Origin of the sequence: Paraburkholderia sp. GAS82, from assembly GCF_050436285.1 — a bacterium.
GTDB lineage: Bacteria > Pseudomonadota > Gammaproteobacteria > Burkholderiales > Burkholderiaceae > Paraburkholderia > Paraburkholderia phenazinium_B.
This window is the reverse complement of record NZ_JBNDLX010000006.1, coordinates 115,344-173,014: the sequence shown is the minus strand read 5'-3', so window position 1 is coordinate 173,014 and position 57,671 is coordinate 115,344. Positions and strand designations below refer to the sequence as shown.

The window sequence follows — 57,671 nt, the reverse complement described above, 5'->3', positions numbered from 1 at the left end:
TTTGTACGTCTCGTCGAATGCGGGAGTTTTTCGGCCGTAGGGCGCGAAGAGGGAATCGGACAACCTGCAGTCAGCAAGCAGATCGTTGCGCTGGAACGGTACCTCGGCGCACAACTCGTTTTGCGTACCTCGCGCCAGGTCGCGATCACGGATGCCGGACAGGCCTTCTATGATTCGGCTAGGCAACTGGTGGACGAGTTCGACGCGCTCGAGTCTTCAGTGGGCGCGCGCCAGCAGTCGCCACGAGGTCTGGTCAGGCTCAGTACCGCGCCAGCGCATGGCCGGCTTTGCATTACGCCGCTACTCCCCGAATTCTTTCGACGCTACCCGGACGTCGCGATCGAATTGTCCACGTCGGAGCGGCCCGTCGACCTGGTTGGAGAAGGTGTCGATCTGGCCATCCGTCATGGAAGACTGGTCGACTCCTCGCTGACCGCGAGGAAATTGTCCGAGACCGATTTCGTGCTGGTGGCAAGCCCTGGCTATCTTGCCGCGAAGGGCGCGCCGACCCGGCTTTCGGAGCTGGACTCGCACACCTGTATCGCGTTTGCAAAAGGGCGTGAGCGTAGCCCGTGGTCACTCAAGGTCGGTCGGGAAACCGTCTCTTACGTTCCGCATGGTTCGGTGATCACCGGCGATGCCGAGCATATTCGTGCGGCCGTGCTGTGCGGTCTGGGCATCGCGCAGGCACCGTTCTGGTTGCTGGCCGAAGAGATCCGCTCCGGTGAGGTCAAGGTATTGCTGCCCGGCCTGCAACCGGAGAAGGTGCCGAGCCACGTTGTTTATCCGGCCGGCCGCCGGGTACCGATTCGAGTACGCGTATTCATCGAATACCTTGTTTCGGCCTTCGAGCGTCCCGAAGTTTGATACGCCGCGCCGCCCGCTCTATCGAAGGTAAACCCCGGTATCCACATGTCTTGCGAAAAGGCACTGTTGTGCTATAAAAAAATGCTAGTCAGCTTATCTTCCGGTCGCCCTGCCGAAGAAACGGGCGGCTCCACTGGAGCGAGCACGATAATTTATGAGTCTGTTGGAGCTCAGAGACGTATCCAAACATTTCGGCGCCATTCACGCCCTGAACGAAGTGACGTTCAGTCTGGAGGCCGGCGAGGTAGTCGGGCTCATGGGGGACAACGGTGCCGGCAAATCGACCCTGGTGAAGGTCATTGCCGGTAACTTTCCGCCATCGCACGGCGAGATTCTCATCGACGGCAAGGCGGTGCATTTCAACCGTCCGGTTGACGCCCGCGCCCAGGGAATCGAAGTCGTCTATCAGGACCTCGCGCTTTGCAACAACCTGACGGCAGCCGCCAATGTCTTCCTTGGACGTGAGCCGAGGATCGGCTTCGGACCCATCCGCATTCTCGATCACGCGGCCATGTACCGGCGCGCCGGCGAGCTCTTCAAAGAACTGAAATCGGAGACACGTCCCCTCGATCTGGTCCGGCAGATGTCGGGCGGCCAGCGGCAGGCCGTGGCGATCGCCCGCACGCGTCTGTCCGAAGCGCGGCTCGTCATCATGGACGAACCGACCGCAGCCATCAGCGTGCGCCAGGTGGCGGAGGTGCTCGATCTCATCAAGCGTCTCTCCGAACATGGCATTGCTGTCATTCTCATCAGCCACCGCATGCCTGACGTTTTCACGGTCGCCCATCGCGTAGTCGTCATGCGGCGCGGACACAAGGTTGCGGACAAAAAGATTGAAGCATCGTCTCCGGAAGAAGTCACCGGCCTCATCACCGGAGCGATTGCCACCGCCTGAATCTGACTCGCACGGGAGTCCCGAAATTGAACGATCCGCAGGAACAGCCCACACCCCTCTCGGCACTGCTCGACAATCCGCAGGCCGCGCGGACACATACCCGCTGGTCGGGGCTGCTCGCAAGCCAGGTGTTCTGGGTGGTCGCGGCCACGATCGTCGCCTGCGTCGTGCTCTCGTTCGTCACCTCCACGTTTGCGACGCAGCAGAATCTGTTCAACGTCACGCGCAACTTCGCTTTCGTTGCCATCGTCGCGCTCGGCATGATGGCCGTGATCGTCACGGGCGGCATCGACATTTCGGTCGGCTCGACGATCGGCCTCTCCGGCATCGTGCTCTCGGTGGTCATGAATGCCGGCTATCCGATCTGGGCCGGCATCGGCATGGGCCTGCTGACCGGCGGAGTCGTCGGCCTCGTCAACGGTTTCCTGATCGCCTATCTCGACATGCAGCCGTTTGTCGTGACGCTCGGCATGCTGAGCGTCGGTCGCAGCCTCGCGCTGGTGTTCTCCGGCAGCCGGACCATTTTCGATTTCGGTCCCGACGGCGCCAAGCTGCTCGCACTCGGCGGCGGCAAGACGCTCGGCCTCGCCAATCCGGTGTGGTTCCTGCTGGTCCTCGCCGTGCTGTTCTGGTTTGCCTTTGCATTTACGCGCTGGGGCCGCTACGTGTTCGCGGTCGGCGGCAATCGCCATGCAGCCAATCTCACGGGCGTGCCGGTGCGTCGCATCATCTGCTCCGTCTATCTGCTCGCCGGGCTCATGGCGGGCGTCGCGGCCATTCTCGAAGTCGGCTGGCTCGGCGCGGTGACGACGGGCCTCGGCACCGGCGACGAATTGCGCGTGATCGCCGCGACCGTGATCGGCGGCACCAATCTGATGGGCGGGATCGGCAGCGCGTTTGGGACCGTGGTCGGCGCCGCACTCATCGAAGTGATCCGCAACAGCCTGATCCTGCTGGGCGTGGACTCGTTCTGGCAGGGGACGGTCGTGGGTGCGTTCATCATCGTCGCCGTACTGTTCAACCGGCTGGGTGGCGAGCGGCAGGGAGATTGACATGTCTTCGGACGCACTGGCCGCGATTGCGACCGGTGCCTGGGGTGCGACCGGGCGAGATGCGGAACTGCCGGACGCAGGGGCTCACAAGAAACGCCATGTTCCGCAAGAAGGTTAAGGTCCGGAGACGGACTTGCCTTGCGATTATTACGACAATCGTGCGAGCAGACATAGGCACCGCAGAGCCGGCGCCTATTACTTTGTATGGGACTGGACGAGGCGCCAAAGCGCTCACTCCGGCCGACACAGGAGGCGACAATGAAGAAAATGTTGATGTGTCTTGCTGCGATCGGAGGGCTCGCTGTACTGGGCACCTCCGCGTCCGCAGCCGATAAAACCCTGGCGCTGGTCGTGAAGGGGCTCGACAACCCCTACTTCGACCTGATGCATCAGGGATGCGACCGGGCGAACAAGGAGCTCGGCAAACAGGGCTACACCTGCTACTACACTGGTCCCGCGACCGCCGCCGACGAAAGCGCTGAAGTGCAGATCATCGACGACCTGTTGACCAAGGGCGTATCGGCCATCGCGATTTCGCCCGCGAACGCTCCGGCCGTGGCGGAAGAATTGCGCCGCCGCAATGTGACGATCCCGGTCATCACGGCGGATGCCGATCTGTTGCCGAAGGATGCGTCGCTGCGCAAGACTTATGTCGGCACCGACAACTACGAACTGGGCGTCAAGCTCGGCGAGCAGTTGAAGCTGCTGATGCCCAAGGGCGGCAATATCTGCCTCGTCATGGGGAACCCCGCGGCCGAGAACATCAACCAGCGCGCAGCAGGTACGCGTGACACACTCGCCGGCAAGAAGGGCGTCCAGAAGCTGGCGGGAGAAAACGGCTGGAAGGAAATCAGCGCCTGTCCGCTTTACGTGAATGACGATGCCGCCAAGGCGAACCAGATGATGCAGGACACGCTCACGGCCAACGCGACCGGTCTCGATGCCTTCGTGCTCGAGGGCGGTTGGCCGCTGTTTGCACCGCAGGCCTATTCGCAGGTCGTTCAGCCGATCATGGACAAGATCAATAGCGGCAAGTTCGTGATCGTCTCGGCGGATACGCTCGGACCGGAGATCCAGGCGCTCAAGGATCACAAGGTCAACGTGCTCGTCGGCCAGCGGCCGGAGGAAATGGGCTACCGGTCAGCCATGGTCATGCGTGATCTCGCGGAAGGCAAGACGGTGCCGCCCGTCATCCATACGGGTCTCGACACATGCACCTGGAAGAACGCCGACACCTGTCTCAAGCATTGAGGACGGGTAGCGTCCATTAGTTGCGGGGATGGATGAGGAGCCGAGGCAGCGATGCCTCGGCTTTTTTTAATCGGTGCTTTGTAGAACAGGCCATGCCCCCGCGGCTTAGGCGATCGAATAGCCGCCGTCGACCAGAAGGCCGTGCCCGGAGATGAACGAGGCGTCGTCCGAGGCCAGGAAAGCAACGACCGCAGCCGTCTCTTCCGGGGTGCCCGCGCGGCCCGGCACCGTAGTTGCCGCAAAGGCGTCCTTCGCTTCCGCGCTCGGCCAGATGCGGTCCTGGAACGGCGTGTCGATGATGCCCGGATTGACAGCGTTCACTCGAACCCCTTGCTTGAACAGTTCGATCGCAGCCGTCTTGGTAAGGCCAAGGACCGCGTGCTTGCTGGCGACATACAGGCCCGCGTTGCCAAAGCCGATCACCCCGCCCATGGACGCATTATTGATGATCGTGCCGCCGCCCTGCGCGAGCATGGCCTTGGCCTCGTGCTTCATTGACCAGAACACGCCACGAACATTGGCGTTGAAAATCGTCTCGTAGGTCTCGTTGGTCTGCTCGACGAAGGGCGAGAACGCCCCCTCGGTACCGGCGTTGTTGAATGCGACGTCGATACGCCCATAAATCGAAATCGTCTTTGCGATGAGGTCGATCACGCTTTGCTCGACGTTGACGTCTGCGACGACGGCCGAGGCCTCGTAGCCGCCGCGTTTGATCTCGGCAACGAGTTCCTCGAGTTCCGATTGCCGACGGGCACTTGCAACGACCCTGGCACCACGGCGGGCAAGTTCAATGGCCGTGGCGCGGCCAATGCCGGAACTTGCACCGGTCACCAGCGCGACCTTGCCGGACAGCGTTTGAGGATAGACAGAGGCGTTCATTTGTATCTCCAGAATCGATAAGTGGGTCTCAAGAAAAGGATCGGGACCGTTCCCGCTCACTCCTTGATGCAATTCTGGAGCTCCAAATTGTTATGATAAAGTGGCCAATCTTTCGTACGATGCTGAATGAAATTCATCAATGGAAAACGCTGAGCTGGCAGAGCTGGCCGTGTTCGCGGCGGTCGCGAGGCACTTGAGCTTCAGGCAGGCGGCTACCGAACGAGGCACCTCGTCCTCGGCGATCAGTCATTCAATCCGCAGCCTCGAGTCCCGGGTCGGCGTGCGGCTTTTCCATCGCACCACGCGGAGTGTTTCGCTGACCGAAGCCGGCGAGATGTTGCGTGCCCGGCTAGAACCCGCGCTGACCGACATGCGGGCAGCAGTGGATGAACTAAACTCGTTTCGTGCGACACCATTCGGCACGGTGCGCATCAACGTTCCGAACTCGATTGCGCCGTTTGTGCTTGGCGACGCCATAGAGACGCTGCTAAAGAGCAACCCTGGGCTAAAGCTGGAGATAATCGCGACCGACACGCTGGTCGACATTGTCGAGGAAGGCTTCGACGCGGGCATTCGTTTTGGCGAGCGTCTGACGCAGGACATGATTGCGGTGCGTATCAAATCGAAGTTCCGCTTTATCGTCGTCGGTTCGCCGGGGTACTTCAAGGGAAAGCAGATTCCAGGCACACCGTACGATCTGAAGAACCACACGTGCATCCGCTATGCGTTTCCGAGCGGCACGATCTTTCATTGGGAATTCTTCAGAAACGGCGAAGTCGTCCAGGTCGAAGTCGATGGACCGCTCACCGTCGATAGTCAGGAACTCATGGCAGACGCCGCCGCACGCGGCCTAGGGCTCGCGTATGTCTGGGAAGATCGAGCGGCGCCTTATCTGCGTAGCGGGAAACTCAAGCGATGCCTCGAAGACTGGAGCGCTATCGACGAGGGGTTGTTTCTGTACTTCCCGAGCCGCAGACATCAGTCGGCCGGGCTGAGGGCGCTGATCGAGGCGCTGAAGGCCTAGGTCCGGGCCGCGGGCCTCGCGTGTCGATCGCAGCGCCTCGCCTCGCGGCGAGCGTGCGCGTCGGCTTCATACCAAGTCGCTACTCCCACGTCTTGCGGGCTTTGCCGAAGTGGATCGCCGAAAAAACGCCCATCACGACGAAGCCAAGACATCCTGCGACGAGCGCGGGCTCAGTCGCGGCCGGCATTCCATGGCGCGCAAGAAGAAAGCCTCCAACCAGAAGGTTGGCACACCCCCAGAGGACATTAACAAGTGGTGACGAACGCCCTATTCCTCTGGGCGTTGCGAAGGGAGTGGGAAATGCCTCTCCCCTCAAGCCGCTCGCGAGATGCGGCAAGGAATTGCAGATGAATAGCCCGGAAAAGAACATTGCGATGTAGTACATGGAGGTAACCTGAGAGTTGTCTGGATTTGCGAGGGTATCCTCTCATAAATGAGATACTAGAGGCAAGCCTCGCATAATTAATTTGAAGCCATGGAAAGAGAAACCGTCTTTCTTGCGTTATTGCTTCGTTACAACGGCCGGGGAAATATGAGAGGATTCGCTCTCAAAACCTCAACTATCTTCAGCGAGAACCTCATTCCCATGCCATCCACCCGTCCTACCGTCGCGCAAGAACCAAAGAGACAGCGAGGCCGCGATCGCGTCGCGGCCATCATCGAGGCGGGCGTCAAGCTGTTTAAAGAAAAGGGCTTTGACGCGGCGACGATGACCGAGATTGCAGCGCAGTCGGGAACGGCGATTGGCTCGCTTTACCGGTTCTTTCCATCCAAAGAGGCGCTAGCAGACGCACTGCTCCTGCAGTACGCCCAACTTGTCGCGACGGAGTTGACGGCACTCGAAACGAAAGTGTCGGGCATGTCGCCTGACGAAGTGGCCGATGCACTGGTGGATTTCTCGCTATCAGTGCGCCCACAGCACAGCTTCGCGATTTCACTGCTCGAGGAGCGTGGCGGCCGAGACGAGAAACGCGTCGAGTTCAGAGATGCCATGCGTAGCCACATTGCAAAGATACTTCGCAGAGCGATTCCCGACCTGGGAACCGCCCGGTCGAGAACCATGGCTATTGTCGTCTTGCATACGCTCAAAGCCGTGACACGAGCCGAAACAGAAGCGCCCGCCACACGGACGCAAATCCTCTCGGAAATTCGCAAGCTGCTGCGCGTATACATCGCCTCGGCTCATGACTGAGCGCCACTGGATGCGCGATCCAGAAATCACGCAAAAACGATAAGAAGCAGCCACGGCGAAGGCGCTCATTTTTGGCTAATTCTCGCCACGCAGAATGGCTCCTGTCAGCAAGAGCGTCTCACCCACACATGCGACAGGAGCCAATCATGAACATGAAACTTACTGCGTCACTCGTTATCGCTACGACAGCGTTAGCGTTTTCCATCGGCAACGCACAAGCAGCACAAGGCTGCGGACCGGGAGGATGGAGGAATGCCTGGGGTCAATGCCGTTATGCGGCTCCGGTTATCGTCCAGACCGCCCCGGTCGTGTATGCCGCGCCTGCGGCCCCCGTTTCGAACTACGCCTGCCCGCCGGGATACTGGCTCGGTCCGTGGGGACATTGCCGTAACACGCCCTACCATGGCCGTTTGCCGAACGGGATGTACCAGTGAGGCCGCCTGATGCATCGATCATGCGTCGCAATCGCACTGCGTGGACGGGTTGACTTTCTTTTAGATGATAACTATCATCTAAATCATGATGTCACCGGGAGCCACGAATCATGAGGAAATCCAAGGCAGAAACCGCCGAGACTCGTCAGCGAATCGTCGAGGTGGCCGCACGGGAATTCAGGGCCAATGGCATCCAGACAACTGGCGTCGCCGACCTGATGTCCGAGGCGGGGCTGTCTCATGGCGGCTTCTACCGGCACTTCGACTCGAAAGATCAACTGGTCGCTGAAGCATGCGAAGCGGGACTGGCCACCATGATCGGCGAGCTCGAGGAAGCGGCCAAGGGCAGCGAAGGCAAGGACGGTTTCAGGGCTATCGTTGAAGCTTATGTTTCGTCGACGCATCGCGACGAGCCGGAACATGGCTGCCCGCTTGCCGGTCTGGGGAGTGAACTGGCACGCGCCGACGAACAGGCCCGCGCTGCGGCCTCACATGGGTTTGATGAGTTCGTCGAAGTATTGGCGAAACGCATCGGGCGCCGGCAGCCGGAAGCGGCAAGGTCCGAGGCTGTCTTCGCGCTCTCGGCCATGATCGGCGCCATCACGATGTCGCGAATCATTGCAGACCCCGACGCTTCACTGTCGGTATTGCAGGACGTCAGGCGACACCTCGAAGCGATCTAGGTATTCCCGGAGATTTTGCATCCGTCACTTTCTTTGACTTTTTGTGTGCATATACACTCACAGTGCGCATTGGAGAATCCACCATGAAGCAACATCAATACCTCATCACGGGCGCCACTGGAAAAACGGGCGTCCATACGGTTCGAAATCTTCTCAAAGGTGGACATGCCGTTCGCGCGTTCGTCCACAAGGAGGACGAACGGAGTGCGACGTTGCGCAAGGAAGGTGCCGAAGTCGTGGTTGGCGATCTTCTCGAGCATGACGATGTCATTCGTGCAATGACCGGTGTGACGGGCGCGTATCTGTGCTATCCCGTGCTTCCCGGCTATATCCAGGCCACCGCATACTTCGCAGATGCTGCAAGACGCGCAGGCGTTGATGTTGTCGTGGAGATGTCGCAGATCTCCGCGCGGGAAGACTCAAAGAGTCATGCCGCACGCGATCACTGGATTGCAGAACGTGTGCTCGACTGGTCCGGTGTGCCGACCGTCCACATTCGTCCGACCTTCTTCTCCGAATGGCTCACCTTTCCGTGGGTGCTCGATTCGATCATGCAGGAAGGCAAGATCACGCTGCCATACGGCGCGGGACGCCATGCGCCAATCGCAGCGGAAGACCAGGCTCGCCTGATCGCCGCTGTGCTTACACGCCCGGCTAACCATATCGGCAAGACTTATCCGTTGCTTGGCCCCGTCGAACTGAACCAGCAAGAGATTGCCGATGAGATCGGCAAGGTGCTGGGCCGCAAGATCACCTATAGCCCGTCGACCATCGAACAATACCGCGAGCATCTGGAGAAATATGGTCTGCCGGAATTCCTGATCCAGCACTTTCTCGCGATCGCTGTTGACTACCAGAACGGAATTTTCTCCGGAGCGGACGGCGTCATCAGTGAGATCACCGGGCGAGCCCCGCAAACCGTTGATGAATTCGTGCAAGCCAATCGCCGCGCGTTCGAGCAGTAATTTTTCCAGGTATGCGGCTTCTTTAGTCTGTCAAAACATACTTCTCATGCAGCAATCTTAAAGGAGTACGAATCATGAAGCTCAGCGGGAATACCATTTTCATTACCGGCGCAACCTCAGGCATCGGCCGCGGCCTCGCCGAAGCATTTCATAGCAGGGGCAACAAGGTCATTATCGGCGGCCGTCGAAAAGCCTTGCTCGATGAAGTGACGCGAGCCAACCCCGGCATGGATGCAGTCGAGATCGACGTGAGCAGTCCGGCGCAAATCGCCAGCGTGACCGAGAGCCTGAAGCAAAAGTACCCGGCGCTCAATGTCCTCATCACCAATGCGGGCATCATGCCGTTCGACGATGTGACCGGTCCACTGGATGACGCGCAGGCAGTCCATCTGGTGAACACCAATCTGTTGGGCCCCGTCCGGATCAGCGGTGCATTGATCGAACATCTGAAGAAGCAGCCGGAAGCATTTATCATTAACAACAGTTCGGTTGTAGCGTACATTCCGATGTCGATGGCCGCACTGTATTCGGCAACCAAGGCCGCAATCCATTCATACTCGCTGTCCCAACGTTTTGCGTTGCGTGAGACAAGCGTGCAGGTGCTGGAGATCGCACCGCCCTGGGTCGATACCGATCTGATATACAAGAGCGGCGACGCGCGCGCGATGCAACTGGAACCCTTCATTGCGGAAACCATGGCGTTGCTCGAGACCGCCAGCACGGAGGTCGTCGTCGAAGCGGGCCAGCAGTTGCGCAACAGCGCCGGGCCGAATGAGCATGAGGTCGTGAACTACCTCAACCAGATGATCATCGACAACCCTTTGCCGATGCCTTAACAGACTTAACGCAGGAGAAGCGATGTCTGAAGCAAAACCCCGAAGCGACGCGAACGGCGCTCATCCTCTCGACGCGGTGATATGGAACGCGCTCGCTGGCAAGCAGAATCACCTGGCAATCGGGGATGCTCGCGCACGGCGGTATCCGACGGATATCGGGCGCTTTGCTGCAGTGGCCGATCACAGCCCGGAGTCCTTTGAGGCATTGCGTTCGCTGATCGACGCACAGGACTCGGTTGCCCTGGTTACCGCGGATGAGGTTGCGTTGCCTTCCGGGTTCTCTGTCGTCAGACGCGCGGCATTGCTTCAGATGATCTGGCAAGGCAAGCTCGGTCAACAAAACGAACTGCAGCATGTCAGCCTCGCCGGGGCCGATGTCCCAGACATGCTCGCTCTGACCGCTGCCACGGAGCCGGGTCCCTTTGGCCCACGCACCATCGAACTCGGTCAATACATTGGTGTTCGTAGTGAGGGCAAGCTGGCCGCGATGGCCGGCGAACGCATGAGGCTTGACGGCTTCACCGAGATTAGCGCCGTTTGCGTGGATCCGGCGTTTCGGGGCCGCGGTTATGCCGGCGATCTGATGAAGCTGCTGATTGCGGCGATCAGCGCACGCGGCGAGACACCGTTTCTGCACGTTTTCACATCGAACCAGTCTGCAATAGCGCTGTATCGCAAGCTGGGGTTTGTTGACCGGCATGAGATGCATCTGGCGGTGGTTAGCGACGCGCGGGGTTAGACGGCCCGTGAAAGCCACACGCACGGCACGAGACTCGAAGTTCAAACTTCGAATCTCGAAGCCGAACGGCTCACCGGCGATGCACGTCCTGGTAGAGAATCATATCCTTCAGCCTCTGCTCCTTGTCGCCGTCAAAGCCACACTGACCATCCCACGTAACGGGGTTTTGATAGGTTCCAAAGATCATGTCCCACCAGGTAATATCGCCGTAGTTGTTCCTGTGCGATCCGAGTTCATGGTGAATACGATGCATCTCAGGGCGCTGAAAAAAGAAGCCGACCCAACGGGGTGTCCTGCAGTTCGTGTGATAGAAAAACTCGCCGACGGCCGTGCAAAACGTATAAACAACGCCTGCCTGGATTGAAAGGCCCAGCAACGAGTAGACGAGGAGGCTCCCGAGCACGGAGTTGACCACCATCTCTCCAGGGTGCTTGTAAAACGAGGTGATCACTTCCAGCCTCTGCGGACTATGGTGAATCTGGTGAAACAGCCGCCAGAGAACTCCGGATTCATGGCGCCAGCGATGCCACCAATAGAACACAAAGGTCGCGATGAAATAGGCGCAGATACCGCCAACGCCGGGCGTCATGTATCGCGAGAAATGAAACAGCGAATGCGCCGATAGCCACTTCTCCCAGGTCATCCCGGCCACCACGACGACACAAAGTTGCACCGCGTTCATGAGAAGGACTCGCACTGGCCAGGTGCGGATATGAGGCAGGCGCCAGCCGGGACGAATTGTCTCCAGCGCCAGGCAGCAACCGAAGAGAAAAAATATTATAGGGAGCATGATGAGGATTCCCTATCGTCGGCAGCAGGCACTGCGGTGCCGGGCTCGCGCCAGTTATCCAGCAGAACGTTGACATCGGGGCTCTCAAGCAGGCTTGCGGGTGTCACTGTGCGGCGTTGCCATGGAATTCGACCGAAATACCAAAGTCTCCAGAATCCGGTTCGGGGATTCGAATTCCGGCTGAACAGCATTTCAAAGGTTTCGACGTCGCCTATCAGGATGCCTGTTGCCTCGAAGATCACTTCCCGGACGAAGCGCGAGCAGAACTGGCGCCGCGACTCCAGATTGAAGCCGGGGTCGTACAGAACCCCTATGCGCCGCGTTGCCGCCGAGACCAGTACGCTTTCCTGCTGGTTTCCAAGTGACTGCCTGAGTCGCGCAACCGCAAACGCACCATGCTCGGAGCGGGCGAGAAACTTCGATAACAACGTGATGCGCGACAACGGAAAAGTACTCTCCGCGATGAGCCAATCGCCTCCACGATTGCCAACAACGATCCCGACGTGGTTCGTCCACGAACAAGTTGCGCTTGCAACTTCGAGAAATGGCCTTGCGGTGACCCTGATGAATATCAGGTCTCCGATTCGCAAGTACCGATGCGCGTTTGCGCGATTGAAAGTGGACATGGCGACCCTCCTCCGTTCATGGCATGACGGGCAGGATGTCACCGGGTCGCCTTATACGCACCTATTATTTGTCAATATGCGTAGAATGCGCCAACAGGTATCGGATTTCAATACTTCCATGACAGAGATCGCGCGATTGGTCACGACACTCAAGCGCCGCTTCAAGGCAGCGGGGCTAACCTATCGACAGGTCGCAAGCGCGCTAGACCTTTCGGAGGCAAGTGTGAAGCGCCTGCTAGGCAACGGGCACATAACCGTAGAGCGCCTCGCCCAGGTCTGCGACCTGCTCGGTGTCACAATGGCCGAACTCCTGCATGAAGCCGACACGTCAGAGCCGCTCGTCCATACGCTCACGCCACAGCAGGAAGCGCAACTTGTCTCGGATGAGAAATTCCTGTTAGTAACGGTGTGTGCGCTCAATCACTGGTCGATGGATGACATCGTCTCGGCCTACCGGCTAACAACGGCAGAATGCATCAAGTACCTGCTCGTGCTGGACCGTATGGGCCTGATCAATCTGAAGCCCGGCAACCGGATCCGCCTGCTGGTAGCGCGAGACTTCGACTGGTTGCCCGATGGCCCCATCCGGCAATTCTTCGGGCGGCATGGACTGCCCGACTTCATGAATAGCGGTTTCGACGGACCGGATGGCGCGATGAGCTTCGTGCACGGCATGTTGACGAAAGCGGCCTTCAATCAGATGAACGAAGAGTTCTCCAGATTGCGGGCGAAGTTTGCCGCGCTTCACGATCAATCCGCCTCTGCTCCGTTGTCGGACAAGACGGGAACCGCGCTCATGCTTGCCATGCGCGCGTGGGAACCACAGGCTTTCAGCAAGCTAAGACGTGCAACTGGGACACCTGGCGCCAGGAAGAACCGCTAGCGCTCTCTTCCCGCCGATACCGTTACAATCCCTCACTTCGATCCGACAATCGTGATTCGCGCCATGAAACATCTCTTTGCATCGACACTCGCGCTGGTCATCGCGACCACAAGCACCGTTGCGATAGCCCAAACATCCGGGGGTGGCGATGCGCCCAAACAACATTGCGATTCAGGGTATGTCACCGGTGTGGGTGGCGCGGCACAGAGCTTCCGCGAATACCTCGCGCTCCCGGACAGAGACAGATATCGCTACTTCGCGGACCACCAGATCCAATGCAAGATCTCCGACGAGGGCCGTGCATTTGACTGCACCGGCGTCACCAACCTTAAGCATGAACAGATGAGCGTGTACGACGACAGCGACGGCGCGACGATCACCGTGACCTCGCGCGTGGAACTCGATCAGGGCACCTATCCGGCGATTATCGTGGTGCAAAGAAAGGACGTTCAGTGCGGGCAGTAAATGCCCTCACTGAACCGAGACGGTCTTGCGGTTCGGCGCGGTCCTGTTGATATGGTTGTAGATCGCGCCAATGGCCATCAGCACCGAAGTTCCGAGAAACACCGCGCGCATTCCGAAGTGTCCTCCAACGAACCCGCCTAACAAAGGTCCAAGCACCTGCCCGGTGTACTGGGCGGACGTCGAATAGCCCAGCATTCTTCCTGCAACCGTCTGTGGCACGTTGTGTCTGATGACACTGGCCACGCACGGCAAGAGACCACCGAGCGCCGTTCCCATCAGAAATCTCAGCACCACGAGTTGCCACCCCGCAGTAACGAAGGCTTGGGGAATCAGAAGAACTGCCGCGACCGCCAGACAGCCGACGATCACATTCCAGTGTCCGATCCGATCGGCCAACCGTCCCAGGCGCGACGCGGACAGTATGCTTCCCAGGGCCGCGGCGGACATCACCAGTCCCGCCACAAAGGTCACCTGACGCACCTCGACGATCTGTGCGACGAACACCGTGATAATGGGCTCGATCGACATGTTCGCCACCATCAGCAACGCACCGGTGACGAGCATCGCGACGACGGGGCGTCGGTCCGGGATGGCCTGCCAGTCGACCTGCTGCTTCTCGGTCTTCTTCGGCGCAAGTCGCGGGTCTTCCTTGAGAAGAAACGCCGTAGCGAGAAACGCGACAAAAATGAGTGCCCCGGCAGCGAAAAAGGTTGCGCGCACACCGATCAGCGGAGGTAACGAACCGCCAATCAAAGGACCCGCAAGATTGCCGGCCATGATCCCCGACGACAACACACCAAGCGCCCAGCCGCAGCGACTTTTCGGCGTCTGGGTGGCGACCAGAACGGTGGACCCCGACGCGTAGCCGCCAAGAAGTCCTGCCAGCAGTCGCAACGCCACCAGTTGCCAGACGTTGTGCGCCATACCGATCAGCGACATGGCAACCGCCATACCCAGGCTGGCGCGAATCAGCATCAGCTTGCGGCCGTAACGATCGCCGAGCCGCCCCCACAAAGGAGCGGTTAACGCAGCGGACAGGAAGGTAGCGCCATACGCGACACCGGACCATTGCACAATCGCCGCATGGCTCTTGACGCCCAGTTCTTCGACATAAAGAGGCAGGAACGGCAGCAGCAGGGTCATCGCCACAATGGTGGTGAACGAGCCGAAGACACAGACAATGAGGTTACGGCGCCAATGGACGGCGCCGTCCTGGGCGGGCGGCATTGGAGGCTGCGAGACGCTAGCGGGCGGGTTCGCCATGATTCGATCCGGGGAAGACGTGGCCGTCATTCAACGGACCCTATTGGCGGTCCGTTGAGTATTGCCGCTGCTTTACCCCACGAAACGGTTTCAGGGGCGACAGTTTGCGATCCTACGGCGTCTCCGGGTAGACATCCAGTCCATTACTCATACTAGTACCGGGAATACCGGTGTTGGCGTTGCCGCCGGCTCACGTCAAGGATGTGGCGCCCTCGTTTGATGCCACTGGCGCTCGAAACCCCGGCCGCCTGAGGGCGCCTACAGACAGGCGGATCGCATCGATCAAGGCGCGCGCCGCGGGCGACGGCGTCCCTTCTGCCCGCACGGTCAAGCCGATATCGCGCTGCGTGTTATGCAACGGTACGTCCAGCACGACGAGTTGGCCCGACTCGCACTCGTAATGCAACTGCTGCGCCGAGAGCGCCGTCACCATGTCGGTGTGCAGCAGCAGTCCGCGAATCACAGCCAGGTCGGCCGTTTCGACCGTGGGCATGGGCGGCTTCAGCTTCAAGCGGCGAAACTGCGATTCAAACAGCCCGCGGGCCGGAGCATGGATGCGCGGCACAATCCACTGGACCTGGCGCAAGTCCGCCATGGTCAGACCGCGCACATTTGCGAGGGGATGATCCCGGCGGGCCAGCACAACCATGTCTTCGGTCACCAGCCTCTCATTCTGCAGGCCGCTGGTTGGCTCATTGTCCCGCAGCGCACCAAGAATGAAATCGATGTCGCCCGCCCGCAGGCCGGCCACCAGCGTTTCATAGGCACTCTCGTCCGTTATGACCCGCACCCCCGGATGTTGCGCACTCAGACGGGCAATCGCATTGGGAAGAATCAGCGTGCGGCCAAGCGGCAACGCGCCGACCGTCACGGCACCCTGAATGTTGCCGTGCAGCGCAGCAATGTCATCTGGTATGTGGCGCAGTTCGTTCAACGCGCGTCCCACGTACAACAGGAAGGTCTCGCCCTCGGTGGTCAGCAGGATGCCTCGCGGGCCGCGATGGAACAGCCGCAAACCCGAGCCGCTTTCGAGAACCCGGATAGCACTACTGACAGCCGGCTGGCTGATGCCGAACGCGCTCGCGGCGGTGGGCATGTGACGATGACGCGCCAGTGCCCGGAAAATCTGCAGGCGCCGCGTGTTGAGCAGGTAGGCCGGCAGCGTGCCTTCGGCAGGCACTCGCCGGCGAGCCTGCCTAAGCGCGCACCACAGTGCCAGCTCGCCGATTTCGGCAAAGATCCGCTCACACCGCTTTAGCACGGCGCGCCCCGTCGGCGTGGGCAACATGCCGGACGGCTTGCGCTCGAAGAGCGGTTCCTCGAGCGCCGATTCGAGTTCCTGCACCGACCGGGTCACGGCCGACTGCGCGCGAAAGAGCTCGGCGGCAGCGCGTGTCGCGCTGCCTGTGTCGGCAACAAGTTTGAACGCTCGCAGATGGGCCAGATTGAGAAGTTCGTTGTTGCTCACGGTGATCGTCGGTTATCGGTCAAAGATTGAAGCGGGATGTTTCGAAAGCCCCCGCGACGAGAGCGAGTCCCAGGCGGACGCAGAAAGGATTTCCCTCCGTTGATTCAGGCATTCCTTACACCCCTGCCACTGTTGTATTGCGTGCACAGACGAGATTGCGACTTCATTCTTTTCCCATCTGATTTCTTTATGACCCTGCGGATATCACCGTTGCCTGCAAGCGTATCCGCCAAAGCTTCGGGATACCAACCGTTCCTTACACAGTACGGATTTCAGAAGCTTACGCCGCCTCACCGCAAACGCAAAATGGTGCTGGATCCGCACTTTATACGGATCGCGAATGGTTAACCCCAACTTTCAGCACGATCCCTACTTTCTATATCTTCGTGTCCCAACGGATCACGTTGTTATGGCCGCACGGCCACCGCAGCGTATTCGATTTTGCATGAGCCGGGTACACGTAGCTCAGCACGCGAAGTGGCGCGGATCATTCGCACCATGACGTTTTATACGGGGCTTTCTCGAGGAGAGTAGACATGAGCGGTAACTTCAGCATGAGCGGTAACGACGTCAACAAGGGTTCGGCTTTGAACTCGGACAAGCAGGATCTGAAAACCCTATTTCGTGCCGGCGCGATTGGCGGCCTGACCGGTGCGGTATGCATCTGGATTTACGAAGCACTGATCTGGGTTGGAGTGCAACACCTGATGCCGCTGGCGGGCATTCCGCGCAACGCGACGGGTCTCGTGTTCGGTAAGGCCGTGCAGGAAGCGCTTGGCATCTGGGCGTATCTTCTGGGCACCTTGATTCACTTTTCCTTCGCGATCGGCTGGGGTGTCCTGTTTGCTCTCATCTGGCCGTATTTCCGTCGCCGCGGGTACGAAGCGACTTTCATCGCGCTGTTCTACGCCATCATTGCGTGGATCGCGATGCACGTGGCCATCTCGATCGCTTCGGACAATCACCCGAATTACTACGACCCCGCCGTCATCATTGGTGGCTTCATGTCGCACTTCTGCTTCACGGTGCCGCTCGCACTGACCGTGAAGAGACTGCTGGCATCGCATCCGGGTGCGTAGTTCGACGAATTCAGTCTAGAGCGATAAAGGCAAGAGGAGCAAGGCAAAAAAATGAATCCACGTAAAATAGCAGTACTTATTATATCGGTGCTGGGGATCATCTCTGCGGAACACGCGCAGGCACAATCATCGGTCACGTTGTACGGGGTACTCGACGAGTTTGTGGGATACCAGTCCAGCAAAACCGGCGGGAAGAACCAGTCTCTGGTTACGCTCGGCAACAACGGAGAACTCACGAGCCGTTGGGGCCTACGCGGAAGCGAGGATCTTGGCGGCGGCTACCGCGCGATATTCGACCTCGAGAACGGCTTCGATCCAGGCACGGGCTCCATGCAGAACGCCTATCGGTTCTTCGACCGGCAGGCATGGGTGGGTATCGCGTCGCCTTACGGTGACGTGAGACTCGGCCGTCAAAACACGCCGATGTTCGCCTGGAGCGGCAATCTGGACGCGTTTAGCGCGGCGACCTACGGGTCTGGCTTCAACAACTTTGCCAACTGGCAGGCTCGCGTCGATAACGATATTGCGTATATCTCACCGAAGTTCTACGGCACCCAGGTCGAACTTCACTATTCGGTGGGCGGTGAAGCGGGTGACGCGGCGGGTAATGCCGTCTATCAGGCCGCCGTCCAGTCGAACGTTGGTCCGGTCTACCTTGCGTTGGCTTACCTGAATGCAGCCAACCCAACGAACAGTGTGCGTGTTCAGGAAGCCATGGCGGGCGCCAACTACGACTACGGTTGGGGAAAGATCTATTTCGGCTTCTTCAGAGCCAATGACATCATCTCCTCAACGACCGGAAATGCGCTGGCCAATCCCGCCGGGAAATACAATCCGGCGACAGGCGTGGTCGGCAACGTGGCAGGCAATTACCACAATACCTATTCGTTCTCTGCCGATTACCACATCAATCCGTTCTTTAGCATAGGGGCTGGATACGCGTTCATCACGGATAGTTCGTCGCTCGACAACACGGCGCGCGAGTTCAGCGCCATCGTCAACTACGACCTCTCCAAGGCGACCCGACTGTACGCAGTGGTATCGAGGTTGAACAACTCCAACACGGCCGCGTACAAGATGACTGGCGCCAGCATCACAACGGGATCGTTCCTGACGCCAGGCGCAGGTCAGAGCGAAACCGGCGCACAGATCGGCATTCGCCACATGTTCTGACGATGCATCGCAGCCCGGTTATCCGCGAGGATGATCCGGGCTGCGTACCGATGGCTCAGTAGAAATGGAAACGTTTGAAGCAGGCCAGCGTGAACCGCTGGCCTGTTGACTTACATAGGCCCGCTAGACGGGCTCACGCATCAGGCCGGCTTATCAGGCCGGCTCCATCCCATGAGCCAGCTTGGCCGAAGCAGCCTCGGGCGACGCCAGAAACGACAGCAGCGCCTGAGCTGCTTCGCGCTGCTCGGACACCGCGCAGATAGCGGCCGAGAATACCGTGATGATCTGGATTTCAGCAGGCAACGCGCCAATGACATCGATGCCTGGCACATGCATCATCTCGCTCCATTGCTGAAACCCCAGCTCGACCTGGCCTCGTGCGACAAGCGTGCCGACTGGTACGCCAGTCGGCGCCTGCACCATACGCGGCGCGATGGTCTCGACAATGCCCCAGCGTTCGAACAGACGAACCAGTTTCTTGCCGCTAGGCCCCGTGGAATAACCGATGCTGCGCGCGGCGAGAATGGCGTCGCGAGTCGCAGTTTCAGTGCTGATATCGGGTCGCGGCGCACCTGCGGCCACCGCTACCGCGACGCCCGAACGCGCAAGATCGACCCGGCTGCCCGGCACAACGCGGCCCGCTTCTGCCAGCCGCTCGATCACATCAGCCGCCAGCACCACAATGTCAAACGGTTCGGCATCCTGAACGAGACGGGCCGCGACAACGCCGCCCTTCGATTCGATCAGCACCCTCCGTCCGGAACGCCGCTCATAGGCGGCGCTCAATTCGGCCAGCACATCACGGGTGGCCATTGAAGAGACACCCGTGATCGCCTGATTCATGGTTTCGATTTCGTGCATGGCCTCGATTGCCGTCCTGTTCAATCGATATATCGCAAACCTGCCTTCTGCAGCGGTTCGCGCATGTTGTACATGTCCAGACCCAGCACGCCGGAGGCAAGCTTGGCTCGTTTCTCGCCTTCGAAGGCTTCACGCGCAGCCGCTTTTTCCAGGACCTTGGCCGCTGAGGCAGCAGGCACCACGACGATGCCGTCCTCGTCCGCCACTACGGCATCGCCGGGATTTACCAGTGCGCCTGCGCATACCACCGGTACGTTCACGGAGCCCAGCGTCGCCTTGACTGTACCCTTGGCAGAGATCGCTTTGCTCCACACTGGAAACTTCATCTCGGCGAGCACGGTCACGTCGCGCACACCTGCATCGATAATCAGTCCAACGGCGCCGCGGGCTTTGAAGCTGGTCGCCAGCAGATCGCCGAAATAGCCGTCGGTGCAATCCGCCGTGACACCCGCAACGACGATGTCGCCCGGCTGGATCTGCTCCGCCGCCACATGGAGCATCCAGTTGTCGCCCGGCTGCAGCAGCACCGTCACGGCTGCGCCGCCTACGCTTGCGCCGCTATAGATCGGCCGCATGTACGGTTTCATCAGGCCGGTGCGGCCCATCGCCTCGTGCACGGTTGCAGAGCCGAGCGCGCCCAGCCTGGCCGCCGCGTCACGATCTGCGCGTTGAATGTTGCGATATACGACTCCCAGTTCATACATGACCGATCTTCCTTCCTTTAACGTTCTCGGGATTTCAATGCTGCATCGAGGCGCGGATAGACACGTCGCGCGTTACCCTCGTAGATCTTGTAGCGCTCGTCCGCATTCATGTGCGCGGCTTCGACATAACGCTTCGTATCGTCGAAATAGTGGCCTGTTTCCGGGTCGATTCCGCGCACGGCGCCGATCATCTCGCTCGCAAACAGAATGTTCTCCACCGGGATCACGCGCGTAAGCAGGTCGATGCCCGCCTGGTGATACACGCAGGTGTCGAAGAACACGTTGTTGAGCAGATGATCCTTGAGCAATGGCTTCTTCAGTTCCTGCGCCAGTCCGCGAAAACGTCCCCAGTGATAAGGCACAGCACCGCCGCCGTGCGGAATCACAAAGCGTAGCGTGGGAAAATCGCGGAACAGATCCGACGTGAGGCACTGCATGAAGGCGGTGGTGTCCGCGTTCAGGTAGTGCGCGCCGGTGGTGTGAAAACACGCGTTGCAACTCGTGCTCACGTGGATCATCGCGGGGATGTCGTACTCCACCATCTTCTCGTAAATCGGATACCACGAGCGGTCAGACAGCGGCGGACTGGTCCAGTGACCACCGGACGGATCCGGATTCAGATTGATCGCAACGTTGCCGTATTGCTCCACGCACTTGACGAGTTCGGGGACGCAGGTGGCGATGTCGACACCCGGGCTTTGCGGCAACATGGCCGCGGGAATGAAATGATCGGGAAACAGTCGGCTCACGCGATAGCACAGCTCATTGCAGATCGCCGCCCAGGTGCTGGAAACTTCGAAGTCGCCAATGTGATGCGCCATGAAGCTTGCACGAGGACTGAAGATCGTCAGATCGAGACCGCGCTCGCGCATCAGCCGCAACTGGTTGCTCTCGATCGATTCGCGCAGTTCGTCATCGCTGATTTGCAACTCGGCGACCTTCGGCCGCTCTGCGGGATTGTTGATGCCCGCAATCTGACGGTTGCGCCACGCCTCCAGCGCCTTCGGAGCGGTGGTGTAATGGCCGTGAATATCAATGATCATCGTTGTTTCCAGATAACTGAAGCAGGTTTCAGCGCGCGACGCTGGCTGGCGAGCGCGCCGAATTGTTTAATGCGCCGCGGTCGGCTGCGGCACCGCCTCGCTGGCGTTGGTACGCTGAGCCAGCAAGATGGCGATAGCGGCCAATGCGGCGGGCACAGCCAGCATCGCGAGAATGGCGCCGAACTGCCAGCCGAGCCCGAGCAATGCGCCGCCGATCGCAGAGCCAAAGATGCTGCCGAAGCGGCCCACGCCAAGCATCCAGCTCACACCGGTTGCACGCGCAACCGTCGGATACCGGCTCGGCGCAAAGGCATTCAAGCCCGTCTGCGCACCGCTCATGCAGAAGCCAGCGAGGAACACCAGCAACGTGAGCGACGAGGACATGGCGCCGATCCAGCCCAACGCGAGCACGCACAGACCGCCGCCCACGTAAGCCGCACTGATCACAGGCGCAGGCCGGACCTTGTCCATCACCCAACCGACCAGAATCGCGCCAATGGTGCCGCCGATCTGGAACATGGCCGTCACGTTGGCAGCAGTGCTGACCGTCAATCCAGCGTCTTTCATCAACGTAGGCAGCCAGCCGGTCAACAGGTAGATGACGAGCAGGCCCATGAAGTATGTGACCCATAGCGCCACGGTCGTGACGCCGTAGCCATGCGCGAACAGCACGCCGATCGGCTTGCGCGTGGGCAACGGCGGTTCGTTCGAGACGAAGACCTCGTCACCGGAAAAGCGTGCGCCGGTTACTCGGCCCAGGATAGCGCCAATCCGCGCGGATGCGACGCCGCGCACTGCCAGCAGACGAGCCGACTCAGGCAGCAACCAGACCTGCAACGGAATCAGCGCCAACGGCAGCACGCCACCGAAGATCAACACGGCGCGCCAACCATGAGCGGGGATCAGCCAGCCGGCAGCAAAGCCGATCAGCGCTGAGCCCAGGTTGAAGCCGGTAAACATGATCGTGATCAGCAGCGCACGTTTGCGCTGCGGTGCGTACTCCGACAGCAAGGTCGTCGTGTTCGGCATCGCGGCGCCAAGGCCAATGCCCGTCAGCAATCGCAGCAATGCCATGGTCGCGGGCGACTGGGTAAAAGCCGTCGCGATCGTGAAAATGCCAAACAGGAAAATCGACGTAATCAACACCCACTTGCGGCCAATACGGTCCGAAGCGGGGCCGGCTGTCAGCGCACCGATCACGAGACCAATCGGCGCCGCGCTCATCACCAGACCGAATGCGGGTCGTGAAATGCCCCAGTCGTGAATGATCGAAGGTGCGATAAATCCCATGATGGCGACATCCATGCCGTCTGCCGTAACCACGAGAAAACACAGCACCACCAGTAGCCACTGATACGCCGAGATCGCCCGGTCATCAATAAAGGCCTTGATATCAATCGTTTTACCGCTTGCCATCTGCTTTCTCCTGTCTCCTTGCCTGCGCTTCGGGCGTGACCGCCGTGGTCCGCCTGCCCCATGCAGTGGTTATTTAGAATCGCGTGGGGTCATCATGCGAAAGAAGCCCCACGAACGGTCCGCTTACTCGCCCATCTTTTTCCCCGTACTATCCCAATCCAGTTTTCCTGCAGTTTTTCCTGCCACCGAATACAAAGCGCCCGGCGCGTTGCGGGTGCGCTGAAACTCTTCCAGCGTTTCGCCGCGCATGGCGGCATAGATGTGAAGGTTCGACACTCCCGTGACAGCGCCGAGTTTTTCGAGCATGAAGAAGATGACGCCGTAGTGCAGCAGACCGCGCCAGTCACGGCGACGGATCAGGTCCCGTTCTTCCTCGCTCAGGCTGGCCGCCTCGAAGCTCGCTTCGGGATCGCGCAGGAACGCTTCGCGCTGGGCAGGCTCGACCATGCGATGCAGGTATTCGTTGATGCGGTAAGCGCGCACCGCCGTTTCGATACTGAACGGGTACGTGCCCTCGAGTTTCTCGATGCCGGCGAGTTGAACCGACATACGCTGACGATGGCGTTCCACGACCGCAGGATTCGTTTCGCCATCCTCACCTTCGTAGATTGCCGTGGCGATACCTGCCATCGAGGGCAGATAGTAGCTACGGTGCTTGCAGGTGACATTGGCCGACAACGCGCCGCGCATGGTGAGCCACATGACTACTTCCGCGCCCTCGAAGCCACCCAGTTCGGCGTATTCGGCCAGCGTCATGTCGGCCAGTTGCTCCGGATCATGCTCGAACAGGTCGAGGAAACGCTGGTCCCATTCCGTGTTGTTGAATCCGGCGCGCTCGCCGTGCACCTGGTGCGACAGGCCGCCGGTGGCGAGGATCGCGACCTTGAGATCTTCGGGATAACTTTCGATGGCACGCCTCAGCGCTTGCCCGAGCTTGTAGAAGCGCCGCGCACTGGGCACCGGCAATTGCAGCACGCCCATCTGCAGCGGCACCAGTTTCACCGGCCATTCAGGCTTGTGCGGGCACAACATGGACAAGGGCGAGAAGCAGCCGTGATCGAGCGCCCTGTTCTGGAAGAACGACATGTCGAACTCATCGGTCACCAGAGAATTGCCGATGTGCGCGGCCAACCCGGGGTGCCCTTTTATCGACGGCAGATCGCGTGCGCCGCCCCCTTCGTCCGCCACCTGCCATTCCGAACCGACGCCTAGCGTGAAGGCCGAATAGTGATCGAAGAAAAACGAGGTGACGTGATCGTTGTAAATGGTCAGGATCACGTCGGGTTTCTTTTCCGCCAGCCAGGCGGCCAGCGGCGCGAAGTTTTCGAAGATCGGCGCCCAGACGGGGTCGTCACGCTTGTTCTTGTCGAACGCAAAGCCGATCGTAGGTGTGTGCGAGGCGGCGATGCCGCCAATAATCCGTGCCATGCCAGTACTTCTCCAGAGAGTCGCGTCCGTCCGCTCGTTTCTGCGTAATGGCTGTGTAATCCCTGCACATTGCGGACGCATAGGACGGCCGCCGGAACGGCGCCGCCTGTCAGGACGAAAGGTAGCCCTGGGAGGGGAACATCAAAAGGGGGGGTTAACCGCATACATTGACGAAAACGTGCGGAGATTCGGTGTTGCGGAGCGTGTCTTACAGCAAAGAGTGTCTCTCCACAGGCCCGTCCAACAAGGGATTGGCGGGACCCGTCGAATATCGAAGGAAATGTCAGCGGCGATTCACGGCAAAACAGGCCGATAAACAGATTAGATGCGGTGAGAATGAAGTCGCAACAGGTCCCGTCAAGGAAGACCCGCTTCCGCCAACAAGGTGCGCGATCGCGGGCCCCTGTGCCGAAATGCGCATCTTAAGCGCCCGTTGTATTCAAGACGCGACAATTTCGTCTGCCTAAACTCAAACCACCCATCGTGGTCAATTTGAGGAGTGGTACTCGCGCGTCACCCGCTGTCGCGACCATTTTTCACGCCCGGAACATCAGGCTGGCCGAACCATCGCCCATCTGCGATCTTCTTCTGGAGGCAAGCTATGTCGACGATTCCCGCCCGTATCGAACGGATGCCGTATTCGAGCTTCCACCGCCGGTTGCTGTTCATGGGCGGGCTGGGGTATGTCTTCGATGCCATGGACGCCGCCGTGCTGGCATTCCTGCTGCCCGTGCTGCGAGTCCAATGGCACCTGACCAGCGTGCAGACCGGCGTACTTGGCAGTGGCACGTTTATCGGCTATTTCGTGGGCGCGTCGGTGGCTGGCATCCTCGGCGACCTGATCGGCCGCCGCAAGGTCATGATGTGGTCGCTCGCCATCTATTGCGTGGCCTCCGTGGCAAGCGCCGTCGCCAACGACTGGCCCTTTTTCATCGTGACACGAATTATCGCGGGAATCGGCACCGGCGCGGAGAGTGCCATCGTGGCGCCGTTCCTGTCGGAGTTCGTGGCCCGGAAATATCGGGGCAGTTTCACCGGGAGTCTCGCTTCGTTCTTTTCGTTCGGCTTTGTTGCGGCCGCCCTGCTCGGCTATTTCGTGATCCCGCTCGGTCCGGACGCGTGGCGTGCGGTGATGATTCTCACCGCGTTGCCCATCGTGATGCTGCTGTGGTGGCGCAAGGCGTTGCCCGAATCGCCTCGCTGGCTCGACAGCCGGGGCCGCACCGCGGAGGCGGAGGTGATCGTCGCCGGGATCGAGGCGGAATTGCGGGCGGCAGGGGTCGAGCTCGCGCCGCTGGAATCGGTGGACGCGCCCGCCGCGCCGGTCATCACAAACGGCAAGACGGTACTCGGGAATCTGAAAACGTTGTGGTCCGCCAGGCTCGCACGCACCACCGCAATGGCCTGGCTGATGTGGCTTTCCATCACGTTCAGCTATTACGCATTCTTCACGTGGATTCCCGGGCTGCTGGTGCAAAGCGGCATGACCATTACGCGCAGCTTCTCCTATTCGCTCGCCATGTATCTCGCGCAGATCCCAGGCTACTTTTCCGGCGCCTGGCTCAACGAGAGAATCGGCCGGCAAGCGACGATCGCCTCGTACATGGTGCTTGGCGGTATGGCCGCACTCGGCATGGCGCTGACCCACACCAACAGCGGCATCATGGTCTCGGGTATCTTCCTGTCGTTCTTCATGAACGGCACGTACGCCGGCGTCTACGCCTACACGCCTGAAGTCTTCCCCACCGATGTGCGCACAACCGGCATGGGCGTGTCTTCCGCTATCGGTCGGCTGGGTGCGATCGCGGCGCCAATCCTGGTCGGATATCTCTACCCCGTGTTCGGATTCACCGGCGTGTTCGGTGCAACCACACTGGTGCTGCTGATCGGCGCCGTGGCCGTTGTGTTGATGGGTGTGCCCACGCGGGGCAGGTCGCTGGAAGACATTGCCGCGAGCACCGGCAACGATCGTCTCGAACTGGTTGAATCGAGGCAATGACGCACACGATGACCCATCGCTGACGCGAACCCGATGACATCCTGGAGGAGGACCATGCATGACTAGCATCCTGTTTAAAAACGGCGCTTTGCTCGATCCGCTGGAGGCAGAATTGCGGCCCGGCTACGAAGTGCTCGTCGAAGGCGACACCGTCCGCGAAGTGTCCGACCGGCCGATATCGTCGGCGGGCGCTCACGTCGTCGATCTCAACGGCAAGACCATCATGCCGGGGCTGATCGATTTGCATGCTCACATGATCGCGACGCAATTCGACCTGCCGGGTCAGGTGCGAATGCCCAACGTGTTCGTCACGCTGAAGGCTTTGCCGATCATGCAAGGCATCTTGCGGCGCGGCTTCACAACCGTGCGCGACGCTGGCGGCTCAGGGCTCGCGCTCAAGCAATCGGTCGAGATGGGACTCGCCCAGGGACCGCGCCTGTTCATCGCCGGCCGAGCGCTGAGCCAGACCGGTGGACACGGCGACACGCGCGGGCGCGCCGACTTCATCGTCCCGGACGCTCCGTGCAATTGTTGCGTCCGGGTCGGCGCTTTGAGCCGGGTGGTCGACGGCGTGGACGAGCTTCGCAAGGCGGTACGCGAAGAACTACAGATGGGCGCAGACCAGATCAAGATCATGGCGTCGGGAGGCGTTGCATCGCCGACCGATCCAATCGGGGCGTTCGGCTACTCAGAGGACGAAATCCGCGCGGTCGTCGCGGAGGCGCAGGGTCGCGGCACCTACGTGATGGCGCACGCTTATACCGCCGCGTCGATGCAGCGCGCGGTGCGCTGCGGCGTACGCACGATCGAACATGGCAATCTGATCGATGAGCCGACCGCCAGACTGATGGCCGAGCACGGCGCTTTCGTAGTGCCTACCCTCGTCGCTTATGAAGCGCTACACAGCGAGGGCGTGAAATACGGTTTGCCTGCCGAGAGCGCAGCCAAGATCGAAACCGTGCGCGTGGCGGGTCTGCAGTCGCTGGAAATCTTTAAACGCGCCGGGGTGAAGATGGGCTTTGGATCCGACCTGCTCGGTCCGTCACACCGCCTCCAAAGCGACGAATTCACGATTCGCGCGCAAGTCCTGACGCCGGCCGAAATCATCAGCAGCGCAACGACGATAGGCGCCGAAGTGCTCGGCATGACGGGCAAACTCGGACGCCTGGCGGCGGGAGCGTTTGCCGATCTGCTCATCGTCGACGGGAATCCGCTCAAAGACCTGAACTGCCTGACTGGGCAAGGCGAGCACATTCATGTGGTCATGAAAGGCGGCAAAGTGGAGTTTGGCACCCTGCACTGACTGACGCGCCGGAGGCATAAATAAAAAATGGCGCCATGCTCAAAAGCATCGCGCCGAGACGCGCCTCTCGTGGCAGCGTGAAAAAACCCGGCAGTCCGGCGCCAGTGCCAGCGCCGTTGCCGGTTTCCGTTACGTTAGAACGAGTGTTGAATGCCCGCGTACGCGCCGGTCTGGGTACGGCCTTGCGTCGGGTTCTCGTTGAACGAGCCGTTGGTCAGGCCACCAGGGCCTTCGCTGTTGGCATCGAGACCGAAGTTGGCGGTACTGCTGTTACGCACTTGCGCAACCTGGAAATCGAGCAAGGTACGCTTGGACAGGTTGTACGTGCCGCCCACCGTGTAGATGGTTGCGTTGCCGCCGCCGTTGTTCGTGTTCACGTGGTAGACCGCAGCAATCAGCGCCGCAGCCGCCGTGGCCTGCCACGTCACACCGCCCCATTCCATGTCGGCCGTGCTCGGCGACGTTGGCGAACCGACTGGCGTGACCACGCCACCCGAGGTGCGCTCAGCCGTATAGCTGGCTTGGACCTTGAATTGACCGAGGAACAGGTTTGCACCGACGAAGTATTCGCGCGATGCCGTGAACGGATTGTCGAGCTGGCCGTTGAGCGGGTCGCGAATTTCGTCGTAGATACCGCGCACCTGGAACAACGGATTGGTATACGTAACCTGCAGGCCGTCGCTACGGCCGGTTGCCGCACCGGCTACGCCTTCATTCCAGTTGGTGGAGTTGCCGAGACCATACTGGCCATACGCGTCAAAGCCAGCGATCTTCGGCGACTGGTACGACAGGTTGTTGCTGGTGTGTTCCCAGTTGCGGCCGCGAACCAGCGAGGCCGACGACCAGTTCGACTGGCCGAACGGATCGAAGTCCCAGTCGCCGTTAGCGATCTGCAACTGACGCCCCATCAGGAACGTACCGAACTGGTCGTTCGAAAGTCCGACGTTAGCAATCCGGTCAAACAGAGAACCCGACAAACCCAGCGAGCCTGTAGCAGTACTAAACGCACCTTCCAACTGAAACACGGCCTTGGTACCGCCACCCAGATCCTCGGAGCCTTTGAGGCCCCACAGACTCGTACCCCAGTCGCCACTCTCCTGCCGCCAACGCGAGGTAGACCCGGTACCGTTGTTGCCCGGCAAGCCGCTTATATACTCGATGCCGGCATCCAGCCGGCCATACAGCGTCACGCTCGTTTGAGCTTGCGCAACCACACCGACCGACATCAACGCGGCGGCAACCAAACTCTTCTTCACCTTCATCCTCTCCTCCATACCGTTTTAAAAGGAATGACCGACTACATGCGGTATTGCCTCGCCGGCAATACCCGAATGGGCATCAACTTATTAGGAGCTTCACGTGGAGGACGGGCACAGAAATTCGTCTCGGCAATTGCGGGCGTGGCGCCTCGCAGCCGGTCTCCTGTCTGCAATCCGCCCAATGGGTGGAGCAAAACTACTTTTAATTGTGTCTCTTTTACTACTTTGGTTACCAGTCTACCAAAACACCTTTCAGGAGGCACAACAATCCAGTCCGGTTTAATCGCATGTCCCCAAACCGCAACACAACCTGATTGAAAGAAACTCGGTACTCCATTTGTCAATCCGATGCCATCGAATTTCACATAACAGGATACCTCAGCGCTAAAGCGGCAAAATTTTTCACATTGTGGCGATTAGAAATAAAACCGGAAACAGCTGATTATCGAATTCGCTAACAATCGCCGCACGTGCAATATCAATGCGAATTTAATTGCTAATTTAGCAATAGTTATTTTCCTGATCTGATGAGATTAAAAACGGGCGCAACGACGCCCGCCTCGCTGCGCCAGCGGGCGCGCGAGGTTCGGGGACTACAGGGACGGGGACGGTGATGCGGACGGTCAGAATGCTTCGGCGGGCATGCGCGGCGAAGCGTGCGGTTGACTGAGCGACTGGTATCCAGATACCGGGTCGAGCCGGTAACCGTAGTTGTAGATGGGTGTGAGGACGAAGTCGCCGTCGTCGCGCAACTGCAGTTTCGAGCGGATCGCGGAGATGTGTGCCGTCATCGTGCGGGCATTGATGCGCTCGTTATGCCGCCACACGGCCCCGGCGAGGTAGACACGTGACACGGGCCTCGCGAGGTTCCTGAAAAGGATCAGGGCCAGCTGGTACTCCTTCTGCGTCAGGGGAACCCGTGTCTCACCCACCAGCACGCCTCGCCCGCGCGTCTCGAAGGCGTAGCGGCCAAACTGGGTGGCAGTAGTGGTGGCGTAGCCATCCCACGTCCCGCTGAGAGTGCTTTTCACTGACGCGACCAACGCTCGCGCGGAGACGGGTTTGACAAGCAGCCCATCCTTTTCGCGGATCATCTGGCTCAGCCGGCGTTCGTCGCTTCCGACCAGCAGCATTCTCCGGTCGGGCCAGAAAATCTCCGCCAGATACGAAACGAGCCGCTTGTCGAGCTTCATTGCGTCGCTATCGACAATTGCCAGATCGGCTTCGAGTACCCATGGACTATCGATCAGCGCATGAGGACTGCCATAGCCGCGACAGTGATAACCGGCATGCCGAAGCATAGTGGTCATCGACCATGGATTATCAGGATCATTCTCGAGTGTGACCAGCTTCATCATTCTTCCCGCTCAATAACTCGCGTAAACAATACTCGCAACTCGCAAACAGCGTGCGCGACGTGGCAGCGTCCTATCTGATTTAGGCACATTCAGCGTGCATGTCAAGGCACCATGATTACCGACAATCCTTTAAAACCGGAATCATTTCGAGTGTTGCAATACTGTTTTGATCGATATCACAGCAATATTGGAAATACCCATCAAGATACAATCGGGTAAGTTTTCGAAAGGGCCTATTCCCGAAACGCCAGCGCGTCACGGTTCAATCCGTCCATCAAGTCAATGCAGTAACGTACGTGCGCGCAGACCGGAGGCCACCAGTCCCGGAAGCGACGTCGGGGCCCCACCCCACTGCCTGGCGTGTATCTGCGTCACCCCCTATTTCTGTAGTCAGGATTCCGATGGATACGTTGGAAAGCATGCGGATGTTCGTTCGAGTCGTCGAGGCGGGCAGCTTTACCAAAGCGGCGTCGCTCTCCTCTGTGAGCACGCCTCAGATGTCGCGTGCGATCACCGACCTCGAGTCTCGGCTGCACACGCGTCTGCTTCATAGAACAACACGGCATATGTCGCTGACCGAAGCCGGCGAACGCTATCTGCAACACTGCGAGCAGATTCTGGCGCAGGTCGATCTGGCGGAAGCGGAGGCGGCAGGCGCGGGTGGCCAGCCGTCAGGGAAGCTGCGGGTTCACGCAACAACCACATTTGGACAGCACCATCTGGCGCCGCTGATTGCGCGGTATAACCGGCGTTTCCCTGACGTTCTGATCGAACTGGTACTCGCGCAACGTGTGCCCGATATGGTCGACGAAGGTTTCGACGTTTCGGTGGTGGTGGCGCGCAGCCTGGCAGATTCGGCGCTGGTGTCGCAACGCATCGGCAGTCTTTATACGATCCTCTGCGCTTCGCCGCGATACCTGGCGAGGCACGGCACTCCCCTGCGCCTCGCGGACCTCAACAAGCACACGTGCCTGCAACTGGTTCTGCCCGATGTTCCGCTCGGACAATGGCATTTCGAAGACGTGGACGATCCTGTGTTTCGTCTCGCGCGGCCGGTGCCGTTCACGGTCAATGTCTCCGAAGCGCTGGCAGAGGCGATTCGCGAGGGGATGGGTATCGGGCCGTTGCCCATCTCGGTCGCGCTTCCCGCGCTACGCGACGGCAGCCTCGTGCGCGTGCTGCCTGAGCATCGTCTGCGCGCCAACAACGTCTACGCGTTGTACGCGTCACGACGCTACCTCGACGCCAAGATCAAAACCCTTGTGGAGTTTTTTCGGGAACAGGTACCGCTCTCGCTGGCTGCGCAGGAAAGCGAGCTGGATGCGTTCGGGCATGGTTTGATTCGCGAACCGCATTCCATCTGAGGCTGTGGTCGGACGAATGCGCTGCGGCGATCGCCACGCTATAGTTTCGTCCGATCAATATTGATGTACATGTGAATGGATCGCTTCTTTATGCAACGCGCAAGCGCCGTCGCATATTTAATGGATCGGCGTCGGCGCTGGTTGCAGAAGATTGAGACCACGCCGGGCGGCGATGTTGAATTTGAGCGGCAGGAAGTTGAGTTGCTAGCACAGCTCATTCTCGACGTGCGCGCCGCGCGGGTGAACACTTTTCAGTTCACCCGTCCGCAGGCTGTCGAGATCTACGTTTCTGACAACTAGCGCGAGGGGCGAGCGTTTTACCTGAAAGGGTCTTAGTTCGCGACCCTGAGGATGCTAGCCGTTTTGTCGCTGTCGACGGTCACCGCCTTCACTTCTGCATGCGCATGCAGCTCATACTCCTCGATCGCCTCCGTCGGTGCAGAGGGAAACCATGAGATTCGTCCCGCGCATTCGATTCCGACCTGGCGATCATGCCAATAGATTGTGTTTTCCATGATCTCACCTCGCTTTCCTTGAAGAGGAGATCGTATTGTGCGCGCGGCCCGGATTAAGTACGTTGTCCGGCGCACATGTGCAAGCGGAATGTGCGGCCAGGACCTCGAATTTGTCCGAAACGAGATGGGGCACTTTATTCGGCTTGGTGGTGCATCGAACAGTCGACACGACATATGAGTAAGATGTCGCCTACAACGTGCGCCGCCGCACCCCATGCATGGGCGGTAAATCCGTTCGGAGCAGAGCGTGTGAAAGGACCGGCGCACGACCTGTGGAAGTATTTAACTAAACGCCCTAGAGCTCAAATACCGCGTATTCATGACAAATCGTATCGAAATGGGTCAGAGCGTAGCCTTCCAGATGTCTCAGTCCCTAGGCGACTCTCTGTTGGCAATGATCGTTGTCAACAACCTGGCGCGAAACGGTCATCGCGTCGTCGTTTTCGGCGACTACATGTACTCCTTGCGCGACTGGTTTCCGGACTTCGAGATTCATCGCACTCCGAAGGATGATGAGGCGTATGCCGCCTACAGTGACTTCGACGTAGTGCTGCACACCTACCCGCGTAACGTAGTTGGGAATACACGTGACTGGCACCGTCGAGTGCTGGTGATGGACGAGTGGCCCATCTTCCGTCAGGTGAAGAGCATGGTCGACATTCATGTTGAGATTTGCGAGAACGAGCTTGGCCTGAAAGACGTCATTCGTGGCAATGGATGTCAGGCACCCCGCCACTTGCGGATGAGGGCTAATCCCGGGCGCGTGGCGATTCACCCAAGCGCAACCTTGAAGGGGAAGATGTGGGTGCCGCGCCGCTTCGTTGCGTTAGCCAGCCAGTTGCGCAGTAGAGGGTTCCAGCCAGAGTTCATCCTGGCCCCGAATGAGCGGGAGGCGTGGCGTCATGTGGAAGCTCGTGGCTTCGGGATGCCGGATTTCCAGTCGTTGAGCGATGTTGCCGCGTACATCTATGAGTCGGGTCGATTTGTAGGTAACGACTCCGGTCTCGCGCACCTGGCATCCAATATAGGGACGCCGGCGGTTTCGCTGATGGTTCGAAACAAGATTGCCAAGCGCTGGCGACCCGATTGGACTGAGAGCAGAGCTGTGCTGCCGTTCCCGATTTTGCCTGGGAAAATCGCGAAGGATAAACTCTGGAAATATTTTTTGCCGGTGTCTCGCGTCGTGAAGGCGTTTTCGGAATTGCAGGAAGCGGCGGAGCGGGGTTGAGGGCGTTGTTGTGCATGATGGGGGGCGACCCTGCATGGCTGGGTCGCCCCCGTACAAAGAAGTTAATATCTTGCCGCGGTTATTTCTTCAGCGCGGAATTCAGCAGACGGAATCCCGGTGAATTTTCAGCGTAGTAATAGATATCGAACTGCTGGCAGCTTAATTTCTTTGTGTACGCCCCAAGCGGCGCCACATCTTCCGCGTAGATGAAGTTCGGCGCCCGTTGACCGTTCGATTTATCTACTATCACTCCGTTGAAAGATAAATTGAAATATGGGGAGCTATTGTTCATCCATCTCATACGGCCAAGGCCTGCGAGCTGCAACACTCGACTACCAGAAGTGGAATATAAATCAAGTGCCCTGACAGTCCAGAATCCACCGACGGCGTTGAACGGCTGCTGACTCATATAATGATTATAGCAATCAACAGACTCTGAATCTGAATAGCTAGCTGCCTCGGCACTAGACAGTCGCGAAGGCACATACGAGACAAACGCAATCAAGACAAAAACGAAAAAGAACGCGAGCGTCTTTTCGCGGGAAAAACCTTTCCACATGTAAAACAAGGGGATTAAGCCCAATGCTGGGATAAACACCAATGGAACAAAATAACGCGTGTACGAATTCCCACTAGCGATTGTTCCAAATATTGTGGATAGCGGGCAAATCACAGCAAAAAACGCCACGATAAGAGCAATTGTGCTCAAAGTGCTGTCGTCATGGAAAAAGGTTCGCCGTCCCTTCGCACACAGGACTATCACCACCGCTACAGAAATCAAGAACACTCCGGCCATGACGCTATATTCGAGCAGGCTCAGGCCATTCCTCGCGATTTCCACTACAACACTCCAGCAATCCATGATGCTGGCAGTAATTTTCCCAAAATCGATATAGCCCGCGACGGCGTTTCCTACCAGATCGCGGCATAGGTGACGAAATATCTGGCCAGCAATCAGGCCAAACAATTGAAGCACAGTGGCCACCACCAGCTGACGAAATGAGAGTCGCCGGATAGCCCACACCAGGAAAACCGTTGCAAGGAAAGGCAGGGAAAACTGAAGTAACAGCAACGGGTCCGAAAAATAAGTCAGCCCGGTGACCACCACGATGGAGCCTCCGAGCAATCCATTCACCCGGCCGCTGGCGTTGGCGTTGCTCCGCTTTATGAGTTCAATATGCAAGTAAAGCAAAAGCAACGATGCAAGAATCACACCGTAGTAGTAGGTTGTGATCAGAAAAACCGAGGCAATGGTTCGTCGATTCACCTCAGGCTGCACCTCGCAGAGCATATAAAAAACCGCGAGACACAATCCGGATACGGCGAAAGCCTCGCTTCTACCTGTGTCTTTTAGAATCGACTTCGCTATAAGAAAATATAGCGCAAACAAGGTAACCAGATTAAGAAAAGCATTGAACAAAAACGTATACTTGGTAACAGGCACCAGAATACTGCTCACTGCGTAGAACAACCCTTCCGGAAACAAGAACAACTGGGAGGATAAGATCCAATGAAAACTTTCCCCAGCGCGGACAGATTTTGCAATGAGAGCCAGCGTTAGCGAATCGCCATTATAAAGAAGCAAACTCGCCCATGGTGTCAAATACAGATGTGCCAGAGCAATGCTAGCAATCAGCAATACGATTACAAATAATCCGAAAATACGAGCGTATCGCACAGCAGAAGATGAAGTCCTGCTGCTTTCGCGTATATCAACGGCCATTTTTTCCGAGCCTTATTTTCACAACCAGAAACAGACTGTCAATGATCGTTCTAGCCGGCATCTTTGAATTACCATGTTGCCGGTCATGAAACACGATTGGTACTTGAGCAATTTTCCGGCTTTTCACCGCAGCCCGATGCTTCAGGTCAATCAGAAAGCCATACCCGGCGCTGTAGAGCGAATCGAAATCAATCTGTGTCAGCAGCTTTGTGCTGTACATATTGAACCCACCGGTATAGTCGGTGAGTTCCCGACCCAGGATGGTTTTCGCATAAAAATTACCGCCCCGGCTCAATACTTTTCTGTACCAGCTCCAGTCCGGTGTCGCGCCACCGTCAATATAACGGGTAGCGGTCACAAAATCAGCGCCATCCCTTGCCGCAAGTATAAATTGATCTATATATTCGGGATTGTGGGAAAGATCAGCATCCATCTGCAAAACATAGTCCGGCGCATCTTCCAGATTCATCATTGCCTTGAATCCGTAAATGTATGCCCTGCCCAAACCTTCTTTCTTCTCCCGAACCATGACGGTTACGGAATAGTTGTCTGATTTCAGTCGCTGACCGACCTCCCTTCCGAGCACCGCCGTGCCGTCGGGCGAAGAATCATCGAGCACGACAACGTTAAAGCTTACGTCGCGGAATCTGTCGCTTACTTTTCTAAGTGCTTCGAGCAATATTCCGATGTTCCCCGATTCATTGTACGTGGGGACCAAAATTGCAATTTTCATAAATTTTTCCCATATTTCATCTCCCCGACTCCCCTCACCAACGCAAACGCAATATCCCGTTAGCCTATATCAGCTTTTGACTTTTTTTCGGAAAGTCCATTTGTCGTTCAAAACAAAATTGAAGCCACTCGAAACAAGTATTGCGCACAGGTTTGCTATCAGATAATAAACGCCAATCTTGATCAGAAAATTTGTCAGGAAAAACTGTACGCCAATGCCGAGCCATGAAGCCATGGCATATCGGAGAAACTCAATGAAAATGTTTGCCTCGACAGTTTCATGCTTCCGGTCACGCCATGTCCAGTGACGGTTCCAGATGAAATTGTTCAGTATGGAAACCAGAATCGCGACTGTCAAAGCCAGATTCAATCGCAGGTCCACGCCATGGAAATTGCTGGTCACTCCCCTGAACAACCATTCTTTCCCAACGAACAGCATGCAAATATTGACAGGAATACCCGAGACACCTACCAGGCCAAATTTGACAAACCTATGATTAATTACTTTCTTTGGTAAATGTAAATAGCCGCTCATCTCGATTTCCATGTCTATCCGCATGTTCGCCGCCCACGCGGCTTATCGCAATGGCGACAATCCTACGCTGACATCCGAATCTCCAAACTCATTTCCCGTGCCAGCTCAGTATGAGGCTGGACGGCATCACCGCAACTTCAAAGCAATTTTCGGTAATGCTGACGATGCGACGACAGGCGGAAGCACGGGGAATAAAGCAGAGGGCACTCAAGTGTTCGAACTGCTTAACACCTGGAGCGCTGTGACCGGAACCTATGCTGCCTTTCGCATCTGCCGAACCGCAGCCGCCGATTCGCATGTTTTACCGATTTGCCGTAGAACAGCCCGGCAAAGCAGCGGCCATTGTACTCAATTCTCCCACCCGCGACGACCCTGGCAGGTAGCAGCGCTTGCGAGCAAACGGAATCTGCGGCTTTATAACAGCTGAGGTTTTGACGCTCAGAAACAGTCGAACACGACTTCGACCATCTCATCCGTCACACCCCATACGCTATCGGTATGGACAGTGACTACGTGAAGCTGGGCGTTTCGCGCATTGCAGTAGGCTGCCGCATGCTTCAATCCAGCGCTTTTGACATGGGACCACGAGGTGAAGGAGTTGCGCGCGCGACTCGTCAGGCTCAGGTGGCCGTCCTGCCGTGAGCCCACGGTCGAGACGGTCGTGCATGCTGCAAGCAGGGTGATCCCCGCAGCCGCTGCGCTTTGCTTCACGGTTCCCCGCCAGATAGCGGCGGAGGGGACCGTGAGTTGCAAACGGAAGAAGGAATTGGACATAAGTGCTGAAGAGAGGACCAAGGCAGCGTGATTCTATCCGCACAGACGGTCGGTCATGTGTCAATTCAAAATACCATGAGTTCGGTCCTCAGTCGAAACATCGATTGCGAAACGTCGATCCAAAGCGTGGCAAATTTGCACTTAGGCAGTCTGGAGAGCAGCACTGCCGTGCAGTTGTCCCGAATAACTCTCGCTCACGCCAGACGACATCGTGGCAAAGTGCGCGCTTGGCGCTGCCGACGTGTCGTCTTCAAGTCTGAACACCGCCACCGCCTCTCTCAGCACAGCCGCCTGTTCTTCCAGCGACTTCGCCGCCGCAGCGGCCTCTTCCACCAGTGCCGCGTTGTGTTGCGTGACCTCGTCGATCTGGGTAATCGCCTTGTTGACCTGCGCGATACCCTCGCTCTGTTCGAGCGCTGCCGCTTCGATCTCACCCATGATGCCCGTCACGCGCTCCACCGACTGCATCGCTTCACGCATCGTCTTGCCCGCTTCGGCTACCAGCGACGCGCCCTGTTCGACCTTCGCAGCCGACTCGCCGATCAGCTCCTTGATCTCCTTCGCTGCCGTGCCTGAGCGCTGTGCGAGGCTGCGCACCTCGGACGCCACCACCGCAAACCCCCGCCCCTGTTCGCCCGCTCGCGCAGCCTCAACCGCCGCATTCAGCGCGAGAATGTTGGTCTGGAAAGCGATACCTTCGATCATGCCGATAATCTCAGCCACCTTGCGCGATGAGGTGGTGATGCCGTCCATCGTCTCCGTCACGCGGCCCACTACGGTACCGCCGCGCGTCACTGTCTCCAGAGCGCCATGAGCAAGCCGATTAGCCTGCTGCGCGTTGTCGGCGTTTTGCTTCACCGTCGCCGACAGCTCCTCCATGCTGGCAGCCGTCTCTTCGAGCGCGGCCGCCTGCTGCTCGGTCCGGCTCGACAGATCAGCGTTACCTGAAGCGATTTCTTTGGCTCCCTGAGTAATCGCGCCCGTGCTGCCGCGCACCTTCGATACGGTGTCGACCAGGCCATCGCGCATCTGCGTGAGGGCAGCGAGCAACTGGCCCATCTCATTGTGCGACTTCACCTTCACCGCAATCGTCAGATCGCCGGCAGCAATCCGCTGGAAATGCCGAATGGTCTGGTTAACGGGCTTGATCACGGCGGCCGAAAGACCGACGCGCGCCATCACGCCAATCACGATCGAAACCACACCGATCGCTGCGAACAACAGCGTCGAAACGCGGAAACGTGAGGCAGCCGTTTCTGCCTGAAGTCGCTGGTTATCGGCTTCCAGCTGTTCGAGCGAATCAATCGCTTTCGAATAGGTGGCGTAGAAACCGTTGGCCGTTTCGCCCTGGATGTTACGGAAGGTATTGAAGTCGTTGTCCGCGAGCGCCTTGAATTCCGGTTCGATTGCCTGATCGACCAGGGCGGCGCGTGCCGTCGCCACGGTGTGGGCGAGCCGCTCCTCGTCTGCGCTGCCGAAGGGACCGTCTGCATAGGCATGGAAGTCGTTGTTCGATTCGACGAGCACCTTGTGCGCAGCCGGCAACAGATCGTCCGTGCTCTTACCGACGCTAAACAAGGTCTCGTAAGTGCCCAGCGCGAGGCGCGCCTGGAGCAGTTTCGCAGAGCTCTCGTTCAGATGCGTGAGCGCTGCCGAATTGCGCTGCACATCCTGCAGGCCATTGCTCGCGAGCTTGAGCGCGCCGTAACCGACTCCAATCACAGTCAGCAAGAACGCGACAAACACGCCGATGACCAGCGTCAATCCGCCCCGAATGGTGATGTTATTTAGCATTGTTTCTCCGTATCGTCCTGGTCCTGCGGCGCATGACCTGGGCTCCCTCACACTTCGCCGCCTCTGGGTTAACGGACGAGCGGACCCCGTGCTAGATAGGGGGAATCCATGACAGGCGGGGGTTTGCCGGGAGCGCCGAAGTCAGTATGTGGGACTGATGGAGGCTGTCGTTACCGCTGGGTGACTTTCCACAGTATGGAGAATGTCGTCTCCCCCATGGTCAGATAGCCGGTCGCCATGCAGTTATCAGAGCGTGGATCACACAAGAGGGTCAGTTTTTGCTTATTGGTGAAATCGAGGTTGACCGGCGGATCAACCTCTGTGTGTTGCGGTGCCGGTACGTTGTAGACAAAGGGATAGCTCTGTCGCGGTGTTTTCGAGTGATCACCAAGAACAACCAGCGTGCCGCTATGCGCAGGGGCGGGGTCGAAATGCAACTCGGCCGTATCGGCCATTTGGGTGACACCGGTCATTACCACGGGATGCGAATAACCATCGGCCATGGCAACGCAAGCTACAAAAAGCAGAATGAAAGCAACGTGAAACTTCCCAAACATAGGGCGCACTCTGTCAGACGAACAAGCCGAAAGTATGACTGAACGGCCAATTCTTTTCAGTGGCGATGCGGTAGCCCTACGGGTGCCGTCGACTGGACCTGATGAGACCACTGGCCGCGGTCACTGACTGAACTGTAGTCCGTCCCGGCACGCTTTTCGAGGCCCGCACATTTCGTTTGTATAATTCGGCGTCTTCGCTCAGGCTCACTTTCATGCTTAGTTTCGCGCTCGGGTTTCTCGTCTCACTGCTGGTCACCCTGTTGATCGTGCGCTACGCGCATTTGCATGAAAAATTCTCCACCGATACCGACCTCTCCGGCGTGCAGAAATTTCATGCGAGTCCAGTGCCGCGGATCGGCGGAACGGGCATTCTGATCGGACTGGTGGTGTCGGCCTTGCAGTTGCACTACTCCTACCCCGCTGTCTCCGGAGGCATTCTGGGCCTCGTGGCGTGCGGTCTGCCGGCATTCGGGTCGGGGCTCGTCGAAGACCTGACCAAGAAGGTTTCGCCGCTCGTGCGGCTCATTTGCACGATGGCCGCAGCGGCCCTCGCCTACTTCCTGCTGAATATTGCCGTTACGCGAATCAGCGTACCGCCGCTCGATTTTCTGCTCTCCTACGCAGTCATTTCGTGTGGGGTGACGGTGCTCGCGGTAGCGGCACTTGCGAACGCGGTGAATATCATCGACGGCTTCAACGGACTGGCGTCGATGGTCGCGTTCATGATGTTCGCATCGCTCGCGTATGTGGCGTTCGAGGTATCGGACCCGGTCGTGCTGTCCGCGTCGCTCATCATGATGGGCGCGGTGATGGGCTTTTTCATCTGGAATTTCCCGGCCGGCCTGATCTTTCTCGGGGACGGGGGGGCGTATTTCATCGGCTTCATGCTCGCCGAACTCTCGATCATGTTGGTGATGCGCAACCGCGACGTCTCAGCGTGGTACCCGGTTCTGCTGTTCATGTACCCGATCTTCGAGACCTGCTTCTCGATCTACCGGAAGAAGTTTATTCGCGGGATGTCACCGGGAATTCCGGACGGCGTACATCTGCACATGCTGGTGTACAAGCGGTTGATGCGCTGGGCCGTTGGGGTACGGACTGCACGCGAATTGACGCGGCGCAATTCGCTGACCTCGCCCTACCTCTGGCTGCTATGTCTGGTGGCTGTGGTTCCGGCAACGTTGTTCTGGCGGCACACGCTGCACCTGTTCTGCTTTGTGATGGTCTTCGCAGCAACTTATGTGTGGTTGTACGTGAGCATTGTGCGGTTCAAGTCGCCACGGTGGCTGGTGGTCCGGAAGGGTCGGAAATAACAAAAAAGGCGCACTGGGCGCCTTTTAGTCTCTCCACGAAGTACCTGCGGTCGAGGTAATTCAATCCCTCACAGCGCGGCGCGAATCTCCGACACCGTCGGCACACCTTGCAGCGGCGGAGCCAAGTTCGGCTGATACTCAGGCACCCAGCGCCGCAGATCGCGGCGCACTTCGTCGTCTGCCGGCACGCGGTGCTGCATCAGCCACGGCAGCAGTTCGTCCAGCAGGTTGTCGGGCACGCCGCGCGCCTGCGCGATCCGCAACTTGGTATGCGGGGTACGCGTGGTCGTTTCGTCGTCCGCCAGCAATTCTTCGTACAGCTTCTCGCCCGGCCGCAGACCCGTAAAGACGATGCGGATGTGCTCCTCACTGAAGCCGTATAACCGAATCAGGTCGCGGGCAAGATCCACGATCTTCACCGGCTCGCCCATGTCGAGAATAAAAATCTCGCCGCCGCGTCCCATGCTCGACGCCTGCAACACAAGTTGCGAAGCCTCGGGAATAGTCATGAAGAAACGCGTGATCTCTGGGTGAGTCACGGTGACTGGACCACCCTTCGCGATTTGCTGCTGGAACTTCGGAATCACGCTGCCGGCGCTGCCGAGCACATTGCCAAAACGCACCGTCTCGAACTGCGTCCGCGAACTTGTTTGCTGCAAGGCCTGACACGCCATCTCCGCCAGCCGTTTGCTCGCACCCATGACGTTGGTCGGGTTGACCGCCTTATCGGTCGAGATCAACACGAAGTGCCTGACGTCATGACGGATCGCCGCGCGCGCCACACGGTAGGTACCGAGCACGTTGTTGCGCACTGCCTGCCATGCGTTCTGCTCTTCCATCAGCGGCACATGCTTGTAGGCCGCGGCGTGAAAGACGATATGCGGCGTATACCGCGACAGCACGTGATCGAGCAGCAGCGAATCTTTCGCATCGCCGATCACCGGCACCACGGACAAGCCAGGGAAGCGGTCGTGCAACTCTTCCGTGAGCTTGTACATCGCAAACTCGGACAAATCGTAGGCGATGAGTTGAGCCGGCTCGAAGCGCAGAATCTGACGGCACAGTTCCGAGCCGATCGAACCGCCCGCTCCGGTCACCATGACCACGCGATTGCGGAGCAGCGCCTCCACGTGCGGCGTATCGATCTTCACCGGATCGCGACCCAGCAAGTCTTCAAGGTCGATCTGGCGTACGCGCGACAGGAACGCCTGCCCTTGCGTCAGCGTGGTCAACGCAGGCAACACCATTGCGCGCACGCCTGCACGCACGCAGAGCGTTGCGACGCGACGCTGCGCTTCGACTGAAGCTGAAGGGATGGCGATGATCGCGTATTCGGTCTTGAGCGATTCGGCGAGCTGCGGCAGTTCGCTAATCGGGCCTAACACCTTGTAGCCGTAAATTTCGCGGCCATGCTTGGACACATCGTCGTCGAGCAGCCCCACGAGCCGCCACTCGCTCGAGCGTGAGAGTTCACGAGCGAGGCTCGCGCCTGCGGAACCTGCGCCCAGAACCACGACCGGCTTACCCTGCGCAACCAGGCCACCGTAAAGATAAAACTCTTTGGTCGCCCGATAGAGCGCGCGCGAGCCGCCCATTGCAAGGAAAAGAAACAGCGGCGAAACCACCAGCACGGAGCGCGGAACGATCGGAATCGGCTGAACCATCACCGACACGACCATCGCGACTACTGCGCCGGTTGCGACCGACTTCGCAATCCGGATGAGGTCCGGCAGGCTAGCGAACACCCACATGCCCCGGTATAGGCCAAAAATCCGGAACATCACGCCGTAGACCGGTAGCACCCAGACGAGTGAATGCAATGCGCCCGCCCGGAAATCCACCGGGACGGAACCGTTGAAACGGATGACGTACGCGACGAGCCACGCCGCGCAGACCGCACACAGGTCGAATAGAAATGCGCTGAGAGATAGCAGCGAGGCCTTGTTTCTTAGCATCAGCGTTATACCTCAGTTGATTGTTCAGACAGTGTTGATTGAAAACGACGCCAGCGCAAATCGACCGCCGCGCCCATCAGGCACAGAGCGACGATCCATGCCGCGACCACCCACCATTGAACAGCCGCAGAACGGCCAAGTATGCTTAAAGCAATCATTATGCCTGTGGCCATCACCGCATACCACAAGCTGGCGGTTCCAGCGTGACCCACGCCCGAGCGCACCATGCGTTGATAGTAGTGCTCCCGGTGCGCTTGCCAAAACTTTTCGCCACGCAAAAGGCGGCGGGCGAGCGTAATTGAGGCGTCGGTGATGAACGGTGCAAACACCATGAAAGGGAGCCAGATAGGCCAGGCACCGCCCAGCCAGCCCCAATACCCTAACGCGCCGGCCAGAAAGCCCAGCGAGATCGAGCCTGCATCGCCGAGAAAAATTCGCGCCGGGTGGAAATTGAACAACAGAAAGCCCAGCGCCGCGCCAGCGACCGCGGCGCACGCCATTGCCAGTTCGGGCATCGAATGGCCGCCGATGAGCGCGGCCACGGCGTAACCGCCGAAGCCGAATAGCGCCATGCCACCGGCCAAACCGTCCGCGCCATCCATAAAATTGTAAAGATTGACCAGCCAGAGCATCAAAAACGACAGGACGGCGAGTACCCACCACGGCACCGGCGCAGGATTGAGCACGACGAATCCCACCACCGCGATCAGATGCGCAGCAAATCTGACCCGGGCGGGTAGTCCACGGCGGTCGTCGATCTGCGAAACCGCAGCCAAGAAAGCCGCCGCCACGGCTGCGCTCCACAGGCTCGGCGCCATGAGCAACGTTGCTATCACCGATACCGGCACCATCCCCCAGCCACCCACTCGCGGCGTGGGGCGAACGTGCAGCGAACGGTCGTTCGGGATGTCAGTGGCGAGACGCCATGCCAGACCGGTCTTCAACAACGCGAGGAGAATCGCCGCACAAACGACCGCGGCTGCCGCTGCGACCACGCCGACACCTGTCCAAAGTGAATTTCCAAAAACTTGCATGAGCATGGACGACCTCAACGCGTCGATCGATACCAACGGGCCGTCGCAGCCAGACCGTCTTCGGTGGAATACGGAGGTTGCCAACCCAGAACGGAGCGGATCCGGCCTGAATCGACCTGCAGACTGCCAACGAGGCGCTCGACCTGCGGCAAGCGGTGCGTCAGCCGTCCTGCCAATCGCAGCCAACTCGTCGGCACCGGCACGAGCCGCGCAGGCCTCTCCAAATGCCTGCCCAACGAGCGCGCCAGTCCAGCGACCGTCGGGTCGTCACCATCCGCGACGTGGAAGCATTGACGCGCAGCACGCGGATCGGTCGCACAACGCGCCAGCGCGTCCGCGAGGTTGTCGACATACACCAGGCTGCGCCTTGCGCGAACTGAGCCAAGGGGCAGCGGCATACGCTTCCAGACGGCATCCATCAGGCGCAGGAAGTTGGCACGCACGTCCGGGCCATAGACCAGCGGCGGCCGCACAATCACGATGTCGAGCCCGGTTTCCTCGCCGAAACGCAGCAGAGCCTGTTCGGCGGCGTACTTCGAACGGCCATAGGCGTCTTGCGGAGCGGGCAGATCGTCTTCGCGCAGCGGTCGCCCCAAATCGCCCTCGGCCAAGGCCTTGATGCTGCTGACGAAAACAAGGCGCCGGGCACCGTTGTGCAAGGCCGCCTCGGCGATCCGCAACGTACCGTCGACGTTGGTAGCGTGGAAGGCCGCATCGGGGTCTACAGCATGCTCATTGAGGACGTGCACGCGCGCTGCCAGATGCACTACGCTCTCGGGTCGAAGGCCTTGCGGCCAATCGGTCTTCACGTCCTCGAAATCCTTCCCGGCGCTCATCCACTCGTGCACGCCATCAGGACAACCGCCTGCCTGCCGCACGAGGCCTGTGACTGCGTGTCCGCCGTCAACGAGCGCACGGCACAGCGCCCGCCCGACAAAACCATTTGCGCCGGTTACGAGAATCCGACTCATAGCCACTTCCAGCCGAAGCGGCTAAAAAACTTGTACGCCGACGCCATAAACATCTTGATATGGGCCGAACCTTTGCGCGCGGCGCCGCCGCCATGGTGCAGTACACGCACGGCCGGTGCGTAGACGACGCGAGCTACGTCATGCGCCCGCAGGCTCAGGTCGTAGTCCTCGAAGTACAGGAAATAGCGCGCGTCGAAACCCGCCAGTTGCTTGAGCACGCCAGTGCGGAACAACATGAAACAGCCACTCACGATGGGTGGGTCCCAGACGATGTCACGTTCGTTGATCACATCGCGCATTTCATAACGGGCAAGACGGCGCGTGAACAGACGGCGGACGCTGCCCGGCAGAAAGCCCCGTACGAAGAGGTCGAGCAAGGTCGGATAGCGGCGACACAAAAACTGCTGATGACCCTGTTCGTCGCCGATCCATGGCGTCAAAAGACCGACCTCGGGGTTGGCTTCGAAGAAGTCGACTGCGCGCAGCAGTGCGTCACGGTCCAGATCGATGTCCGGGTTGAGCACGAGGTGATAACGGCTAGCCGTACGCTCGATAGCCAGATTGTGGCCGCGACCGTAGCCGACATTGCCATGACCGCTGAGAATGGACGTCTCGATGCGATGTGTTTTCAGTGCGTCGAGCTCGCGCTGGACGTCCGGCAAGCCACCGTTATCGACGATATACAGCGTAACCGGCAGACCGGGACGTACGGCCCGCAGTGCGTCACAGGCGGCGCCAAGGCTCGCGAGCGTACTCGTTAATTGGGCCAGTTCCGGCCGATAGACGACAACGGAGACGGACAGCCCTTCAGTTTCTGGACGCGGCGCGCTTGTAGCATTCATGTAAGTGAGAACTGCGTGTCTTATGGACGACACTTCGTTGTGTGGCCGCAACAACCCCGGAGTGTGCGCAATGTTGTGCAGTTCGGCAACCCGATTTTCCTTTTGTTACTGCGCACGAAGCCACCATCAAGCCCCAGTTATTTTGCCTCAATTCAGGCTGCAGACTGCAAAATAAATGGACTTACACGTGTAAGGTCGTGAAGGATTTCTTGCCGCCCCCAAGGCCGGATGTGGCGCACCCTACGGCTTGGTCTTCCCGGCTACGACTCAATGGGTACCGTGCTCTCCAGGCATCTCACCGGCCTCACCTGTTGCAAACAGGACATCAAACCGCTTACGCATCGCCTCCCCCACGGCAGCGGGGTTGTACCTGTGCAACACATACTCGCGGGCTCTCTCTCCGCGTTGTTTGCCTTCCACCGGATTTGATACTGCTTTTCGCATGATTTCTACAGCGGCATCCTGATCGGGTTCAGCCCAGTACTGGCCACGAGACCAGGGATATTCGTGCGCCTCCAGCGGACGCAGGTTGTAGGGAACCGGATAGCCCGTTTCATCTGTCAGGAAGTCGGCGCTGCCGGAGTAACCGGTTCCGATAACAATGCGCCCAAAGGTCATCGCCTCGGCCATTCCAAGGCCAAAACCTTCGGCACGGTGTAACGATACGTAGGAGTCTGAAGCGCGTATCAAGCCGAGCACTTCCTCGCGGGGCATGTTTCGATCGAAGCTCACAATGCGGGGATCACGGGCCATCGCCTCTGCGATCACGGCCTTCATGTCGGGATAGTGATCGGGCGCCCCCGTCGACTTGATCACCAGGCCAACGTTTTCGTCGCCGCGTGGGAAAGCGCGCTGGAAAGCCTCAAGCACACCGAGCGGGTTTTTCCGGAAAGGCGAGGAGTAGTAATCGAAGCTAAACATGAAGTAAAAGCGTCCCTCCTCCAGTCCGAAGTACGCTCGCCCGGGGTGCTCTCCGCCCGTGTCCTCCATGGCCGGAGGCATGATGACGATCGGGCCGGCGAAAATATGTGCGAATGCATCGGCGATGAACTGGTTGGGCGCCCAGATCTCGTCGATGTTGGCCAGGTGTTCCCGCCATTCCTTCGGCGCCTTGGCGAGTTCCCAATACGTGCAGAGGATGTTGTATGACTGTGCCGTCAATTCCCGGCGGAGCGTCTTGAACACCTCGGGCACAAAGTCCGGAGCCACCTGAATCACGTTGACCTTGTAGGGATGGTCCTTGTCATAGCGATGCTGCATGTACGGCGCGATCAACCGGGTCTCGACGCCTTTCTGAAACGGATAGACGGCAAACGGGAAGCCAGCCGCCTCGGCCCCGTCCAGGTTTGCCCTGAATGCCTGGCCCAGGCCTAGTGCGCCTTCAGCGTAGCCGATGAACAGCGCCCCCGGGCGTAGCCCCTGCGCTGCTACCGCGGTGGCAAGGCGCGACTTGCTCGGACGCAGTTTCCTCAATGGCGCAATGCGTATTATCTTGCGCTTGAGCCACTGCATTCGCGACTGAACATAGGGGCCAACGAACTGGCTCCAGGAGGCGCTGATCGCATGCCTCAATCCTTGACGCTTTCGCTGCTCGGCGAAAAAACGGCGCAACGTATCGAGCCGTCGGACAACGCGTGCCAAGGTACCCTCCTGGCTGATTGAGCAAACCGTACTCGCGGCGCGATGAACGGTTAGCAAAGGAGACGAAATTGAGGCGCCGCCTCTCTCGAGTGTGGCGCGTCGTGGGGAGAGTTACGTATCAGCCGATGCTGCAGGCTGCTGCCCTTCTGGGAGCCACGTCTTGTACCATCGATTGCCGAAGATCACATCGCACAACTGGCGGTAGCTGCTGTCCCACGTAAGCGATGCCGGAAAGTCGGCGCGCGGGACAAAACCGTCTGTCACCCAGTTGCGAATCGCGACCGCGAGATCCTGTGGATCGTCGCCCGAGAAATAACGTATCCGGTCGCCAACCATTTCCCGAAACACGGGTAGATCGCGCGCAAGCACCGGAACACCTGCATGTAGCGCCTCGGCGATCGGCAGGCCAAACCCCTCGTGCCGGGACGCCATCACGAGACCCGAGCTTGCACCATAAAGCGCACGCAACCCGGCGTCGCCGCACCCACGCAGCCAATGCAGACGCTTGCCCAATTCGGGCGAGCGCTGAAGCTGGCGGGCAAACGCCTCCATATTCCAACCCTGATTGCCGACAATGATCAGGCCGATATCCTCGCCATCTGCCCATAGACGCTCGAACGCTGCAAGAGCTTGCGAGTGACCTTTGCGCGGTTCGACCGTACCGACCATGATGACGGTGGGCCGCTTTTGCGCACTCTCGATAGCAACGAGCGTCTCTGATGAAATGCCATCATCCAGGCTTCGCCCTGGGAAATCCGCGCCAAGATGAACAGCGCCGATTGGCAGCGGTCTGTCCCGGCGACCAGGTTCCTCGCTTAGCCACGTACTCACATCGTCGGCCACAACCTGCGAAATACAAACGGCGGCGTCGGCTATGCTGAGCATCCGGCCATACCATTCGGCGACCAGTTTTGCGACATCGGCTGGAAACAGTTCGGGGTAGCGCAACGGCAACAGATCATAGACAAGTAACACTACTCGCAGGCCATCTAGTCGCAACCGTCGAAGTTCATCGAACTCCGCCGGCGTTATGCTTGGATTAACATCGGCACATAGCAGCACATCTCCCGGCCGGACGTCGAGTGGCCTCTCCGGTAGGTTTAGCGGCTCATGTCCAAGGATAGCGAGCGGCGCAGCATAGGTATGCCGGAACCGTCCGCCAAGTGCGCGCACCGCCTCCCCCTGCCGGCCCTGCGGTGGCGTTTCGAGAGTTCGCCGGATGATTTCACGCACGACGCGCTGGATGCCTGTGCCGAGGTCAACGCGTGCCATTTCTGAAATATCGATCAGCAACCGTGGGTGTCCGCCACCCCGCCACGGCGACGGAAAGCTTCTGGCGATAGCGCGCGCTGAGATACCCAACCCATCCGGCAAACTCGCCACGGCCTCCATTTCGGATTGCATACTTCTTGCAATGACAGCCGCACTTGGTGCCGCATAAGCCCTTTCGATCTTATCAAAATAAGCTTGCGCAATCGCCCGCGGCGCAAGCTCCCGCTTCGCATAGGCGCGGCCGGCGGCGCCGAGCACCGTCCGCCGGACAGGATCGAGTATCAGCGCGGCCAGCGTCGCCGCAAGGTCGGACGAGTCGGCGTCGTCGGGCAGACCAACGACAACATCCTTCGGTAATTCCGCTGCCGAACCATGGCAATTTACGATCAGTGGCAGGCCTGCAATCAACACATCGGCAACTGCCGCTGAGCTTTCTCCGCGCGAGCCAGTTCGCCACTGGACCGCTACGTCAGCCGCCGCGAGCCACGAGTCATAATCATCCCGCGACAATCGGCCAGTGAAGACAACACCTGCACGTACGTCGCTCGTCATCTCTCGCTGAACTTCTTCCGAAGCATCCCCAGCAAAAACCAGGCGGCCGGCGAGGCCTGCTTGTCGCCAGGCATCGGCAAGCAATTCCGGACACTTAAGTCGCGTAACATACCCAAAGCTGCACACCACGAACTCATCATCCGTCAGGCCAAGAATTGCTCTCGCCGTCTTCCTGTCAGGTCGCGGGCGATCGGCACGCAATAGCGGAATTACGGAGACGTTGCTCATGGCCTCAGTGCCGAAATGTTCCGACAGCACCGCAACTCCGTGATGTGAGTGTTGAATAACGCCCACAGCATTTTCGAGCACGGACAGCGAGCAAGGGTAATGTTGCAGCGCCGCAGCTCGCCCACGCTCGGCGTCAAAACGCAACGCAGAATAGCCGTGCGATTGGAGCAGCGCAGCCCGAAAGCCATCGTGTTGATCGTTCGCACGCGGCAACCAGTTCAGATAGTCCGAAAGGAACGCGTCGTGCAGCACAACTACCCCTGAAACCCGAGGCAACAGATCTTCCATTTGAAACCGGTGAAAGCTCGAGTTTCCAATCTGGTACAACACGCGGTCAAACTGGCCGGCCTTAAGTAGAAATTCCCTTGGGTTCAATCGTGAGAATGCCCACAGACGCACGTCTGTGGTCTCGTCTTCGCTAACGAGCGTGATGTCGTAATGGCGAGCGAGTGCGGTCAATAAATCGGCGCTGTAGTCCGCGATACCGCTGGCTTGTGGTGGGAGAGGTGATACATATGCCAGACTCGAACGCTTCGGTAGTAGACCATCAATGCGGGTTTTACCCAGCGCAGTCCGCTGCCGGTGAATTGTTTCGAGGGCGTCCCATGCACGCGACGCCGAGGCTTGCCAAGTAAACCGACTCGCCTGAGCGGGACCATATGCCGCCAACTCATCGCGAAAAGTTGGGTTCTCGAGAACTTTGCGCATACAGGACGCAATGGCCTCTGGATCGTCCGGGTCGAAGGTAGCATCTTCACGCCCGATCACTTCCGGCAAACTCGTCACGTTGCTGGCAATTGCAGGCGCGCCACAAGCCATTGCCTCAGCGAGCGGCAACCCGAATCCCTCATGGCGTGACGGACACACAAACAGGCCGCAAATCGAATAGAGCGCGCGCAAATCCTCCTCGGCCACGAAAGGCACGTACACTAGTCGATCAGTCGGTACGCCAACCCGACGGGCTGCCTGATAGAGCTTTTCCCGATCTCGTCTGCCCGCTACGAGGAGTTGATGGCGGGCCTGCAGCGCGGCAGGCAAGCGCGCATAGGCGGCGAGAAGTCCCGCTTCGTTCTTGTTGGGGCTATCCGCAGAGAGAAACATGACGAACCCGTCCTGCAGACCGTATTGCTGCAGCAACGCGGCCCGCCCCTCGGTCGACAACGTCGCCGGATGAAATTCAGGCCCAATGCCCGCTCGGATATTGAAAATCCGATCTTCGGGATACGACAGGTAATCTATCGCCTCTTTGCGACTCGACTCCGAAATGGCCAACAAGCCTTCGCAGAGCGACATTTCCTGAACCGTGCGGTAGTACCAGCGCGTGTGTGGCGAAGGCGTTTCTGATGCGCCGAAGACATCGGTATGGTGTAGCAGCGGAATCAGATCGTAACAGGTCGCCACCAACGGCAGTGGCATGAGTTGCCTCGCCGAAGTACTAATAACATCGTCGCTTGCTCCGTCGAAAAGGCTGGCTACGTGCACCAGATCCGGTTGCAGCGAAGCAAGAAATTGTGCTCGCAGGGTTTCGGCAAACGGACGTCGCGCGGACTCATGAAACACCGCTGCAGTATCGCGCGGCGGATACCATATCCGAATGTTCTCGCGCGGCAGGATTGTCGCGAATTTGGCGGATAGCTCTTCGGCAGTATCCATGAACGCGCCGCTCAGCGCGATGATTACCTCATGTCCACGGGCCTCGCGAGCCATCGCCAGCGCAAGCTCGCGCGAATAACGACCAATGCCACGTACGCTACTGTCCCCTTGGGCAGCCTGTAAATCGATGACAAGACGCATGCTGTCAACCTAGAAAATTCGATGAGCTGGGTTCGTATGGCATTGCCACTTGCCAAATCAATCCGTCGTATCGTTGGCCGAACGCCCTACGATGAAATGACGGCACAAGCGAAGTTCCTCTTCGCTCAGAACGGTAGCGAACTGCGAAAGCGCGTCGTCGAGACGCGGTTGAGACAAATCGACGGATTGCCCTGCTAGCAGCACGTTGCCCGCCGAGGCAGCAGGATGAGCAGGTGACCCCGCCCGGCGCTCCTGCGCACCTTGCTCGTATGCGCGATAGCGAGCCGCCACCCATTCCGACGGCCGAGGTGCAATGGAATGGACGAGACGCATACTACGTCGACCACCCGGTAGCCATAGAAACGCCCGTGCGGCCATAAGAAAAAAACGGCGCGCGAGTTCTTTGACCTTAAGCCGACGTAACACCGCCCGCGGGCCGCCCGACACTAACCGACGGGACGCACGCAGCGGAGCCGTCACTCGCCAGGACGAACTGTTGAGAACTTGCGCCAACCTTTCCTGAGCTTGTACCGCGATCCGCTGCACTTCGTCACTGCGTCGGGACTGTTCGGCTAACGCGGCATCAGATCGCTGAATTGTTTGGGTCAAAGCGCGAGCCAACTGTTGCATTTCCTGTTGCATTGTCCGCTGTGTGGAAACTGCCTGGCGGCCGGCCTCCTCAGCCGCACGTGCCGATTGAATAACGGCTTCGGTCGAGGCCTCGGCGATGCGTTCCATAACCGCAACGGCCCGGCGGCTCGCCGCGTCTGCCTTTCGAATCGTCTCGGTGGCCTGTTCGCGCGTCTGATTCAGAGCGTGTTCCGCGCGCTCCGCACGCTGCAACAGACTCACGGCAGGCTCGAATCCGTCAAAGGTGTTTGGTGGAGTCAGAAAATGTTTCGCCAACTCCTTCTTCATTTCGTGTGCCAGATAGAACCTGTTGAGTCCGTCGAACCAGACGAAGCTATAACCCTGGCTGGTCAGGATTGGCTCCCAATCTGCCCAGGACTCTTTTTGAGACAAAGGTAGTGTGGCCTCCACCAACACAATCCAGGGGCGGAACTGACTGAAGTCCGCCCCGGCCAATACGTCGCCCTCACTACCCTCCACGTCGACTTTAAGGAAGTGTATCGGGCCATGCGGACGATATCGCCGGCAAATTTCGGCTAACGGCAGTACCTCTATCGCCTCTTCCACAACGGCCCAGCCGTCGGCTCGATGCTTCGCGGCAATCTCGTTGTCAAAAGTGGACAACCCGCTACCGTCGATACGATGGAAAGTGAGTGACGCTGCCTCGCGACCCGCAGCAATGCGCAGATTAATGTCGTGAGGCCGCGCATCACTTAAAGACGCAAAATACTCTCCCTGCGGCTCCAGATTGATGCCATGCCATCCATGATCATAGAAGAGCTTGGTGATCGACAGGTCGCTGGGATCGGCAGCACCAACATCGATATAGAAACCATTGCTCACTTGCTGGAGCGCGCGCCACAGCAAGATATCTTCTTGATTCTGTGCGAAGGAAACAAGCGTCATGAAATATCAGGCCAGAATATTGGTTGGGTCATTGGGTACACCTGCCGGTGCGCTCGTCGAAGCATCCCGATCGCGCATACGGCCCAGCAAACGCTCGCAAGCTTCCAGCACATGAGCGACTGTAACGGCGTGCAGGCAAGGGACGCCCCACCGGCAATCGCCGGGCTCCTTCAAACCGCACGGCTGGCAGGGTGTCCAACCGCCGATCGCCACTGCGTTGATGCCCGCGGGACGCCAGACCTCCATGCGATCCTGACCAGACAAAACAACGACAGTCGGTACGTCGAGCGCGGCGGAGAGGTGGGACATCCCGGTATCGTTGCTGACGCAAAGCGACGCTCCCGAGACGAGTTGCGGAAGTTCCGCGAGCGAACGTCCAATCGCCAATTGCACGCGCGCTTCAGGCAACAACGCAGCTAAACGCTCGGCGTTTTGGCGCTCAGCTAACCCACCCAGGATGACGATGTCGAAATCATGGCGGTCAATGAGCGCGCGACCGACTTCTGCGTAGTGCTCGACAGGCCAGCTACGAATTGCCGTGCCTGCACCAATAGAAAGCAATGCGAAGGGCCTTGCCGATGCCGGTCGAGGCGAAGAATCCGTGAGGCACGCCCGAATGGGATGTGGTTGCGGCGCGCCGAACGCTGCGACGACCGTTGCTGCCAGCATCTGCAGACGCAACTCGGCCTGTAGCGAGCGCGCTCTAAGCTCACCGTTCGCGATTGCCTGGGGATAAGGGACAATCAGATCGAGGTGCGGGAGGCCAGGCTCGATCGGAGCTGGAAATCCCGCACGATATCTTGCCTGGATGCGATAGAGGACCGGCGTCGTGTCGTCACCGTATCGCAGATCGACGGCCAGGTCGTAGGTGTCCTGCAAAGACGCGGCAACCGCATCTTGCAGTTGCCTTATGCGTTCGGGCGAACGATCCCATTCGCGCGTGAGGGCCGGAAAGAAATCGAACGGCACAATGCTGTCGACCAGACCCGATTGTCGTGCCCAGTCCACGGCCCAACTGGCGCAGACCAACGTGATATGCGCGTCGGGGAAACCCTCGCGCAACATACGCATGGCCCGCATGCCCAAGATGAAATCGCCGATATGGTCAAGCTTGAGAACGGCAAGACGACGAATCGGCGCAGGACGAGTATCCGCAACGGGCACGTCCATTACCGTGCCGCCGAGCCACACGAGTTGCGGCACCGGCGATGGCACATCAACTGCCGCCTGCGCGCGGCCCCGCACGAAATGTACAAGAGGTACATAAAGCTTTCGCGCCCAGCGTTCGCGACGTGAGGCCGGGGGCGCCAGCTCTCGGCGCAGCCCCCCCAATCGGGTGATGAATCGAGCCATATTTAGATCTGTTCCGACACAAGCCTATGCTTTTATCTTACGGGCAAAGAAATACACTTGTCAGATTTTCGTGAGGCATCGCGCTTGACGCCAATCAGTTGAGCAAGGCATACGCCGCGGGATTTTGAGCATAGCATGCCTTGCGATGCATTAAGGGATCGGCCGCAGCGCTCAGACAATTGGCGTTTGCTTGCCCGAACAGTGGCCGCCGACGCACAACAGCTTCAATGGATAGCAAGGAAAGCCGACTTAACATTTCGCCCATATTCAAACCCAAACCAGACTTGAAATGTGAAATCAACGATGCCGCTCGCAATCCTCATTACGTTTCCGTCGGATGCTCCAACATCCAACGTAACGTCTCACGAAGGGGAATGGGCTGAAGTGCTCCGATTGCAGTACGAAGCTCGCCGTTGCTGCCAATGAGCTTATGGACCTCATTCGCGCGAACATAATCGAAGTTCACGCGTATTTCTGGATGGTGCACCGTAAGGCCACGCATGATAGCGATGATATCGAGCAACGAATACCCAACTCCAGAACAGACGTTGAATGTGCGACCCGAGAATTTCCCCGTCAACAGTCGGCTATATGCAGATACGACTGTTCGCACATCAGAGAAGTCGCGAATAACGTGAAGATTACCCAGTTCGAGAACCGGAGCTTTGTCACGAAAGTGGGAGACGATTTTCGGCAGCAGAAAATTACTGCTTTGACCCACGCCCGTATAGTTAAACGGCCGTGCGATGGTAATTGGGAGCTTTCCTTCCCATAAACGGGCAACAAACTCCATAGCGAGTTTGCTGATTGCGTAGTCGTTTGCAGGTTCAGGTTTAACCGACTCGTCGATTACCTCGCGGTCGGTGTTGCCGTACACATTGGCGCTACTGGCGAGCAGCACCGACTGAGGCTTGCAACCAGACTTTGTCAATGCTTCGAGCAGGTTTCGAGTACCCACGACGTTGGTCTGATAAACCTCGCTGACATCGCCATGCCCCACGAAAGCGATTGCAGCGAGGTGAACGACCGCGTCCGGCTTCTCGATGGCCAAGGTTTCTGTCAACGCCTCGCGATCGAGCAGGTCACAGACGCGCAAGCGCCACGAAACGTTCGAATCGGCCTTGCGAGCCAATCCGCATACTTCGTAGCCGTCGCGGATCAGTTCTTTCGCGAGATAGCGGCCCGTGAAGCCGTCAGCGCCGGTGATAAAAACCTTTGCCATATATCAGAACGAGGTGCCAGCCTCGTTACGGCGGATGTCCGCTTCGACCATCATCTGGCACAACTGTTCGAGAGTGGTCTTCGGCTCCCAGCCGAGTTCCTTACGCGCCTTGGCCGGATCGCCAATTAGCAGATCGACTTCTGCCGGCCGGTGGAACTTGGGATTGATGCGGACGATGGTTTTACCGGACTTGGAGTCAATACCGGCTTCCTTGTCGTCTTGCCCCTGCCAAGCAATGTCGAAGCCGGCGGCGCGACCCGCCATCGTGACAAAGTCTCGGACGGTTTCAGTACGGTTGGTTGCCAGCACATAGGTATCGGGCTTATCGGCCTGGAGCATACGCCACATGCCTTCCACATATTCTTTTGCGAAGCCCCAATCTCTCTTCGCATCGAGATTGCCCAGTTCGAGCACATCAAGTTTGCCCAGACGAACCTTCGCAAGACTGTCGGTGATCTTGCGCGTCACGAATTCCCGACCGCGCAACGGCGACTCGTGATTGAACAGAATGCCGCTACAGCCAAAAATGTTATAGCTCTCGCGGTAATTGACAGTCATCCAGTGCGCGTAGAGTTTCGCAACACCGTATGGACTACGCGGATAGAAAGGCGTGCTTTCGATTTGAGGAACTGCCTGCACCTTCCCGAACATTTCAGAGGTGCTTGCCTGATAGAAGCGAATCTCAGGATTGACGATGCGAATCGCTTCAAGAAGATTCAAAGCGCCGACGCCGGTTATCGCAGCGGTCGTAGCAGGTTGATCGAACGACACACCGACAAAACTCTGAGCCGCCAAATTGTAAATTTCTGTTGCTTTGGTTGTCTGAAGTAAACGGATGCTAGAGCCGAGATCAGTCAGATCGTGTTCAACGAGATGCAGGTTCGGATGGTCCGATACCCCGACTTCCTCGATCCGCCAGAAATTCACGGAGCTGGTACGGCGATAGGTGCCATAAACTTCGTAGCCCTTTTCGAGGAGGAGTTGCGCCAAATAAGCGCCGTCTTGGCCAGTGATGCCAGTGATGATCGCAACGGTCATTTGCTATCCGGTTGAGTGATGTATCAATACTTTGCCGCTAACTTCCGATACCCATCGACTCAAGCTGTCATGGACGAAATCGGAAAACGGCCGCTTCAGAACGATCGAGGCTGCGTGCGAAACTGAGCCGAGACGTTTGCTTGCAGTCTCAAGCCAGCTCAGCTACCCCGTCGTATGAGAACCGATGTGGCTTCGGCCGCCGCCACGCACGCTCGCAGATTCTCCGAACTCAGCGATGAGAGCGTTACAAGCGGGAAGCTACTCAGATGCGATGCGCTTTCCTGGTTTCGTCCACACACTTGCGACTACCAGGTTTTATGACGAGCAGCATCCATTCTCCAGCCCATGGTACGACACTATACCATCATCATCTTCCTCCACCTAAGCGCGGCAATGGGCGCAGAGGCACGGCCCTTGTGGCTTCGCGAGTGAGGATATTCTGCAGGAAGTCCTGACCGGCCAAGCTCGGCGCGGGTTGAACCGAGACACGTCGCATCGCATCCGGATTCGCATCATGCGTTGTTACCGCGATTCGCAGGAGTCCTGCTCACCCCTGAATTTGCGCAGAATTCCCCCCCCCCGCGCTATTGCCTTCGGAACACCACGCAGGGCTGCCGCTCACATTCCGATTTGCGGGGAACGCCGATCGCGTCTTCCCTGGCGTTACAATGCCGATTGCTATCTCAGCATGCACCGATACTCCTACGGACAACCGAGCGCCGGATTATCTGCCGTCCCGAACGGCTGTAGCAGTATACGTGCCTAAGGCGATACCAGCGACCGAGGCTTAAAATTCCGCTAAAATCGTCGACTGCATGCCATCCTAGTACAACATTTTCGAGCAATTCCATGAAGATCATTCCCGTCATCATTTGTGGAGGCGCGGGGACACGACTGTGGCCAGTGTCCCGCGAAGCCTTTCCGAAGCCGTTGCTGAAACTGGCGGACGGGCAAAGCCTGCTGCAGAAGACTTTTCTGCGAGCATCGCGCGTAGCGAACGCAGGTGAAGTCGTGATCGTTACGAATCGCGAGACTTATTTCCTCACGAAGGACGAATGCGTCGAGGTCGAAACTGGCGTTTCGCAGCTAGGGTTCATTCTGGAACCCACAGCTCGTAATACCGCTGCGGCAATCGCGGTGGCTGCGGAAGTCGTACGTCAGCAGCATGGCCCCGACGCCATCATGCTGGTCATGCCGGCCGATCAGTTGATCGAAGACGAGACCGCCTTTGGCGAGGCCGTGCAGCACGCCGTGGGTTCCGCACAGGAAGGTCGGCTCGTCACGTTCGGGATTCGCCCGACCGGTCCGGAAACTGGCTACGGCTACATCGAATTCGAAGCGCAGCCGCTGCCCGGCGCACAGGCTGTCCATAAGGTCGTGCGCTTCGTCGAAAAGCCCGAACTGGAAGTTGCCAAGGAATTGGTCGCAGACGGCCGTCACCTTTGGAACGCCGGCATGTTCTGCTTCACCGCCGAGACGATGCTGGCCGAGTTGGCGCATTACGTGCCCGGCGTTGCAGAGCCTTCACTCAATGCCGTGAAAGAGGCAAAACGAAGCACCTCTGCCGACGGCTACGCGGTCGAACTCGACAACGCGCAATTCAGCAAAGCGGAGAACATCTCCATCGACTACGCGGTCATGGAGCGCTCAGATAACGTGAACGTGGTGCCGTGCGAAATGGGCTGGAGCGACATCGGCTCGTGGCAATCGATCAGCGAGCTGACGCAGCCCGATGCACGCGGCAACAGGATTCATGGCGAAGC

The 57,671-nt window shown here is 58.8% G+C and carries 52 protein-coding genes (2 of these 52 cut by a window edge); 22 read left to right on the top strand and 30 right to left on the bottom strand.

The genetic code is table 11. From position 1 onward, the window contains the following. The 4 genes from P3T17_RS19980 to P3T17_RS19965 all read left to right on the top strand — a co-directional run. Positions 1-867, top strand: the 3' portion of a protein-coding gene (locus tag P3T17_RS19980; RefSeq protein WP_429408665.1) for a LysR family transcriptional regulator. It extends 27 nt beyond the left edge of the window; 867 of the gene's 894 nt are visible here — the last part of the coding sequence; its start codon lies beyond the left edge, outside the window; it ends in the stop codon at positions 865-867. A gap of 154 nt (positions 868-1,021) precedes the next feature. Beyond that, positions 1,022-1,762 (top strand): ATP-binding cassette domain-containing protein, encoded by a 741-nt coding sequence (locus P3T17_RS19975; protein ID WP_074265626.1) that lies wholly within the window; start codon positions 1,022-1,024, stop codon positions 1,760-1,762. Between the two features lie 26 nt (positions 1,763-1,788). Continuing rightward, positions 1,789-2,814: an ABC transporter permease gene (locus P3T17_RS19970; RefSeq protein ID WP_074265627.1), complete on the top strand. Its 1,026-nt coding sequence runs from the start codon at positions 1,789-1,791 to the stop codon at positions 2,812-2,814. 258 nt (positions 2,815-3,072) lie between these two features. Continuing rightward, positions 3,073-4,065, top strand: a complete 993-nt coding sequence (locus P3T17_RS19965; protein WP_074265628.1) for a sugar-binding protein — start codon at positions 3,073-3,075, stop codon at positions 4,063-4,065. A gap of 105 nt (positions 4,066-4,170) precedes the next feature. Here P3T17_RS19965 and P3T17_RS19960 read toward each other — a convergent pair whose 3' ends face one another. Further along, positions 4,171-4,944 (bottom strand): SDR family NAD(P)-dependent oxidoreductase, encoded by a 774-nt coding sequence (locus tag P3T17_RS19960; RefSeq protein ID WP_429408664.1) that lies wholly within the window; start codon positions 4,942-4,944, stop codon positions 4,171-4,173. Positions 4,945-5,083: 139 nt separating this feature from the next. Here P3T17_RS19960 and P3T17_RS19955 point away from each other — a divergent pair, with 139 nt between their 5' ends. After that, positions 5,084-5,968 carry a LysR substrate-binding domain-containing protein gene (locus P3T17_RS19955; RefSeq protein ID WP_429408663.1) on the top strand — a complete coding sequence of 295 codons (885 nt, stop codon included), beginning with the start codon at positions 5,084-5,086 and terminating at the stop codon, positions 5,966-5,968. A 79-nt stretch (positions 5,969-6,047) separates the two neighbouring features. Here P3T17_RS19955 and P3T17_RS19950 read toward each other — a convergent pair whose 3' ends face one another. Beyond that, on the bottom strand, positions 6,048-6,353 hold the full coding sequence (locus P3T17_RS19950) for a hypothetical protein (protein WP_429408662.1): 306 nt from the start codon (positions 6,351-6,353) through the stop codon (positions 6,048-6,050). 90 nt (positions 6,354-6,443) lie between these two features. Between P3T17_RS19950 and P3T17_RS19945 the strand changes: the two genes are divergently transcribed. The 6 genes from P3T17_RS19945 to P3T17_RS19920 all read left to right on the top strand — a co-directional run bounded on the left by P3T17_RS19945 (position 6,444) and on the right by P3T17_RS19920 (position 10,817). Continuing rightward, positions 6,444-7,160, top strand: coding sequence for a TetR/AcrR family transcriptional regulator (locus P3T17_RS19945; protein ID WP_429408661.1), 717 nt, complete (start codon positions 6,444-6,446; stop codon positions 7,158-7,160). A 146-nt stretch (positions 7,161-7,306) separates the two neighbouring features. Next, positions 7,307-7,594, top strand: a complete 288-nt coding sequence (locus tag P3T17_RS19940) for a GCG_CRPN prefix-to-repeats domain-containing protein (protein ID WP_074265631.1) — start codon at positions 7,307-7,309, stop codon at positions 7,592-7,594. A gap of 110 nt (positions 7,595-7,704) precedes the next feature. Further along, on the top strand, positions 7,705-8,277 hold the full coding sequence (locus P3T17_RS19935; protein WP_429408660.1) for a TetR/AcrR family transcriptional regulator: 573 nt from the start codon (positions 7,705-7,707) through the stop codon (positions 8,275-8,277). Positions 8,278-8,360: 83 nt separating this feature from the next. Then, positions 8,361-9,242, top strand: coding sequence for an NmrA family NAD(P)-binding protein (locus P3T17_RS19930; RefSeq protein WP_429408659.1), 882 nt, complete (start codon positions 8,361-8,363; stop codon positions 9,240-9,242). Positions 9,243-9,316: 74 nt separating this feature from the next. After that, positions 9,317-10,078: an SDR family oxidoreductase gene (locus P3T17_RS19925; RefSeq protein ID WP_429408658.1), complete on the top strand. Its 762-nt coding sequence runs from the start codon at positions 9,317-9,319 to the stop codon at positions 10,076-10,078. A gap of 22 nt (positions 10,079-10,100) precedes the next feature. Further along, entirely contained in the window at positions 10,101-10,817 is a 717-nt protein-coding gene (locus P3T17_RS19920; RefSeq protein ID WP_429408657.1) for a GNAT family N-acetyltransferase, read from the top strand. A gap of 70 nt (positions 10,818-10,887) precedes the next feature. Here the strand turns inward: P3T17_RS19920 and P3T17_RS19915 are convergent, their stop codons facing one another. Next, positions 10,888-11,499 (bottom strand): sterol desaturase family protein, encoded by a 612-nt coding sequence (locus tag P3T17_RS19915; RefSeq protein ID WP_429408656.1) that lies wholly within the window; start codon positions 11,497-11,499, stop codon positions 10,888-10,890. A 95-nt stretch (positions 11,500-11,594) separates the two neighbouring features. Then, positions 11,595-12,233: a YebB family permuted papain-like enzyme gene (locus P3T17_RS19910; protein WP_429408655.1), complete on the bottom strand. Its 639-nt coding sequence runs from the start codon at positions 12,231-12,233 to the stop codon at positions 11,595-11,597. Between the two features lie 118 nt (positions 12,234-12,351). Between P3T17_RS19910 and P3T17_RS19905 the strand changes: the two genes are divergently transcribed. Together P3T17_RS19905 and P3T17_RS19900 are read left to right on the top strand one after the other, a co-directional pair. Further along, positions 12,352-13,116, top strand: coding sequence for a helix-turn-helix domain-containing protein (locus P3T17_RS19905; RefSeq protein WP_429408654.1), 765 nt, complete (start codon positions 12,352-12,354; stop codon positions 13,114-13,116). Between the two features lie 63 nt (positions 13,117-13,179). Further along, on the top strand, positions 13,180-13,581 hold the full coding sequence (locus P3T17_RS19900; RefSeq protein WP_429408653.1) for a hypothetical protein: 402 nt from the start codon (positions 13,180-13,182) through the stop codon (positions 13,579-13,581). A 6-nt stretch (positions 13,582-13,587) separates the two neighbouring features. On the opposite strand, the gene P3T17_RS19895 is transcribed toward P3T17_RS19900, so the two are convergent. After that, a complete protein-coding gene (locus P3T17_RS19895) occupies positions 13,588-14,844 on the bottom strand; it encodes an MFS transporter (protein ID WP_429408652.1) in 1,257 nt (418 codons plus the stop codon). A gap of 190 nt (positions 14,845-15,034) precedes the next feature. Beyond that, the gene (locus P3T17_RS19890) at positions 15,035-16,312 is read right to left on the bottom strand and encodes a LysR family transcriptional regulator (RefSeq protein ID WP_074265638.1); all 1,278 of its coding nucleotides are present in this window, start codon (positions 16,310-16,312) and stop codon (positions 15,035-15,037) included. A 536-nt stretch (positions 16,313-16,848) separates the two neighbouring features. Here P3T17_RS19890 and P3T17_RS19885 point away from each other — a divergent pair. Together P3T17_RS19885 and P3T17_RS19880 are read left to right on the top strand one after the other, a co-directional pair. After that, complete coding sequence (locus P3T17_RS19885) at positions 16,849-17,391, top strand: hypothetical protein (protein WP_074265639.1); 543 nt, start codon at positions 16,849-16,851, stop codon at positions 17,389-17,391. A 51-nt stretch (positions 17,392-17,442) separates the two neighbouring features. After that, positions 17,443-18,564, top strand: a complete 1,122-nt coding sequence (locus P3T17_RS19880; RefSeq protein ID WP_429408651.1) for a porin — start codon at positions 17,443-17,445, stop codon at positions 18,562-18,564. 153 nt (positions 18,565-18,717) lie between these two features. Here the strand turns inward: P3T17_RS19880 and P3T17_RS19875 are convergent, their stop codons facing one another. The 5 genes from P3T17_RS19875 to P3T17_RS19855 all read right to left on the bottom strand — a co-directional run bounded on the left by P3T17_RS19875 (position 18,718) and on the right by P3T17_RS19855 (position 24,016). Continuing rightward, the gene (locus tag P3T17_RS19875) at positions 18,718-19,425 is read right to left on the bottom strand and encodes a substrate-binding domain-containing protein (protein ID WP_429408650.1); all 708 of its coding nucleotides are present in this window, start codon (positions 19,423-19,425) and stop codon (positions 18,718-18,720) included. A 20-nt stretch (positions 19,426-19,445) separates the two neighbouring features. Then, positions 19,446-20,129, bottom strand: coding sequence for a 4-carboxy-4-hydroxy-2-oxoadipate aldolase/oxaloacetate decarboxylase (gene ligK / locus P3T17_RS19870; protein WP_429408649.1), 684 nt, complete (start codon positions 20,127-20,129; stop codon positions 19,446-19,448). Positions 20,130-20,146: 17 nt separating this feature from the next. Next, positions 20,147-21,172: an amidohydrolase family protein gene (locus P3T17_RS19865; RefSeq protein ID WP_429408648.1), complete on the bottom strand. Its 1,026-nt coding sequence runs from the start codon at positions 21,170-21,172 to the stop codon at positions 20,147-20,149. A gap of 66 nt (positions 21,173-21,238) precedes the next feature. After that, entirely contained in the window at positions 21,239-22,588 is a 1,350-nt protein-coding gene (locus P3T17_RS19860; protein ID WP_074265643.1) for an MFS transporter, read from the bottom strand. Positions 22,589-22,711: 123 nt separating this feature from the next. After that, a complete protein-coding gene (locus P3T17_RS19855) occupies positions 22,712-24,016 on the bottom strand; it encodes a gallate dioxygenase (protein WP_429408647.1) in 1,305 nt (434 codons plus the stop codon). 601 nt (positions 24,017-24,617) lie between these two features. Here P3T17_RS19855 and P3T17_RS19850 point away from each other — a divergent pair. Then, positions 24,618-26,015, top strand: coding sequence for an MFS transporter (locus tag P3T17_RS19850; RefSeq protein WP_429408646.1), 1,398 nt, complete (start codon positions 24,618-24,620; stop codon positions 26,013-26,015). Between the two features lie 58 nt (positions 26,016-26,073). Beyond that, complete coding sequence (locus tag P3T17_RS19845) at positions 26,074-27,318, top strand: amidohydrolase family protein (RefSeq protein ID WP_429408645.1); 1,245 nt, start codon at positions 26,074-26,076, stop codon at positions 27,316-27,318. A 134-nt stretch (positions 27,319-27,452) separates the two neighbouring features. Here the strand turns inward: P3T17_RS19845 and P3T17_RS19840 are convergent, their stop codons facing one another. Both P3T17_RS19840 and P3T17_RS19835 read right to left on the bottom strand, forming a co-directional pair. Beyond that, positions 27,453-28,574 carry a porin gene (locus P3T17_RS19840; protein ID WP_429408852.1) on the bottom strand — a complete coding sequence of 374 codons (1,122 nt, stop codon included), beginning with the start codon at positions 28,572-28,574 and terminating at the stop codon, positions 27,453-27,455. A 626-nt stretch (positions 28,575-29,200) separates the two neighbouring features. Next, positions 29,201-29,887, bottom strand: a complete 687-nt coding sequence (locus P3T17_RS19835) for a winged helix-turn-helix domain-containing protein (RefSeq protein WP_429286426.1) — start codon at positions 29,885-29,887, stop codon at positions 29,201-29,203. Between the two features lie 449 nt (positions 29,888-30,336). On the opposite strand from P3T17_RS19835, the gene P3T17_RS19830 reads away from it, so the two are divergent. Together P3T17_RS19830 and P3T17_RS19825 are read left to right on the top strand one after the other, a co-directional pair. Continuing rightward, complete coding sequence (locus P3T17_RS19830) at positions 30,337-31,299, top strand: LysR family transcriptional regulator (protein ID WP_074265648.1); 963 nt, start codon at positions 30,337-30,339, stop codon at positions 31,297-31,299. 75 nt (positions 31,300-31,374) lie between these two features. Beyond that, on the top strand, positions 31,375-31,599 hold the full coding sequence (locus P3T17_RS19825) for a hypothetical protein (protein ID WP_143787552.1): 225 nt from the start codon (positions 31,375-31,377) through the stop codon (positions 31,597-31,599). A 32-nt stretch (positions 31,600-31,631) separates the two neighbouring features. Here the strand turns inward: P3T17_RS19825 and P3T17_RS19820 are convergent, their stop codons facing one another. After that, on the bottom strand, positions 31,632-31,814 hold the full coding sequence (locus P3T17_RS19820) for a hypothetical protein (protein ID WP_074265650.1): 183 nt from the start codon (positions 31,812-31,814) through the stop codon (positions 31,632-31,634). Between the two features lie 319 nt (positions 31,815-32,133). On the opposite strand from P3T17_RS19820, the gene P3T17_RS19815 reads away from it, so the two are divergent. After that, the gene (locus tag P3T17_RS19815; protein ID WP_074265651.1) at positions 32,134-33,042 is read left to right on the top strand and encodes a glycosyltransferase family 9 protein; all 909 of its coding nucleotides are present in this window, start codon (positions 32,134-32,136) and stop codon (positions 33,040-33,042) included. A gap of 79 nt (positions 33,043-33,121) precedes the next feature. On the opposite strand, the gene P3T17_RS19810 is transcribed toward P3T17_RS19815, so the two are convergent. The 6 genes from P3T17_RS19810 to P3T17_RS19785 form a co-directional block, all read right to left on the bottom strand. Next, entirely contained in the window at positions 33,122-34,765 is a 1,644-nt protein-coding gene (locus P3T17_RS19810) for a hypothetical protein (protein ID WP_429408644.1), read from the bottom strand. Beyond that, on the bottom strand, positions 34,755-35,498 hold the full coding sequence (locus P3T17_RS19805; protein ID WP_429408643.1) for a polyprenol monophosphomannose synthase: 744 nt from the start codon (positions 35,496-35,498) through the stop codon (positions 34,755-34,757). Before P3T17_RS19805 ends, P3T17_RS19810 begins: the two co-directional genes overlap by 11 nt. A 69-nt stretch (positions 35,499-35,567) precedes the next feature. Further along, positions 35,568-36,044, bottom strand: coding sequence for a GtrA family protein (locus tag P3T17_RS19800; RefSeq protein WP_429408642.1), 477 nt, complete (start codon positions 36,042-36,044; stop codon positions 35,568-35,570). A 426-nt stretch (positions 36,045-36,470) separates the two neighbouring features. Continuing rightward, the gene (locus P3T17_RS19795) at positions 36,471-36,743 is read right to left on the bottom strand and encodes a hypothetical protein (protein WP_429286432.1); all 273 of its coding nucleotides are present in this window, start codon (positions 36,741-36,743) and stop codon (positions 36,471-36,473) included. A 204-nt stretch (positions 36,744-36,947) separates the two neighbouring features. After that, complete coding sequence (locus P3T17_RS19790; RefSeq protein ID WP_429408641.1) at positions 36,948-38,600, bottom strand: methyl-accepting chemotaxis protein; 1,653 nt, start codon at positions 38,598-38,600, stop codon at positions 36,948-36,950. Between the two features lie 170 nt (positions 38,601-38,770). After that, positions 38,771-39,157, bottom strand: coding sequence for a hypothetical protein (locus P3T17_RS19785; protein ID WP_074265658.1), 387 nt, complete (start codon positions 39,155-39,157; stop codon positions 38,771-38,773). Between the two features lie 212 nt (positions 39,158-39,369). Here P3T17_RS19785 and P3T17_RS19780 point away from each other — a divergent pair, with 212 nt between their 5' ends. After that, complete coding sequence (locus P3T17_RS19780; RefSeq protein ID WP_429408640.1) at positions 39,370-40,470, top strand: MraY family glycosyltransferase; 1,101 nt, start codon at positions 39,370-39,372, stop codon at positions 40,468-40,470. A 68-nt stretch (positions 40,471-40,538) separates the two neighbouring features. On the opposite strand, the gene P3T17_RS19775 is transcribed toward P3T17_RS19780, so the two are convergent. The 10 genes from P3T17_RS19775 to gmd all read right to left on the bottom strand — a co-directional run bounded on the left by P3T17_RS19775 (position 40,539) and on the right by gmd (position 55,908). Continuing rightward, the gene (locus tag P3T17_RS19775; protein ID WP_429408639.1) at positions 40,539-42,425 is read right to left on the bottom strand and encodes a polysaccharide biosynthesis protein; all 1,887 of its coding nucleotides are present in this window, start codon (positions 42,423-42,425) and stop codon (positions 40,539-40,541) included. A gap of 5 nt (positions 42,426-42,430) precedes the next feature. Then, positions 42,431-43,465 (bottom strand): MraY family glycosyltransferase, encoded by a 1,035-nt coding sequence (locus tag P3T17_RS19770; RefSeq protein WP_429408851.1) that lies wholly within the window; start codon positions 43,463-43,465, stop codon positions 42,431-42,433. Positions 43,466-43,473: 8 nt separating this feature from the next. Then, positions 43,474-44,430, bottom strand: coding sequence for a UDP-glucose 4-epimerase family protein (locus P3T17_RS19765; RefSeq protein ID WP_429408638.1), 957 nt, complete (start codon positions 44,428-44,430; stop codon positions 43,474-43,476). Next, on the bottom strand, positions 44,427-45,272 hold the full coding sequence (locus tag P3T17_RS19760; protein WP_429408637.1) for a glycosyltransferase family 2 protein: 846 nt from the start codon (positions 45,270-45,272) through the stop codon (positions 44,427-44,429). The genes P3T17_RS19765 and P3T17_RS19760 overlap by 4 nt, the downstream gene beginning before the upstream one ends. Before the next feature lie 267 nt (positions 45,273-45,539). Further along, complete coding sequence (locus tag P3T17_RS19755; protein ID WP_429408636.1) at positions 45,540-46,913, bottom strand: glycosyltransferase family 4 protein; 1,374 nt, start codon at positions 46,911-46,913, stop codon at positions 45,540-45,542. 111 nt (positions 46,914-47,024) lie between these two features. Further along, positions 47,025-50,759: a glycosyltransferase gene (locus tag P3T17_RS19750; protein ID WP_429408635.1), complete on the bottom strand. Its 3,735-nt coding sequence runs from the start codon at positions 50,757-50,759 to the stop codon at positions 47,025-47,027. A 57-nt stretch (positions 50,760-50,816) separates the two neighbouring features. Continuing rightward, entirely contained in the window at positions 50,817-52,295 is a 1,479-nt protein-coding gene (locus P3T17_RS19745) for an FkbM family methyltransferase (RefSeq protein WP_429408634.1), read from the bottom strand. Positions 52,296-52,301: 6 nt separating this feature from the next. Beyond that, complete coding sequence (locus P3T17_RS19740) at positions 52,302-53,510, bottom strand: glycosyltransferase family 9 protein (RefSeq protein WP_429408633.1); 1,209 nt, start codon at positions 53,508-53,510, stop codon at positions 52,302-52,304. A 460-nt stretch (positions 53,511-53,970) separates the two neighbouring features. Then, positions 53,971-54,870: an NAD-dependent epimerase/dehydratase family protein gene (locus tag P3T17_RS19735; RefSeq protein WP_429408632.1), complete on the bottom strand. Its 900-nt coding sequence runs from the start codon at positions 54,868-54,870 to the stop codon at positions 53,971-53,973. Positions 54,871-54,873: 3 nt separating this feature from the next. After that, positions 54,874-55,908, bottom strand: a complete 1,035-nt coding sequence (gmd, locus tag P3T17_RS19730) for a GDP-mannose 4,6-dehydratase (RefSeq protein WP_429408631.1) — start codon at positions 55,906-55,908, stop codon at positions 54,874-54,876. 849 nt (positions 55,909-56,757) lie between these two features. Here gmd and P3T17_RS19725 point away from each other — a divergent pair. Then, on the top strand, positions 56,758-57,671 hold the 5' portion of the coding sequence (locus P3T17_RS19725; protein ID WP_429408630.1) for a mannose-1-phosphate guanylyltransferase/mannose-6-phosphate isomerase. The gene runs 538 nt beyond the window's last position; only the first 914 of its 1,452 coding nucleotides appear in the window; the start codon lies at positions 56,758-56,760; its stop codon lies beyond the right edge, outside the window.

Excerpts from the sequence above, each read along its gene's own strand:
- P3T17_RS19975 (WP_074265626.1), top strand. The coding sequence starts at position 1,022 with ATGAGTCTGTTGGAGCTCAGAGACGTATCCAAACATTTCGGCGCCATT.
- P3T17_RS19965 (WP_074265628.1), top strand. The coding sequence starts at position 3,073 with ATGAAGAAAATGTTGATGTGTCTTGCTGCGATCGGAGGGCTCGCTGTA.
- P3T17_RS19960 (WP_429408664.1), bottom strand. The coding sequence starts at position 4,944 with ATGAACGCCTCTGTCTATCCTCAAACGCTGTCCGGCAAGGTCGCGCTG.
- P3T17_RS19955 (WP_429408663.1), top strand. The coding sequence starts at position 5,084 with ATGGAAAACGCTGAGCTGGCAGAGCTGGCCGTGTTCGCGGCGGTCGCG.
- P3T17_RS19950 (WP_429408662.1), bottom strand. The coding sequence starts at position 6,353 with ATGTACTACATCGCAATGTTCTTTTCCGGGCTATTCATCTGCAATTCC.
- P3T17_RS19945 (WP_429408661.1), top strand. The coding sequence starts at position 6,444 with ATGGAAAGAGAAACCGTCTTTCTTGCGTTATTGCTTCGTTACAACGGC.
- P3T17_RS19940 (WP_074265631.1), top strand. The coding sequence starts at position 7,307 with ATGAACATGAAACTTACTGCGTCACTCGTTATCGCTACGACAGCGTTA.
- P3T17_RS19935 (WP_429408660.1), top strand. The coding sequence starts at position 7,705 with ATGAGGAAATCCAAGGCAGAAACCGCCGAGACTCGTCAGCGAATCGTC.
- P3T17_RS19930 (WP_429408659.1), top strand. The coding sequence starts at position 8,361 with ATGAAGCAACATCAATACCTCATCACGGGCGCCACTGGAAAAACGGGC.
- P3T17_RS19925 (WP_429408658.1), top strand. The coding sequence starts at position 9,317 with ATGAAGCTCAGCGGGAATACCATTTTCATTACCGGCGCAACCTCAGGC.
- P3T17_RS19920 (WP_429408657.1), top strand. The coding sequence starts at position 10,101 with ATGTCTGAAGCAAAACCCCGAAGCGACGCGAACGGCGCTCATCCTCTC.
- P3T17_RS19915 (WP_429408656.1), bottom strand. The coding sequence starts at position 11,499 with ATGAACGCGGTGCAACTTTGTGTCGTCGTGGTGGCCGGGATGACCTGG.
- P3T17_RS19910 (WP_429408655.1), bottom strand. The coding sequence starts at position 12,233 with ATGTCCACTTTCAATCGCGCAAACGCGCATCGGTACTTGCGAATCGGA.
- P3T17_RS19905 (WP_429408654.1), top strand. The coding sequence starts at position 12,352 with ATGACAGAGATCGCGCGATTGGTCACGACACTCAAGCGCCGCTTCAAG.
- P3T17_RS19900 (WP_429408653.1), top strand. The coding sequence starts at position 13,180 with ATGAAACATCTCTTTGCATCGACACTCGCGCTGGTCATCGCGACCACA.
- P3T17_RS19895 (WP_429408652.1), bottom strand. The coding sequence starts at position 14,844 with ATGGCGAACCCGCCCGCTAGCGTCTCGCAGCCTCCAATGCCGCCCGCC.
- P3T17_RS19885 (WP_074265639.1), top strand. The coding sequence starts at position 16,849 with ATGAGCGGTAACTTCAGCATGAGCGGTAACGACGTCAACAAGGGTTCG.
- P3T17_RS19880 (WP_429408651.1), top strand. The coding sequence starts at position 17,443 with ATGAATCCACGTAAAATAGCAGTACTTATTATATCGGTGCTGGGGATC.
- P3T17_RS19875 (WP_429408650.1), bottom strand. The coding sequence starts at position 19,425 with ATGCACGAAATCGAAACCATGAATCAGGCGATCACGGGTGTCTCTTCA.
- ligK (WP_429408649.1), bottom strand. The coding sequence starts at position 20,129 with ATGTATGAACTGGGAGTCGTATATCGCAACATTCAACGCGCAGATCGT.
- P3T17_RS19865 (WP_429408648.1), bottom strand. The coding sequence starts at position 21,172 with ATGATCATTGATATTCACGGCCATTACACCACCGCTCCGAAGGCGCTG.
- P3T17_RS19860 (WP_074265643.1), bottom strand. The coding sequence starts at position 22,588 with ATGGCAAGCGGTAAAACGATTGATATCAAGGCCTTTATTGATGACCGG.
- P3T17_RS19855 (WP_429408647.1), bottom strand. The coding sequence starts at position 24,016 with ATGGCACGGATTATTGGCGGCATCGCCGCCTCGCACACACCTACGATC.
- P3T17_RS19850 (WP_429408646.1), top strand. The coding sequence starts at position 24,618 with ATGTCGACGATTCCCGCCCGTATCGAACGGATGCCGTATTCGAGCTTC.
- P3T17_RS19845 (WP_429408645.1), top strand. The coding sequence starts at position 26,074 with ATGACTAGCATCCTGTTTAAAAACGGCGCTTTGCTCGATCCGCTGGAG.
- P3T17_RS19835 (WP_429286426.1), bottom strand. The coding sequence starts at position 29,887 with ATGACCACTATGCTTCGGCATGCCGGTTATCACTGTCGCGGCTATGGC.
- P3T17_RS19830 (WP_074265648.1), top strand. The coding sequence starts at position 30,337 with ATGGATACGTTGGAAAGCATGCGGATGTTCGTTCGAGTCGTCGAGGCG.
- P3T17_RS19825 (WP_143787552.1), top strand. The coding sequence starts at position 31,375 with ATGGATCGCTTCTTTATGCAACGCGCAAGCGCCGTCGCATATTTAATG.
- P3T17_RS19820 (WP_074265650.1), bottom strand. The coding sequence starts at position 31,814 with ATGGAAAACACAATCTATTGGCATGATCGCCAGGTCGGAATCGAATGC.
- P3T17_RS19815 (WP_074265651.1), top strand. The coding sequence starts at position 32,134 with ATGACAAATCGTATCGAAATGGGTCAGAGCGTAGCCTTCCAGATGTCT.
- P3T17_RS19810 (WP_429408644.1), bottom strand. The coding sequence starts at position 34,765 with ATGGCCGTTGATATACGCGAAAGCAGCAGGACTTCATCTTCTGCTGTG.
- P3T17_RS19805 (WP_429408643.1), bottom strand. The coding sequence starts at position 35,498 with ATGAAAATTGCAATTTTGGTCCCCACGTACAATGAATCGGGGAACATC.
- P3T17_RS19800 (WP_429408642.1), bottom strand. The coding sequence starts at position 36,044 with ATGGAAATCGAGATGAGCGGCTATTTACATTTACCAAAGAAAGTAATT.
- P3T17_RS19790 (WP_429408641.1), bottom strand. The coding sequence starts at position 38,600 with ATGCTAAATAACATCACCATTCGGGGCGGATTGACGCTGGTCATCGGC.
- P3T17_RS19785 (WP_074265658.1), bottom strand. The coding sequence starts at position 39,157 with ATGTTTGGGAAGTTTCACGTTGCTTTCATTCTGCTTTTTGTAGCTTGC.
- P3T17_RS19780 (WP_429408640.1), top strand. The coding sequence starts at position 39,370 with ATGCTTAGTTTCGCGCTCGGGTTTCTCGTCTCACTGCTGGTCACCCTG.
- P3T17_RS19775 (WP_429408639.1), bottom strand. The coding sequence starts at position 42,425 with ATGCTAAGAAACAAGGCCTCGCTGCTATCTCTCAGCGCATTTCTATTC.
- P3T17_RS19770 (WP_429408851.1), bottom strand. The coding sequence starts at position 43,465 with ATGCTCATGCAAGTTTTTGGAAATTCACTTTGGACAGGTGTCGGCGTG.
- P3T17_RS19765 (WP_429408638.1), bottom strand. The coding sequence starts at position 44,430 with ATGAGTCGGATTCTCGTAACCGGCGCAAATGGTTTTGTCGGGCGGGCG.
- P3T17_RS19760 (WP_429408637.1), bottom strand. The coding sequence starts at position 45,272 with ATGAATGCTACAAGCGCGCCGCGTCCAGAAACTGAAGGGCTGTCCGTC.
- P3T17_RS19750 (WP_429408635.1), bottom strand. The coding sequence starts at position 50,759 with ATGCGTCTTGTCATCGATTTACAGGCTGCCCAAGGGGACAGTAGCGTA.
- P3T17_RS19745 (WP_429408634.1), bottom strand. The coding sequence starts at position 52,295 with ATGACGCTTGTTTCCTTCGCACAGAATCAAGAAGATATCTTGCTGTGG.
- P3T17_RS19735 (WP_429408632.1), bottom strand. The coding sequence starts at position 54,870 with ATGGCAAAGGTTTTTATCACCGGCGCTGACGGCTTCACGGGCCGCTAT.
- gmd (WP_429408631.1), bottom strand. The coding sequence starts at position 55,908 with ATGACCGTTGCGATCATCACTGGCATCACTGGCCAAGACGGCGCTTAT.